Origin of the sequence: Clostridium sp. HMP27 (genome assembly GCF_000765165.1) — a bacterium.
In the GTDB taxonomy this organism is placed as follows: Bacteria; Bacillota; Clostridia; order Clostridiales; family Clostridiaceae; genus Clostridium_AK.
The window spans coordinates 1-57,671 of the sequence record NZ_JMFY01000016.1; the positions used below are offsets into that span (position 1 = coordinate 1).

The 57,671-nt window shown below is 31.7% G+C and carries 46 protein-coding genes (1 of these 46 running past the window's edge); 9 read left to right on the forward strand and 37 right to left on the reverse strand.

The genetic code is table 11. The features are described 5' to 3' along the window. Positions 1-158 precede the first annotated feature (158 nt). Positions 159-1,880 (reverse strand): hypothetical protein, encoded by a 1,722-nt coding sequence (locus DP68_RS07510; RefSeq protein ID WP_035308052.1) that lies wholly within the window; start codon positions 1,878-1,880, stop codon positions 159-161. A gap of 97 nt (positions 1,881-1,977) precedes the next feature. Further along, positions 1,978-3,633 (reverse strand): cell wall-binding repeat-containing protein, encoded by a 1,656-nt coding sequence (locus DP68_RS18885; protein WP_052085705.1) that lies wholly within the window; start codon positions 3,631-3,633, stop codon positions 1,978-1,980. Positions 3,634-3,890: 257 nt separating this feature from the next. Here DP68_RS18885 and DP68_RS18890 point away from each other — a divergent pair, with 257 nt between their 5' ends. Further along, entirely contained in the window at positions 3,891-7,046 is a 3,156-nt protein-coding gene (locus DP68_RS18890) for a cell wall-binding repeat-containing protein (protein ID WP_052085706.1), read from the forward strand. A 56-nt stretch (positions 7,047-7,102) separates the two neighbouring features. After that, positions 7,103-10,264, forward strand: a complete 3,162-nt coding sequence (locus tag DP68_RS18895) for a cell wall-binding repeat-containing protein (RefSeq protein ID WP_052085707.1) — start codon at positions 7,103-7,105, stop codon at positions 10,262-10,264. A 103-nt stretch (positions 10,265-10,367) separates the two neighbouring features. On the opposite strand, the gene DP68_RS07530 is transcribed toward DP68_RS18895, so the two are convergent. From DP68_RS07530 to DP68_RS07550, 5 genes are all read right to left on the reverse strand, one after another. Beyond that, positions 10,368-11,072, reverse strand: a complete 705-nt coding sequence (locus tag DP68_RS07530; protein ID WP_035308054.1) for an ABC transporter ATP-binding protein — start codon at positions 11,070-11,072, stop codon at positions 10,368-10,370. Then, positions 11,066-11,848 carry an ABC transporter ATP-binding protein gene (locus DP68_RS07535; protein ID WP_035308056.1) on the reverse strand — a complete coding sequence of 261 codons (783 nt, stop codon included), beginning with the start codon at positions 11,846-11,848 and terminating at the stop codon, positions 11,066-11,068. Before DP68_RS07535 ends, DP68_RS07530 begins: the two co-directional genes overlap by 7 nt. Then, positions 11,826-12,776, reverse strand: a complete 951-nt coding sequence (locus DP68_RS07540) for a branched-chain amino acid ABC transporter permease (protein ID WP_035308058.1) — start codon at positions 12,774-12,776, stop codon at positions 11,826-11,828. Before DP68_RS07540 ends, DP68_RS07535 begins: the two co-directional genes overlap by 23 nt. An 11-nt stretch (positions 12,777-12,787) precedes the next feature. Next, positions 12,788-13,672 carry a branched-chain amino acid ABC transporter permease gene (locus DP68_RS07545; protein ID WP_035308060.1) on the reverse strand — a complete coding sequence of 295 codons (885 nt, stop codon included), beginning with the start codon at positions 13,670-13,672 and terminating at the stop codon, positions 12,788-12,790. A gap of 106 nt (positions 13,673-13,778) precedes the next feature. After that, entirely contained in the window at positions 13,779-14,945 is a 1,167-nt protein-coding gene (locus tag DP68_RS07550) for an ABC transporter substrate-binding protein (RefSeq protein WP_035308062.1), read from the reverse strand. A 556-nt stretch (positions 14,946-15,501) separates the two neighbouring features. Between DP68_RS07550 and DP68_RS07555 the strand changes: the two genes are divergently transcribed. Beyond that, positions 15,502-16,155, forward strand: a complete 654-nt coding sequence (locus DP68_RS07555) for a DedA family protein (protein ID WP_035308063.1) — start codon at positions 15,502-15,504, stop codon at positions 16,153-16,155. 91 nt (positions 16,156-16,246) lie between these two features. Here the strand turns inward: DP68_RS07555 and DP68_RS07560 are convergent, their stop codons facing one another. The 12 genes from DP68_RS07560 to DP68_RS07615 all read right to left on the reverse strand — a co-directional run bounded on the left by DP68_RS07560 (position 16,247) and on the right by DP68_RS07615 (position 32,527). After that, positions 16,247-16,975, reverse strand: coding sequence for a UTRA domain-containing protein (locus DP68_RS07560; protein WP_035308067.1), 729 nt, complete (start codon positions 16,973-16,975; stop codon positions 16,247-16,249). 26 nt (positions 16,976-17,001) lie between these two features. Next, on the reverse strand, positions 17,002-17,823 hold the full coding sequence (locus DP68_RS07565) for a PfkB family carbohydrate kinase (protein WP_035308070.1): 822 nt from the start codon (positions 17,821-17,823) through the stop codon (positions 17,002-17,004). A gap of 24 nt (positions 17,824-17,847) precedes the next feature. Further along, positions 17,848-18,768: a carbohydrate ABC transporter permease gene (locus DP68_RS07570; RefSeq protein ID WP_291547901.1), complete on the reverse strand. Its 921-nt coding sequence runs from the start codon at positions 18,766-18,768 to the stop codon at positions 17,848-17,850. Positions 18,769-18,770: 2 nt separating this feature from the next. Then, entirely contained in the window at positions 18,771-19,658 is an 888-nt protein-coding gene (locus tag DP68_RS07575; protein WP_035308073.1) for a sugar ABC transporter permease, read from the reverse strand. A 91-nt stretch (positions 19,659-19,749) separates the two neighbouring features. Then, a complete protein-coding gene (locus DP68_RS07580; protein WP_035308075.1) occupies positions 19,750-21,054 on the reverse strand; it encodes an extracellular solute-binding protein in 1,305 nt (434 codons plus the stop codon). A gap of 53 nt (positions 21,055-21,107) precedes the next feature. Continuing rightward, a complete protein-coding gene (locus DP68_RS07585; RefSeq protein WP_035308078.1) occupies positions 21,108-22,082 on the reverse strand; it encodes an SIS domain-containing protein in 975 nt (324 codons plus the stop codon). A 179-nt stretch (positions 22,083-22,261) separates the two neighbouring features. Then, on the reverse strand, positions 22,262-23,071 hold the full coding sequence (locus DP68_RS07590) for a histidinol-phosphatase HisJ family protein (RefSeq protein ID WP_035308080.1): 810 nt from the start codon (positions 23,069-23,071) through the stop codon (positions 22,262-22,264). A gap of 100 nt (positions 23,072-23,171) precedes the next feature. After that, complete coding sequence (locus DP68_RS07595) at positions 23,172-23,384, reverse strand: hypothetical protein (RefSeq protein ID WP_035308082.1); 213 nt, start codon at positions 23,382-23,384, stop codon at positions 23,172-23,174. 341 nt (positions 23,385-23,725) lie between these two features. Beyond that, complete coding sequence (gene addB, locus DP68_RS07600) at positions 23,726-27,181, reverse strand: helicase-exonuclease AddAB subunit AddB (protein ID WP_035308084.1); 3,456 nt, start codon at positions 27,179-27,181, stop codon at positions 23,726-23,728. 210 nt (positions 27,182-27,391) lie between these two features. Beyond that, positions 27,392-27,856, reverse strand: a complete 465-nt coding sequence (locus DP68_RS07605; RefSeq protein WP_052085708.1) for a hypothetical protein — start codon at positions 27,854-27,856, stop codon at positions 27,392-27,394. A 269-nt stretch (positions 27,857-28,125) separates the two neighbouring features. After that, positions 28,126-30,066 carry an FAD-dependent oxidoreductase gene (locus tag DP68_RS07610; protein WP_035308087.1) on the reverse strand — a complete coding sequence of 647 codons (1,941 nt, stop codon included), beginning with the start codon at positions 30,064-30,066 and terminating at the stop codon, positions 28,126-28,128. A 97-nt stretch (positions 30,067-30,163) separates the two neighbouring features. Then, positions 30,164-32,527 (reverse strand): ATP-dependent DNA helicase, encoded by a 2,364-nt coding sequence (locus tag DP68_RS07615; RefSeq protein WP_035308089.1) that lies wholly within the window; start codon positions 32,525-32,527, stop codon positions 30,164-30,166. A 281-nt stretch (positions 32,528-32,808) separates the two neighbouring features. Here DP68_RS07615 and DP68_RS07620 point away from each other — a divergent pair, with 281 nt between their 5' ends. Beyond that, positions 32,809-33,273 carry a YbaK/EbsC family protein gene (locus tag DP68_RS07620; protein WP_035308091.1) on the forward strand — a complete coding sequence of 155 codons (465 nt, stop codon included), beginning with the start codon at positions 32,809-32,811 and terminating at the stop codon, positions 33,271-33,273. 69 nt (positions 33,274-33,342) lie between these two features. On the opposite strand, the gene DP68_RS07625 is transcribed toward DP68_RS07620, so the two are convergent. After that, the gene (locus tag DP68_RS07625; protein WP_035308093.1) at positions 33,343-33,741 is read right to left on the reverse strand and encodes a pyridoxamine 5'-phosphate oxidase family protein; all 399 of its coding nucleotides are present in this window, start codon (positions 33,739-33,741) and stop codon (positions 33,343-33,345) included. A gap of 170 nt (positions 33,742-33,911) precedes the next feature. On the opposite strand from DP68_RS07625, the gene DP68_RS07630 reads away from it, so the two are divergent. Beyond that, entirely contained in the window at positions 33,912-34,364 is a 453-nt protein-coding gene (locus DP68_RS07630; RefSeq protein WP_035308095.1) for a GNAT family N-acetyltransferase, read from the forward strand. Between the two features lie 115 nt (positions 34,365-34,479). On the opposite strand, the gene DP68_RS07635 is transcribed toward DP68_RS07630, so the two are convergent. The 4 genes from DP68_RS07635 to DP68_RS07650 all read right to left on the reverse strand — a co-directional run bounded on the left by DP68_RS07635 (position 34,480) and on the right by DP68_RS07650 (position 39,609). Next, positions 34,480-35,916 carry a hypothetical protein gene (locus DP68_RS07635; RefSeq protein ID WP_035308096.1) on the reverse strand — a complete coding sequence of 479 codons (1,437 nt, stop codon included), beginning with the start codon at positions 35,914-35,916 and terminating at the stop codon, positions 34,480-34,482. Between the two features lie 6 nt (positions 35,917-35,922). Continuing rightward, entirely contained in the window at positions 35,923-37,359 is a 1,437-nt protein-coding gene (locus DP68_RS07640) for an ATP-binding protein (RefSeq protein WP_052085709.1), read from the reverse strand. A 5-nt stretch (positions 37,360-37,364) separates the two neighbouring features. Beyond that, entirely contained in the window at positions 37,365-38,057 is a 693-nt protein-coding gene (locus tag DP68_RS07645) for a response regulator transcription factor (RefSeq protein ID WP_035308098.1), read from the reverse strand. Between the two features lie 115 nt (positions 38,058-38,172). Then, positions 38,173-39,609: a glycosyltransferase family 4 protein gene (locus DP68_RS07650; RefSeq protein ID WP_081957123.1), complete on the reverse strand. Its 1,437-nt coding sequence runs from the start codon at positions 39,607-39,609 to the stop codon at positions 38,173-38,175. 227 nt (positions 39,610-39,836) lie between these two features. Between DP68_RS07650 and DP68_RS07655 the strand changes: the two genes are divergently transcribed. Further along, a complete protein-coding gene (locus tag DP68_RS07655; RefSeq protein WP_035308100.1) occupies positions 39,837-41,417 on the forward strand; it encodes a ClC family H(+)/Cl(-) exchange transporter in 1,581 nt (526 codons plus the stop codon). A gap of 134 nt (positions 41,418-41,551) precedes the next feature. Here the strand turns inward: DP68_RS07655 and DP68_RS07660 are convergent, their stop codons facing one another. The 6 genes from DP68_RS07660 to DP68_RS07685 form a co-directional block, all read right to left on the reverse strand. After that, entirely contained in the window at positions 41,552-41,992 is a 441-nt protein-coding gene (locus tag DP68_RS07660) for a MarR family transcriptional regulator (protein WP_035308101.1), read from the reverse strand. 45 nt (positions 41,993-42,037) lie between these two features. Beyond that, a complete protein-coding gene (locus DP68_RS07665; protein WP_035308103.1) occupies positions 42,038-43,291 on the reverse strand; it encodes an efflux RND transporter periplasmic adaptor subunit in 1,254 nt (417 codons plus the stop codon). Beyond that, positions 43,281-46,358 (reverse strand): efflux RND transporter permease subunit, encoded by a 3,078-nt coding sequence (locus DP68_RS07670; protein WP_035308105.1) that lies wholly within the window; start codon positions 46,356-46,358, stop codon positions 43,281-43,283. The genes DP68_RS07665 and DP68_RS07670 overlap by 11 nt, the downstream gene beginning before the upstream one ends. 337 nt (positions 46,359-46,695) lie before the next feature. Continuing rightward, positions 46,696-47,640, reverse strand: coding sequence for an SPFH domain-containing protein (locus DP68_RS07675; RefSeq protein WP_035308109.1), 945 nt, complete (start codon positions 47,638-47,640; stop codon positions 46,696-46,698). 12 nt (positions 47,641-47,652) lie between these two features. Further along, positions 47,653-48,084 (reverse strand): NfeD family protein, encoded by a 432-nt coding sequence (locus tag DP68_RS07680; RefSeq protein ID WP_035308112.1) that lies wholly within the window; start codon positions 48,082-48,084, stop codon positions 47,653-47,655. A gap of 339 nt (positions 48,085-48,423) precedes the next feature. Next, the gene (locus tag DP68_RS07685) at positions 48,424-49,194 is read right to left on the reverse strand and encodes a TSUP family transporter (protein ID WP_035308113.1); all 771 of its coding nucleotides are present in this window, start codon (positions 49,192-49,194) and stop codon (positions 48,424-48,426) included. Positions 49,195-49,313: 119 nt separating this feature from the next. On the opposite strand from DP68_RS07685, the gene DP68_RS07690 reads away from it, so the two are divergent. The 3 genes from DP68_RS07690 to DP68_RS07700 all read left to right on the forward strand — a co-directional run bounded on the left by DP68_RS07690 (position 49,314) and on the right by DP68_RS07700 (position 53,394). Then, the gene (locus DP68_RS07690; protein WP_035308116.1) at positions 49,314-50,261 is read left to right on the forward strand and encodes a LysR family transcriptional regulator; all 948 of its coding nucleotides are present in this window, start codon (positions 49,314-49,316) and stop codon (positions 50,259-50,261) included. 198 nt (positions 50,262-50,459) lie between these two features. Further along, positions 50,460-52,391, forward strand: coding sequence for an NAD(+) synthase (locus tag DP68_RS07695; RefSeq protein ID WP_035308118.1), 1,932 nt, complete (start codon positions 50,460-50,462; stop codon positions 52,389-52,391). 46 nt (positions 52,392-52,437) lie between these two features. Beyond that, a complete protein-coding gene (locus DP68_RS07700) occupies positions 52,438-53,394 on the forward strand; it encodes a DUF523 and DUF1722 domain-containing protein (RefSeq protein ID WP_035308119.1) in 957 nt (318 codons plus the stop codon). Positions 53,395-53,640: 246 nt separating this feature from the next. On the opposite strand, the gene DP68_RS07705 is transcribed toward DP68_RS07700, so the two are convergent. The 7 genes from DP68_RS07705 to DP68_RS07735 all read right to left on the reverse strand — a co-directional run. Next, on the reverse strand, positions 53,641-54,087 hold the full coding sequence (locus DP68_RS07705; RefSeq protein ID WP_035308122.1) for a helix-turn-helix transcriptional regulator: 447 nt from the start codon (positions 54,085-54,087) through the stop codon (positions 53,641-53,643). Positions 54,088-54,307: 220 nt separating this feature from the next. Then, on the reverse strand, positions 54,308-54,829 hold the full coding sequence (locus DP68_RS07710) for a peptidylprolyl isomerase (RefSeq protein WP_035308124.1): 522 nt from the start codon (positions 54,827-54,829) through the stop codon (positions 54,308-54,310). Positions 54,830-54,942: 113 nt separating this feature from the next. After that, positions 54,943-55,167, reverse strand: coding sequence for a helix-turn-helix transcriptional regulator (locus DP68_RS07715; protein WP_035308132.1), 225 nt, complete (start codon positions 55,165-55,167; stop codon positions 54,943-54,945). Between the two features lie 120 nt (positions 55,168-55,287). Then, positions 55,288-55,923 (reverse strand): HDIG domain-containing metalloprotein, encoded by a 636-nt coding sequence (locus DP68_RS07720; RefSeq protein ID WP_291547918.1) that lies wholly within the window; start codon positions 55,921-55,923, stop codon positions 55,288-55,290. A 206-nt stretch (positions 55,924-56,129) separates the two neighbouring features. Next, positions 56,130-56,612 (reverse strand): cyclic pyranopterin monophosphate synthase MoaC, encoded by a 483-nt coding sequence (gene moaC, locus DP68_RS07725; RefSeq protein ID WP_035308136.1) that lies wholly within the window; start codon positions 56,610-56,612, stop codon positions 56,130-56,132. A 2-nt stretch (positions 56,613-56,614) separates the two neighbouring features. After that, the gene (moaA, locus tag DP68_RS07730) at positions 56,615-57,577 is read right to left on the reverse strand and encodes a GTP 3',8-cyclase MoaA (RefSeq protein WP_035308137.1); all 963 of its coding nucleotides are present in this window, start codon (positions 57,575-57,577) and stop codon (positions 56,615-56,617) included. A gap of 22 nt (positions 57,578-57,599) precedes the next feature. Further along, positions 57,600-57,671: the 3' portion of a MogA/MoaB family molybdenum cofactor biosynthesis protein gene (locus DP68_RS07735; RefSeq protein ID WP_035308157.1), read on the reverse strand. Its footprint extends 417 nt past the window's final position; 72 of the gene's 489 nt are visible here — the last part of the coding sequence; its start codon lies off the right edge, out of view; its stop codon occupies positions 57,600-57,602.

The following is a 57,671-nucleotide window of genomic DNA, read 5'->3' on the forward strand; positions in this document are numbered from 1 at the left end:
TATGTTTATCAACAGCCTGAAAAATCCAAACTTGTAAATACAAGTTTGGATTTTTTTATTCTATTCATTACTAATTATATTTAAACTTTTTATTTATGTTTTACAATGTTAAGTATTTAAATAATTATATAAATTATTTTCATAGATAATTCATATAATTATTTTTTAATACTATTATTTTTAAACTTTGTGGTAGAAACTATATTATTATCTTTAATATCAAGATATTCAATTTCTACGGTATCCTCTTCTTTAGTTAATACAATATCAATTCCAGCAGATTTGTTAACCATATAAATATTCTCTGATTCTGCAAGCTTTACATAAAAAATAGTATTTCCATTTTCAGTTATAGCGTTAATTCTTGAGACTTTTCCTATGATATTTTTTTTGTCAGCTTTTATGCTGTTTGCATTTTTATTAGTTGCATCATTTATTTTCCCGTAAGCTATAGCATTTTTAAAGGATTCAATGGCTAAAGTCTTATTGTCCTCTAATACTACATAACTGTTTTGTGCTGCAACTATAGCCACCTTTACTAGTGCTCCATCAGTCTTATTTATCACAGGAACTACCCAAGCCTCATAACCAAATAGATTATAGAATAGTGGTTGTACAGGAGCCCAATTTGCTTTATTAGCACCAAGATTCTTGTCCACAGCATTCATAGCGCCCTTTCCGTTCACATAGCCTGCTGTCTTGTAGTAAATCATGTTTCCGGTCCTCATATCCATAAGCGTGTATCCTGTCATGGTAGTTGAGTTATTTGATGTATTAGTATGATCAGTAAACCACTTCATTCTTCCGTTACTATCTACAACTCCTGATACTTCATAAGAATTAACTTTAAGTCCTTCTACACTTGTATCCCCACTCCACTGTGTCGGAACATGCACTCCCTCTTTTGCAAAGAATTTATTTATCAATCCTTTAGCAAGAGTACCAAAATAACTGTTATAGACTTCAGCAACATCAGAAGGATATATTTGTTCTACCCATGAAGGCACTTTGTCTTTGCTGTAATCCGTAATCTTTCCATCTTTAAAGTCTAAAAGGAAAATACCATCAACTATAGGCCCTCTACGACCATACTTGTAATGGCCATAGCTACCTATATAATATGGATTACCTGCGTCATCAAGCTCAACATTTGCCTGAAAAAGTATTGCTTCAGGTTTAGCCTTACGTAAAACTCTTTCAAGATCTCTTCCAAATACCAAAGATTTAGCATAACCTACTGGCATATTTATAATTTTTGCCTCTGCCTGCTTCTCAGCTGAAACATATATTACTCCTGGTATCTCTTTACTCCCAAAAGCTCTAAAAAAGCCATCAAATTCTATTGGCGCTACATATAGAGCTCCATCCTTTGTCATTGTAATACCAATTTCCCCAATTTCATATGCACTAGGGTTAGGAAGTGTACCAATCATCTTCTGCATCTCATAATATGCAGTTTCTGGTGAAATAACAATAACATGCTCTGCATTAATTTGAGAAACTTTTTCTGTACTTTCCTCTACAGGAACCATTTGGGCAAGATTCTTTGCCCCACCTGTTATATAGGGAACCTGATTATATGCAATACTCAAAATCATAAATACAATTAAACACATCCCAATAGGAACTGAATATTTTCTATTCTCTTTATTTTTCTTATCCTTATTTACTTCCCCTGAAATAACATAAAATATCAGCTGAACAATTGCTGGCAGCCAAAGCATAGATAAAAGGAATGAAAGAGTATGGTCAAACTTAAACACATATAAAACCAAGAATGAAACTATTCCTCCAATAATTCCCCTTCCTATCTGTTCAGGCAAGTCTTCTTTTTTAATGCTAGGTTTTAAAAATAACAAAATGACTAATAAATAATACATTTTATCCCCCTAAATTATAATACTTTAAATTATACTTATTAAACTATATAAATAAAAGAGCTATGCCCTAAAATTTTATATACGTTTACCCTGACAATTAATATTCTAATTCTTCCTGTGCTAATTTTAAGTTCCCTTTATCTATCCATCCTGTAACTCTTCCATCCTTATCAATTTCTACATAGGAATCTTTATATTTTAATGTTTTACCAAAGTCAACAAAGTTAGGATGAATTTCCGTTGTGGGGCCCATGGCTTTTATTACTTCATCAAATGTAGACCCTATTTTTATACCAGGAGCATTTATATCCCTTTCACCCATATATATATTCATATTATTATTATTTTTCCATCCAACAACCTTCTTATTCTTATCTAATGTAAGGGATGAATTATATGAGTACCACCAAATACTATGATCTGTATTGTCTGTTATACTTATAGGAGTACCTGCAGCAGCTACAATTTCACTTATACCTGAGCCTAATCTTATTGGTGTTGCATTAGGATTTATCTCTCCCATACTTATTCTTTCATCTCCATTACGATACCATCCAATAACTGTATGAGGCTGTGTTTTTTTAGTAAATTCAATTAATACAGTTTTGTCCCTGTAGATTTCCTTTATGTTATCATTGATATAATAATACCTATAAGTATCACGACTTGGTTCGTCTTTATCAAGAGGTTCACCCATAATTTCTAAAACCTCATCTACAGTCATTCCTAAAGTAACCTTTTTATTTGTTGGCCTTTTCTTCGTTATTATCCTTTGAGCCACATAGTCAGGTACCACAGCTGTTCCTCCAAGTACCACAAGATCCCCTATAGGTGAACCAAGCTGATAAAAGCCGTATATATAATCTTCTGTTGCTTTGTTAACTTGTGGTGAAACTAAGAACATAGGGGCAGATCGTTTTGCTACATAAGCCGCTCCTCCTAGGGCATCTGGGAAGTTTTGTCCTGATACAATAAAAATTTCTCCCCCATTAACAAGTAAACTAATAAAATGCTTCATAATATTTAAATTAGTTTCATATCTGTTATTTCCCCATATTCTTTCAGAGCTAGGAAATTCACCTGCAACTTTGTCACTTACAGCACCTGTTCCTCCAATAACATAACTTTTAGTTATACTATTTTTACTTAAGAAACCTTTTATATCGCTGGAAACTTCATATCTTCGTGTAAGTATTATTGGTATTCCTTTTATTGCAGCTACTGGTGCCATAGAAATTGCATCTGGAAAATTCTCACCGGACACAACTGCTATCTCCTTTTCACTATTAGTGCTTGGATACATATAATTAGCAATTTTTATGGAAGTTTCATATCTGTCTTTTCCAGCTATTCTTACCACTTCAACTGCCAAAGACTTCTTTAAATTGTTCTCAAGTGTTTTAGAAATTGCGCCTTCTCCACCTATTATGTATACCTTTTTAGCTTTTAAACTTTTCATTTTATTTAAAAGCTCTGTACTTACTTGTTTTCCATTGACCAAAATCATTGGAGCATCTAACTTTTTTGCAAGGGGTGCAGCACTTAATCCATCTGGGAAGTTTTCTCCATTTACAATTACTAAGTTATCTGCAATGCTCCATCCCTTATCTAATATCTTTAATGACGTATCATATCTGTTTGTCCCGGAAATCCTAGTTACATCTGGTTCTGCCGAAACCCTATGTATAGGAACTAATGCATTTGAAATAAGTACAGTTGCTAACAAACACAATATTTTCTTTGCCTTTTTCATAAAATCCTCCTATAACCTATACTTCTGATTAATTTACTAAAGACTTGTAACTTAGTAAAAATAAACTTAAATAGCTAGTGCCTTATAAATATATTTTTTGCTCTACTATAGTACTATAATTTTTATCGATACAAAAGCTTTATTTCTTAACTTGTATAATATTCCTCATATCCCTCCAATTACAAATTAAATTTCGTAAAATCCCATGCTATACTGAATTGAATATAATTAAAAACATTTAAAAAAGGAGGCGTATTATGAACAAAAAGTTAAGATTTTTTTGGACAACTTTTGTAGCACTTATTTTAATCTTTAATAACTTGTTTGGATTTTTCGCATTAAATATCGGAAATTTACCAGACAACGTACAAGCAGCAAATTTAAAGGTAAATATTCCCTTAAGTTTTACACCCACTTACTCTATTATTCACCCAAATAAGCCTATTTTATATTTTACAGATAAATCAGGCAAAAAAGCTCATTCAATCAATTACGAAACAGGTGAAACTAAAAGTATACAGTTTGACTTGCCAGTAGAAGGAATTACATTTGCTAATGATGAGGTTTATGTAACCCTTTTAAAAAGTGGACATCAGCAATATCTTCCTTCATCAGATTATGGAACTGGTGCTGTAGCTATAATTGATGCTAACAATTTTACACTAAAGGATAGATTTGATGTGAACATAGACCCTTTTGCTATTGCAGTAGATATGGAAGGTTATATATATCTGTTTGGTGGATCAAATTCATACACAATAGCGAAAAGTTATTCTAGGGAAACTAAGCTAGAAGTAGATACTATAGGCGGTGTTGAAGTAGAAAGTTATATTCAGCTTAATCCTAACAAGAATAAGATATATACTGTAAGTCCTATTTATATGCCAACAGATATTAATGCATATAAAATAAATAATGGAAAATTTGAAGCTGATTATGACTCTCCTTACCATGGAAATTATAAAATGTCTTCAAAGCTTAGAATATCACCAGATGGAAAATACATATTCAACTCCGCAGGAACTATTTTTAAAGCTTCAGATAATGAACCTGATGATATGAATTATGTTAGTTCACTAAATGCTACCTTTTCTGATGCAGCTTTTAACATCGAGGAAAATAAGATTTACACTGCAATAGAGGGCAATAAAATTGCTGAATATGATTATACAAACTTTGACATACTGAAATATTATTCTACTCTAGGTAAAGTTGATAGCTTGTTTTTTCAAAATGACTCTCTTATAGCAGTCTCTAAGGATATTAATAATAAGTATTTTATTGAAAATATCTCCTTAGCTTATTCATTACCTCTTGATGAATCAGATAACTTGTTCAATAAAAATAAATATGACATTACTACTGGAAAATATGATAGCAGTAGAAATAAGGTATATGCACTAAACAAAACTTTAAATAACTTATTTGTTATGGATGCAGAAACTAATAAATTAGAAAAAACAATTAAGTTATCATATAAACCTTCAGATTTAGCTGTATCAGAAGACTTTAGTAAGTTATATATAGTAAATGAAGATGAAAATTGTTTAGTAAGTGTCTATGATTTAAATAATTTTTCAAATATCAAAGATTTACCATATAAAACTAGCAAAAGTTCAGTATTAGAAGGTACACATAGGCACATATATGAGAAAAATAACAAACTTTATGTAGTAGATGGAGAATGGTCTCCAAAACTATTTATATTTGATTCAAATAACTTCAACGAAATAAAGTACAGCCCTATAATGGAAGAGGTAGGAGACATTACTTTTAGTTCTGATGGTAAATATATTTATACATGGAAGCATTATGGATGGTCCGCAGGTGTACTAGGCTCTGTGATAAAAAAATATTCACTAGATGGAAATAAATTAACTCAGCTTGAAATATCCGGCGGTCATCCAACCGATGAAAAGTTAACTCTCCACAGAGATCCGCTAGATACTCCAATTATAATATTAGAGGATAAGGGATTACTTATATGTAAGGATAAGGCTTTTACTCTAAATTATTTAGCTGAGCCAATAAAAAGTTTCGATGAACCTATTTATGCAGTAGATGAAAAAAGAAACCTAGCAGTGGGAAGTACAAAAATATATAACTTAGATACTATGGAAGTTGTTAGATCTATGCCAGGTCATAGTACTAACAGTATGTTTTTTGATAAGGATGGAAAACTACACCTATTTAATGGAAAAGACATGTATTCTATAGATCCTTTAGCACCTGTAGGTAAAATTCAATCAGTTAAATCTATGCCTGAAAATAAAGAAAAAGATACTCCTATAGACTTTCCTATAGTAATTCAGTATCCTGAAAAAATAAGTTTAGCTAATGAAAATAATATATCAATTTCAGATGGAAAAAAACACTATAGTGTTAAAGCATTTGCAAGTCAAAATATGCTTATAATTTCACATGAAGATCTTCCCTATAGTTCAAATATTAGTTTAATAGTTGGAGAAGATGCTATAAGTGATCTTCAGGGAATGAAATTTAATAACAAACTTACTCTAACCTTTTATACGGGAAAAGAATATACTCGTATAGCTGGGTTAAATAGATATGAGACAAGCGTTAAGGTTTCACAGCAGTGGACTAGCTCTAAATATGCAGTACTTGCTTCAGGACAGGATTTTGCAGATGCGTTAAGTGCTTCACCTCTTGCTAAAAAGTATAGTGCACCTATTTTACTAACTAATCCTAAGGAATTAGATTCTAAGACAGAAGCAGAAATACAGAGACTTGGAGTTAGTGAAATTTTTGTTATAGGTGGATCTGCCTCTGTGTCAAAGCAAATAGAAGATAAAATAGCTTCAAAAGGAATCAAAATTACAAGATTACAGGGAAAAGATAGATATAAAACATCCATGGCTATAGCAAATTTCATAGGCACAGATGGAGAAATATTCATTGCTGCAGGAAGTAACTTCCCTGATGCATTATCTATAGCTTCCTATGCTGCTGCAAAAGGAATTCCTATTGTACTTACAAAAAAAGATACACTTCCAGAAGGATTAGATGATTATGTATCAGATTACAATATAAATAAAACTTATGTAATTGGTGGGTCTGGAGTTATTAGTGATAATCTACTTCATAAGATGCCTAGCTCCGAGAGAATATACGGCAGCAACAGGTATGAAACAAACCTTAATGTGTTACGTAGATTTGAATTTTATTTTGGAACTACTTTTTTAGCTTCAGGACAAGGTTTTGCAGATGCCCTATCAGCTTCTGCACTGGCAGGATTATCACAGTCACCTATTGTACTTGCAGACAAAAGCTTACCATACACAAATGAAGCTTTCATGGGATTAAAAAGTATAAAAGAACATATGAAAATGAAGTATACAATAGGAGGAGAAGGCTCCGTTCCATCCTATGTTATAGACAAGCTATTTAAATAATATCAATGAAAGACAAAAAATGAATTCATTAAAAATATATAAAAGGGACGAATATTATGAGTAAAATACAAAAAAACTTTTTGACAACTTTTATAGCAGCTATTTTAATTTCTAATGCTTTATTTAGTTTTTTTCCATTAAGCAGCAGAAGCTCACTAAATAAGGTATACGCAGCAAATTCAAAAATAAATATACCTTTAGGCTTTACCCCTACTCATTCTATTATTCACCCAAATAAGCCTATTTTATATTTTACAGATAGATCCGCTAGAAAAGTTTATTCAATCAATTATGAAACTGGTGAAACTAAAAGTATTCAATTTGATCTGCCTATAGAAAGACTTACTTTTTCTAATAACGAAGTCTATGTAACTATTTTAAAAAGTGGACATCATTATTCTAATCTTTCAGCTGGAGATGGAGCTGGAGCTGTTGGTATAATTGACGCAGATAACTTTACGCTTAAGGACAGATTTGATGTAGACATAGATCCTTTTGATATTGCAGTAGATATGGAAGGTTTTATATACCTCTTTGGTGGTTCAAATCAATGGACTGTGGCCAAAAGTTATTCAAGAGAAACTCATTTAAAAATAGATACTGTAACTAGTGTTCATATGCGAAGTTACATTGAGTTTAACCCTAATCAAGATAAATTATATACTATAACCACTGACGTTTCTCCAAGAGACTTTACTGTATATGGAACAAAAAGTGGAGATTTTACAAGAAATATTTATGGTTCTCCTTATCATGGTGATTATGAAATGCTTCCAAAGTTTAGAATATCTCCAGATGGAAAGTATATATTTAATGCTGCAGGAACTATATTCAAGACATCGGACAGTATGTATGGTGATATGACTTATGTTACCTCATTAAATGCTAATTTTTTTGATATAGCATTTAATACTAAGCAAAATACGTTTTATGCTGCTGTAGAAGGCAATAAAATTGCCGAACATGATTATAGCAACTTTAATATATTAAAATATTATACTACCTTAGGTAAAGTAGATAGTTTATTTTCCCAAAATGATACTCTCATAGCAGTTTCAAAAAATAATAATAACGAATATTTTATTGAAAGTATCCTCTTGGAATCTTCGCTGCCTATTGATGATAATGATGAGCTGCATAATAAATATAAAGATATTTTTGCTACTGTAAAATATGATGTCAGTAGAAATAAAGCATATGCTTTAGATAAAACTCTAAATAATTTATTAGTTATGGATATAAAAACTAATAAATTAGAAAGAACTATTAATTTATTATATACTCCATCAGATTTAGCTATATCAGAAGACTTTAGTAATTTGTATATTGTAAATGAAGATGAAAATTATTTAGTAAGTGTATATGATTTAAATGACTTTTCAAATACTAAAAATCTATCTTGTAAAATTGAGAAAAATTCAAGTATATTAGTTGGTCATAGGCATATATATGAAAAAAATAATAGACTTTATATAGTGAATGGAGAATGGTCTCCAAAATTATTGGTATTTGATTCAAATACCTTTAATGAAATAAATTATACTCCTAGAATGGAAGAAGTGGGAAATATATCTTTTAGTTCTGATGGTAAGTATATTTATAAATGGACTCAATATGGTTGGTCAGCAGGTTCACTAACATCTGAAATAGCAAAGTATTTAACAGATGGAGATAAAATTACGGAAATTGAAAAATCCAATATAGGTTATACAAGTACAAATGAAAAATTAAGCATGTATAGAGATCCATTAGATACTCCAATTATGGTATTAGAAAAAAAAGGCCTAATTATATGTAAGGATAAGGTTTTTAATATAAATAACTTATCTAAGCCAATAAGAAGCTTTAATGAGCCTATTTATGCAGTGGATGAAGATAGAAGCATAGCCGTGGGAAAATCGAGAATATATAACTTAGATACTATGGAAACTGTTAGATATATGCCAAACTATAGTAATAATATATTTTTTGATAAAGATGGCAAACTGCACTTTTTTACTGGAAAGGATATGTATTCTATAGATCCCTTTGCATCTGTAAGTAGATTTGAAGCACTTAGATCTATGCCTGAAAATAATGAAAAAGATAACCCTATAGACTTTCCTATAGTAATTCAATACCAAGATAAAATTAATTTAGTTAATGAAAAAAATATATCAATTTCAGATGGCAAAAATTATTATAAAGTTAAAGCATCTGTAAGTGGCAATATGCTTATAATTGCCCATGAAGATCTTCCCTATAATTCAAATATTACTTTAATAGTTGAAGAAGATACTGTAGGTAGTGTAGATGAAGATAAATTTAACGGCAAATTTACTCTAAATTTTTATACAGGTGAAGAATACAACCGCATATCTGGACTAAATAGATATGAAACAAGCATTGAGGTTTCAAAGCAATGGTCTAGTTCTAAATATGCTGTACTTGCTTCAGGGCAAGACTTCCCAGATGCTTTAAGCGCTTCTCCTCTTGCTGCAAAGTATAATGCACCTATTTTACTAACTAATCCTAAAACTTTAGCTACCAAGACAGAAATGGAAATAAAGAGACTTGGAGTTAGCGAAATGTTTATCATAGGTGGATATGGCTCTGTATCAAAAGAAATAGAAGATAAGATAGCTTCAAATGGAATTAAAATTACAAGATTACATGGAAACGATAGATACCAAACATCCCTGTCTGTGGCAAATTTTATAGGCACAAATGGAGAAATATTTATTACTGCAGGAAGTAATTTCCCTGATGCTCTATCCATAGCTTCTTATGCTGCAGCGCAAGGAATTCCTATTGTTCTAACTGGAAAAGATAGTCTCCCAATAGGATTGGAGAAATACGTATCAGATTATGATATATCTAAGACATATGTAATTGGTGGACCTGGAGTTATTAATGATAATCTACTAATTGATTTGCGTAATCCTGAAAGAATATATGGTAATAACAGATATGAAACAAATCTAAAGGTTTTAAGCAGATTTAAGTTTTACTTTGGAACTACTTTTATAGCTTCAGGACAGGGTTTTGCAGATGCCTTGTCAGCCTCTGCGCTAGCAGGATTAGTACAATCCCCTATCCTCCTTGCAGACAAAAGTTTATTAAACAAAAATGAAATTCTTTTAGAATTGAGAAGTATACGACAATATATGAAGATGAAGTATACAATAGGAGGAGAAGCTTCTGTTCCATCCTCTGTTTTAGATAAGATATTTAAATAATATTGATAAAAAATAAACCCTAGCTAATTTTATTTAGCTAGGGTTTATCAAATATATCGTAGATAAAAGCCCCCTTTTATCTAAACTCATAGACTACAGATTATTATGCCCCAAGATATGCACTTTTTACGCTTTCATCATTTAAAAGTTCTGAAGCGTCCCCTTCCATTTCCACATATCCATTTTGTATTACATAAGCTCTATGAGCTACTTTAAGTGCCATAGAAGCATTTTGTTCTACAAGTAAAACTGTAGTACCATTTTTGTTTATATCCTCTATTATTGAAAATATTTGTTTAACTACTAACGGCGCAAGCCCCATGGAAGGTTCATCTAGAAGAAGCAATTTAGGTCTTGACATAAGAGCACGCCCTATAGCAAGCATCTGCTGCTCTCCTCCTGATAAAGTTCCTGCCATTTGATTTTTACGTTCTAATAATCTTGGAAATGTCTCGAATATTTTCCCATAATCCTTTTTTATTTCTGCTTTATCTTTTCTTGAAAACGCCCCCATTTCCAAGTTTTCCATAATCGACATGTTAGCAAAAATTCTTCTACCCTCTGGTACATGAGCCATCCCAAGGCTTACCATATTGCTTGCATTAACTTTACTTAAGTCTTTTCCATCAAATGTAACTTTCCCAACTTTAGGCTTTAGCACTCCAGAAATTGTCTTAAGAGTTGTAGTTTTCCCAGCTCCATTTGCACCTATTAAAGTAACAATTTCGCCCTCATTTACTTTTAAACTTATACCTTTTAAAGCATGAACAGCTCCATAATATACATTAACATCAATCATTTCTAACATGCTTCATCTTCACCTCCAAGATATGCCTTAATAACTGCAGGGTTATGTCTTATTTCTTCTGGCGTTCCATTTGCAATAAGCTTCCCATAATCAAGAACATAAAGTCTATTACATACAGACATTACAAGCGACATATCATGCTCTATTAAAATTATAGTGATATCAAATTTATCCTTAATCCATCTTATAAGTTCCATAAGCTCATGTGTTTCATTTGGATTCATTCCCGCTGCTGGTTCATCAAGAAGTAAAATCTTTGGATTAGACGCAAGAGCTCTTGCTATTTCTAGTCTTCTTTGTTCCCCGTAGGATAAATTTTTAGAAAGTTCTTCTCTTTTTTCATCAAGGTTGAATATTTTTAAAAGCTCCGTAACCTTTTTATCTGCATTTTCTTCTTCTTTATAATAAGAGAGAGTTCTAAATAAGGAAGAAATAGCTTTATACTTAATGTTCTTATGAAATCCTACTCTAACATTTTCCTCCACTGTCATTTCACTAAAAAGTCTTATATTTTGAAATGTCCTACCTATTCCTGCTGCAGCTATTTCATGAGGTTTCATTTTATTGGGATGAACTTTTTTGTCAAAATTATATATTATTTCACCTTCTGTTGGATTATATATGCCTGTAAGCAAATTGAAAAATGTGGTTTTTCCTGCCCCATTTGGTCCAATAAGACCAATTATTTCTCCATGCTTTATTTTCATATTTACATTACTTACTGCCTTTACTCCACCAAAAGACATTGAAATATTATTTACTGTTAACACTGGCATTTTGAATACCTCCCCTCTTAAATAACCTAAATCTATAATTACCCATAATTCCTTGTGGTCTATAAACCATTATTAAGAAAAGTATAACTGAATATATAACCATTCTAAGTTCAGGGAATCCTTGAAGTAGAAGAGATATTACAGACAGTGCTATGGCTCCAACTACTGAACCCATAATGCTTCCCATACCTCCAAATACTACTATTACTAGAATATCAATAGATTTCATGAAACCAAAGGCATCTGGCTTTATAAAATAGAAATACCCTGAATATAATGCTCCTGCAATTCCTGCAAAGAAAGCACCTGTACCAAAAGCAAGTACCTTATAAAAAGTAGTGTTAACCCCCATGGATTCCGTTGCAATCTCATCTTCACGAATTGCAATACAAGCTCTTCCGCTCTTTGAATTGATAAAGTTCTTTATTAAAACGATAGTGAGTGCGACCATTGCAAACATCCATGCCCAATTTGTATATTGTGGTATATCATTTAGTCCACTAGCACCACCCAAGTATTCATTATTAAGAATTATTATTCTAACTATCTCCCCAAATCCTAATGTTGCTATAGCAAGGTAATCTCCTTTTAATCTCAATGTAGGAATTCCTATAGCAATTCCTGCAATTGCAGCAATTACTGCTCCTGCAATTATTCCTGCTCCAAATGGCAGGCTAAATTTAGCTGTAACTACAGCAGAAGCATATGCTCCAATGGACATAAAAGCTGCGTGTCCTAGTGAAAATTGTCCTGTAAAGCCTGTGATAAGATTTAAGCTTACAGCAAGTATTATATTAATACCTATTACTATTAAATTAAGTAAAATATAAGAATCAATGATGCCAGCACTTATTAATATTTGTCCTAATACATATAGGAGAAGTACGAAAACCGCTGTTACTATATTATTTTTATTAAATACCTTCATACTATTCCCTCCTATACCTTTTCTTTTACATTCTTACCTAAAAGTCCATTAGGTCTTACTAAAAGTATTATAATTAATACTGCAAATGCTACGGCATCCTTATATAAAGATCCACCATTAGCACTAACTATAGTTTCTGTCATTCCAAGGAAGTATCCACCAAGAACCGCTCCTGGTATAATCCCTATTCCTCCGATTACCGCAGCTACGAAAGCCTTAAGTCCAGGAAGAACTCCCATTAAAGGATTTATTGAGTTATAATATACTCCAACAAGTACACCCGCAACTCCTGCTAGTGCAGAACCAAGAGCAAAAGTAAAGGATATTGTTTTATCAATGCTTATCCCCATATATTGTGCTGCTTCTTTATCCATTGAAACAGCTCTCATAGCTTTACCCATTTTTGTTTTATGAATTATAAACTGAAGAGCTATCATAAGTACAATAGTAATTACTAGTATATATATATCTGTAGTATTAAGTACTACTCCACCATTGAATAGTTTTATATTTTTACTTGCAAGCTCTTCTGGAAAAGTTCTCGTTTCCGCCTTAACAAAATACATTGTTCCATATTCTAAGAATAATGAAACTGCTATTGCAGTTATCAGTGCAGCAATTCTAGTTGAATTTCTAATAGGTTTGTATGCTACTTTTTCCACTATAATCCCTATAACTGCACAAGAAACCATTGATATAATGATTGCTGGTATAAAACCAACATGTAGAAATGTGGTAACAGCAAAACCTATATAAGCTCCTAACATATATATATCACCATGAGCAAAATTTATAAGATTTATGATACCATAAACCATTGTATATCCTAACGCAATCAATGCATATATACTCCCAAGTGAAAGTCCATTAACTAACTGCTGTAAAGTTTGTTCCATCTTTTTCACATCCTTTTAAAATATATTAGAGAGCACAAAGTGTTCATTTAATTTCATATTGTGTCCTTTGTCCTCTCTAATCCTAGCTACTCTTATAGTTTATTTATTATTGTGGATCTAGCTTCTTTAAGAAAGTCTGCTCTCCATTCTTCATTTCAAGAATTGTTATTGATTTTACTGGATTATGATTCTCATCTATAGAAAACTTACCTGTTATTCCTTTGAAATCTTTAGTAGCTGCCATAGCCTCTTTAACTTTAACAGGGTTAGCTTCCCCAGCTCTCTTTACAGCATCTGCAAAGAAATATCCTAAATCATATCCAAGAGCACTAAATCCATTTGGCTCTTTATTATATTTAGCTTTGAATGCTTTTTGGAAATTTACAACCTCAGCTGAAGTATCCTTTGAAGAATAATGATTTGTAAAATAAACTCCATTTAATGCAGCCTTCCCAGCAAGTTCTGCAAGTTTTGGTGACTCATAACCATCTCCTCCAACTATCGGAGCAGTAATTCCAAGATCCCTAGCTTGTTTTACTATCAAACCTACTTCTTCATAATAACCTGGAAGATATATTACATCAGGATTTGAACCCTTAATTTTTGTAAGTACTGCTTTAAAGTCTGTTTCTTTTGCTTGATATGCCTGTTCAGTTACAATTTTTCCACCATGTTTTTCAAAGGTTTCTTTAAAGCTTTTTGAAAGACCTTTACTATAGTCACTAGTAGTATCCACAAGAATAGCTGCATTCTTTTTACCTAAATCCTTAGCTATAAAGTCAGCTCCTATAACCCCCTGGAAAGAGTCACTAAAACAAGTTTTAAATATAAATTCTCTTACCTTACCATTGCTATCTACGGTAACATCATCTGCTGTAGCAGAAGCTGATACTAATGGAACTTTGTTTTGTACAGCAATTGGTGCTGCTGCCTTTGTATTACCAGAAGTTGCAGGTCCAAGTATTGCTACAACCTTATCTCTAGTTGCAAGCTTAGTTGCAACGTTAGCAGCTTCAGCAGTTTCAGACTTATTATCTACCTTTACAGCTTCAATTTGTTTTCCTAAGACTCCACCTGCTTTATTAATTTCCTCAATTGCAAGTTCAATACCTTCACTTAAACTTTGGCCATATGTAGCCACATTTCCAGATAGTTCATAGTTAAGACCTACCTTTACGGTCTTAGCATCTGCAGATGTTTGTTTGCTTCCACATCCTACTAATGCTCCTGTGACAAACATTGTTGCGAATAATAATGATAATTTCTTTTTCATAAAATTGCCCCCTTTATTTTTTAAAATAGCCCCCTATTTAAGGTTATAGGTTATAAAAAAACGCCTCTACATGTGTGCTTAACACATGTAGAGGCGATATTTAACGCTGTACCACTCTACTTCACTACTCTCATCATAAGAATAGTCTTTTTCAGGTTCTATTAAACCTCAGCTTTTTAACGCAGCCCCGCGGTATAATCTACTTAATTTCGACTATACAACTCAGAAGTGAGTATTGCTATCCAGTTAACCCGGTTCTCAGCTTATCCGGTTCTCTGTAATTAACATGATGATAGTTTTGTCTTCGTCATAATTTTTAAAATTTATATTCTATTGTGAACTAACTTAACATTCTTGATTTGTTATTAAAGATATTATCACGTTCTTAAACATGTGTCAACGTACCGAAAACATTTACATAAAAATTATTTTTATAAAATATAAAATCCACTTTTTTAATGTAAAATTTAGTATTTAATCAAATCATTGAAAATTTTATTTCTGTTATGTGATATAATATCTATTGTCATTTTGATAAACGTCAGGAGGTTATATTATGCAACTTATACAAATGACTATAGACTTTATATTACATATTGACACGCATTTAAGTGCTATCGTGCAAACTTATGGAATGTGGTCCTATGCTGTACTATTTCTTATAGTATTTTGCGAGACAGGCCTTGTAGTACTTCCTTTTTTACCAGGAGATTCACTTATATTTGCCGCTGGCGCCTTAGTTTCTGTAAGCTCTATGAATATTTTCACTTTACTTTTAGTACTTATGGCTGCAGCAATAATTGGCGATACAGTAAATTATGAGATAGGAAAACTTTTAGGAAGAGGTCTTTATGAAAATCAAAATATCAAATTTATAAAAAAGGAATATTTAGATAAGACCAATAGTTTTTATGATAAGCATGGTGGCAAAACTATAATACTTGCAAGATTTGTACCAATAATACGTACTTTTGCTCCTTTTGTTGCAGGTATGGGAAAAATGCATTACAGCAAATTTATATCTTATAATATTGTTGGAGGAATTACTTGGGTAGCCCTATTTACTTTAATGGGATATTTCTTCGGAAATCTACCAGCAGTACAACATAACTTTACATTAGTTATATTTGCAATAATCCTTGTATCAGTTTTACCTGGAGCTTTTGCCTATCTAAAAAGCAAGATGAGCAGCCGTGATACAGTTCTTTAGAATATAATTAAATACCAAGTATAAAAAATAGAAGTTTGCAGTTGCAAACTTCTATTTTTATCTCCCTACTCCCTTCCACTTGTACTTCTACTCAGTTTTGCTCTACGGTAATAGAATAGGTTGCTCTACTTGATAAAACTAAAAAGTGTGAAAAATGAATAGGCTTATCTTCTTCATTATAGATAATTTTTTCAACTAAAAATAGCGCCTCACCAGGTGAACAATTAAGCAGCTCGCTTTGCTCAACATTTGCTACAGTAACGCTAAATTCCTTATAAGCTTTTTTCATTACAACTCCATATTCTTCCCTCATAACTTTAAAAGTCGATACATGGTCGGAAATTTTATAAATTATATCTGGAAAAAGGTCAGTAGGGAAATAAGCTATATCAATACTAAATGGTGATCCTTCATACACAATCATACGTTTTAATTCTAAAACCTTGGATCCCTTAGGTAAATTCAAAGATTTTAAAACCTTATTTGATGGTTCTATTATTGCTTTTGATAAAACTATTCTTTCAGGATTAATACCTTCTGAAGTTGCTAAGTCAGTGAAGCCATCTAAACTCAAAATCTTTGAATGTATCTTTGAAGATTCTACAAAAGTTCCCTTTCCCTGCCTAGATACCAATAATCCCTCATTTACTAATTCCTTTATTGCTCTTCTAACAGTTATTCGACTTACTCCATATCGCTCACCTAGTTCCGCTTCAGTTGGCATCTTTTGGCCTGGTTTGTAGGTTCTTTTTACAATATCGTCTTTAATCAGAAACTTTAGTTGCTCATACAAAGATATTGAGCTATCAGCTACTAACATATATTATTTCTCCTTTTTTTTAATATTTAGTCATCAAATGGATGAGGATATCCAAACCCTCCATGGAATGTGCATGTTTTTGCTGCACAAGTGGCTGCAAATTCTAGAGCCTCTTCCATATTTTTATTTTGAGTATAATTTGTTAAAAATCCTGCAATAAAACTATCTCCTGCACCCATGGTATCAATAACTTCCGTTTGCTTTATGCCCTGCTCAAATAGTTCACCATTTTTAGAAAATAATGCCCCTTTTCCTCCTAGGGTTACTCCAACTATATCAGTTCCTAACAAGTGACATGTCTTTATAAGACCCTTTACTTCTTCCAATGTCAAATCTGAACCTGAGAAAAATGCAAATTTCACATTAGGACATACTCCTTTTAAATATTCTATATCTCTATTATCGGAAAAATCGAATGAAATATTACAGTAATCTTTAATTTTCACAAGTTCCGCTTCAATATTTGAATAACAACTGGTATGGCATACATCAAAATTAGAAATATAATTTAAGTCCTCTGGTGTTAAACGTAATCTAACAATATGTTGTACAGTATTCTTAGGACCACCAACAAATACTCTATCTCCCTCAGAGGTTAAATTCACTCTTGGTTGTCCACTTATTCCTATCACATGGCGCGACTTTTCATAATTTATTCCTTCTTGATTAAGTGCCCAGGTCAAATGTTCAGCTTTTTTGTCAGTTCCAAATATTCCAATATAAGAACATTCATCAAATCCATATCGTTTACAATTAACTACAACGTTTACAGCATTCCCACCTGGATAATATAGATTTTGATCTAAATAACAATCAACTACATTATCTCCTACAGCTATCATTTTCATATTACATACCCTCCAATTAAAATATTAACCTTTTACAGACCCGGCCGCCATACCTCTTATGAAATATTTTTGCATACATATAAATAGTATAATTATAGGTAGTGCAGAAATAACCATACCTGCAAGTAACACTCCCCAATCCGTTTGAAGTGCATCTCTAAAATTCATAAGTCCTGAAGGAATGGTTTTTAAGTTGTCTGAATCTATAAATATAATTGAAAATAAAAATTCATTCCAAGAATAATATGATGTAAGTATTACACTTGTAAGTAAAATTGGTTTTGAAATAGGCATAAATATCCTCCAATAAATTTCAAAAGCACTGCATCCATCTATTCTTGCTGATTCTTCTAATTCCTTTGGAATTGCAAGAAAAAATGATCTAATAAGTAATACGGTTAAAGGTAATCTAAATGCTATATAAGGAAGAATCATCGCAAAACGAGTATTATGAATTCCTAGTTTTTGCAAAAGAACATAAAGTGGAACTACACATACCTGCGGATTTAACATCATTCCACCCATACAAATTATAAGCGCTATACTCATACCTCTAAATCTATACCTACTAAGTCCATATGCACATAATGAGGCAATTATAACTACTCCAGTAACTGTCGAGACTGTAACTATTAAGCTGTTTAAAAAGTATTTTGATATTCCCTTCTCCCATGCGATTGCATAATTAGAGAATTTCCAAACTGAAGGTAATCCCCACACATTCCCATAGATTTCTTTATAGCTTTTTAAAGAAGACATTACCATCCAGAATAAAGGATATGCAATGCATACAACTCCAATCAAAAGAACTGCTAAAACTAAAATTTCACCTATGCCAAATTTATTACGGCGATAAGAGGAAGTTTTATATCTAGGCATCTTAGGCATTTTATTTTCAGTGCTTAATTGCATATCACTATAAGAAGAAACTTTATGTTTATCCATCTCTATTCCTCCTTTCCCGTTCTAAATAATAACATTTGAACCACAGCAAGCGATGCTGTTATAACAAATATTAGTACAGCTAAAGTAGCAGCGTATCCCATTTTATCTTTAAAAAAGCCTGACTGATACATATGAACTGCAATAGTCATAGAGCTTGTTCCAGGTCCTCCACCCTTTGTCAAAATATACGGCTCATTAAATACCGTAAATGCACCTGTAATTGTGATTAAGCTAGTTACAAAAAACATTTCTTTAACTTGTGGTAAAGTTATGCTTATAAAACGTCTAATTTTTCCTGCCCCATCTATCTCTGCCGCTTCGTATAACTCCTCTGGTATCTTTTGAATCGCAACAATGAATAGCATCATAATGTATCCCAAACTTTGCCACTGAGATACTGCAATTACTGCATATGGTGCGGTAGAAGGTAAACCTAGCCAAGGTTTTGCTAAGCTGTCGAGTCCTATAATTCTAAGAAAGCTATTTAATAGCCCTGTCTGAGGGTTGTATATAAAACTAAAAAGCAAACAAATTACTGTCATTGAGATTATAACCGGCAAAAAGTATATAGTTCGAATAGCAGGAGAAATTTTTCTAAAAACCTTATCTTCCAATACTGCTGCCACTACCAGGCCTAAACATACTTGCCATATTACAGATATTACGGCATAACGTACATTATTTATTAATGCTGTAACCACAACTTTATCAGATAGTAGTGTTTTATAATTTTGCAATCCAACAATTTTTCTTATAGGAGATAATGTTGAAAATTCTTCAAAACTATAAAGAATATTTTGAGCTAACGGAATATATATAAACACTGCTAACATAATAATGCATGGAGCTATAAATAAATATGGAGCTAATACAACTTTTGATTTTTTCATTACCACCACTCCTAGCAAAATAGATTACTATAAACTTATATAACACAAGAGGGGAAGCCCCCTCTTTTCAAATTTGTAATATTATTTTAGATTATTTTGCAGATTTACGTTCTTCAGCAGCTGCTTTTTGTACATCCTTCATTACATCCTGCGGAGTCTTTTGTCCTGCTGCTATAGATTGACCTCCACGCATATAAGCATCAGCTACACTGATTTTCACTGCATTGTCAAGCCATGGAGTAGTTTCAGAAGAATTCATAATTAAATCAACAGCTTCTAAAATTTCCTTTGATGCATTATCAGCTGAGACAGCGCCTTTTATTGCTGTAACCTGTCCATCTAATTTTGTAAACTTTGTAGCATTTTCCTTAGAGATTATAAACTTTAAAAGTTTTTCAGCTGCTTCTGGATTTTTACTTACATTGCTTAACATAAAGCCTTCTGGTGCTCCAGTAAGTGCTTCTGGACTTCCCTTTCCATCTGCAAATGTTGGGAAGTTAAAGAACCCAAATTTGATATCTCCGTTATCTTGAACTTTTTTAATTTCTGCAAGCTGCATGTACATAACAGGAACCTCACCACTTGCAAACATGTTACGTGCAGTTTCATGGTCGATTGCAGTTGCCGTTGTTCCCATATATTTTGTTAATGTTTTAAAGTGCTCTAAGACCTTTACATATGCTGGATCAGTAAATTCTCCAGTTTTTGCATTATAATCCTTCTTAAGAACTGCTGGCTCAAGCATACGCTGATTCATTGTTCCTAAGTAATGCGCTATAGTCCAAGGATCTGTCAATCCTTCAATAATTGGGGCTTTATATCCAAGAGTTTTTAGCTTTTCTAATAATGCTATAAGTTCATCAAATGTTTTAGGAACACTAAGTCCATTCTTTTCAAATACATCTTTATTATAGAAGAATGCTTTCCCATCAATTGTAAGAGGCATTCCATAAAGCTTACCGTCAAATGTAAATGCACCCTTTTGTGAATCCATAACTTGGCTAGCCCATTCTTTATCCTTTTCAACTATATCATTAAGTGGTTTTACTTTTCCTGAGGCTACAAGATTTTCAGCAAAGGAATCTGACCAGGATACAAATACATCTGGAACATTATCTGATGATACAAGTACACGAATTTTTTCTTTGTACGAGTCATTTAAAACTGCATCTGTCTCAACTTTAATATCTGGATTTTGTTTTTCAAATTCAGCAACCAATTCTTTAAAATATGAATTTCTAGGTTCGTTAGGCCATCTATGGAAAAACTTAATTACAGTTTTTCCATCAGATGACTTTGTTGGTTGGCCGGCAGTTTCCTTAGCTCCACCACCACAGCCTACTAAAGACATCACCATTACAGAACTTAACGCTACCGCAAGAATACGCTTTAACATTTTTACCCCCCCAATTAATATCTTAATATATATTTAATTAATATATCCTATTATCAATATTCCATTTTCCACATATATCTTCTAACAGATAACGGATGTCCTCTATGTTCTGCAATACGGTCTGCATATTGACGAAGAACAACTCCAACCACAAGTGGTGCAAAGTATCCACGAAGATCTTCATCAATTCCTTCCATATCAAATGTTTCAGCATCGATAAGAGTTATCTTATCACTATATTTCTTGCAAAATGCATGTGCACGTTCATCAAGCGGACGAGTTTCATCCAATCCTTTAATTATAATAAATGGCACATCATAGTCTGTAACTTCAAATGGTCCATGAAAATATTCTCCTGAATGAATTGCACTAGAATTTATCCACTGCATTTCCATAAGTAAGCAAATGGCAAAGGAATAAGCTACCCCATAACAACCACCACTTGCCATTGTATATATAAGCTCTTCACGTTTATATTTTCGTCCAAACTCATCTGCAGCTTCATAGGTGCTTGTCTTATTTAATTCAAATACTCTGTGTAAATTATTAATGGATTTTACTGCACGAGTATATTTTTCATTTGGATTAACAACGTTAAGCATACTAAATATAAGATTATATAACATTCCATTATTTAATTCTGATGCATTTGCTTCTGTTCCCCAATCATAATGTATTGTATATTCAGCGGCCTTCCAAAGTGGTGAATCTACAAGATGTGAGAATGCTATTGTTATCGCACCTTTCTCGCGTGCAAATTCAGCAGCTCTTACTGTTTCTGGTGTATTACCTGAATGTGAACAAAGAACCACAACTGAACCTTGCCCTAAACTTTTTGGTGAACGATGCACAAACTCATTTGATGAATAAACCGCAGATGGAATCTCTGTTTCCCTGTCCATTATATACTGTACAGGTTCAAATATTGCCTTTGACCCACCACAAGCTACAAAGTAAAAATTTTTAACACTAATACCTTTAATTGCCTCAATTGCAGTTTCTAATTGTTTTACATGTTCTGGTTTCATAATCAATTCCCCCTTAAAATCTTTCCAACATCCCCATGTTGTTATATATTATATTATGTTGTTATATGTTGTTATATTCACTATATGATTATATTAACTTAAATTACATTAATTGTCAATATAATTTACTGATAATTCTATCATTTTTCTATAATCACTTTTCACTCTAAAATATGGCTTTACTCATAAATCTTTTTCCAATATGGCTTTCTATTATTAAATGTAGTTATATACTTAAATCCTACTTCTTCACAAAGTTTCAAAGCATCTATAATATTTTTACCTACATCGTTTTTATTGTGTGAATCTGAACCAACAGTTATTATTTCCCCACCTAAACTTTTATATAATTTTATTACATCAAGACCTGGCATTGTTTCTTTAGGAGCTTGTCTTAGCCCTGATGTATTAATTTCAATCCCCTTTCCATTTTTAATAATTTTTTTTAGTATATCCACTAGAAAATCATAGTATTTTATTAGCGTTATTCTTTGTTTATAGTAATCTGTACTATATCTTTTTATTAAATCAAGATGACCTAAACAATCAAACTTTCCACATACCACCATTTGATCTAACTGCTGAAGATACTCTACACATAAGTTATCTAGTGTAATAGTTGTCAAATCTAATTTCCCAAGATCTATATTATTAATCATCTTATGAAGAGAACCTATAATATAATCATAGTTGAAAGAACCTATCAGTTCTTCTGATTCTTTTAAATTACGATATGGTTGTCCTAATTCTAATCCTGCCCTTATTTCAATTTTCCCCTTAAAATTTTCCCTAACCTCTAATATTTCATTTTTATATTTTCCCAAGTCGTAATATTTAGATGCCCAGTCTTTCCTGTGCATTTCGCAATGTTCCGTTATAGCTATTTCCTTTAACCCTTTGTTTATGGCACTTTCACAAACCTGCATAATTGAATCTTTACCATCAGGTGAAATACTTGTATGAATATGATAATCAATTAGATAATACATACTTTTTAATCATCCTTTCTCACTCTATAATAAATGCTTTTTTTACAGTTTAATTTTTTTAATAAAAAATGCACCCCTTTTGAGGTGCAAAAGCCGCTTATTAAACCCAGTCATCAAAACCACTTCTTCTGCCTGTATAGAAGAATTCTGTATGCCTACACTTTGGACAAACATATACAGCAAAAACTAGGTGTTCTTCAATATCAAATAAAGCACCTAGAATTCCCCTTTTATCATCTTGAGAGTCAAATCTATAATCCTTTAAGTACTCCATTTCTTCTTTACATCTTAAGCACTCATAATTCCTTGCCATTTTAACTCACCATCCTCTAATACTCTATACCAAATTATACCACAAAACTTAGCGATTAGCGACTAATAGAAATAAGACGACATTTTTAATGTGAACTTCCTTCTTAGTTAGTAGCTCTGAATGACCTTTTTAATGCTCAAAAGTATAGAATTTTCATCGTAGAAGGCATTGAACGAGCCTTAGAACGGCTTTATTTATAAATTAAAAATACCGTTAAGAGCCGCCTACTGTCTGAGCGACAGCGAGTTTAGGTGGCTTAGGGATTTTAAATTTATAAATATTAGCCGTTATTGGCGAAATGAATCGCCTTCTTAGATGAAAATTTTATACGCCCCTGAGCATTAAAATGTCGTAATATCTTTTTTAATCATTTCCCACACTTCATCAGTACTTTTCTCTTGTATGTTTTTATATGAATTTCCATCTAGTGATGAATCAAATTGACAAATTGGAGAATACTCACAAAAGCCACAAGGGGTTGACTCCTTCTTCTTATAAGGTTTTATTGAAATATTTCCTTCAAGCATCTCTTCACATAGATTTACTATTGTCTTTTTCACATAGGCTCTTAATATATCAAATTCTTCTTTCGTAGCAAGAGACCCCATTACATTTTTATAAAATTCACCCTTACTACTTAAAGCCACAGGTAAGATATCTGAGTATTTATCAATTTGTCTATCCATAGCCTTGATTATATCTACATCTTCAAGTAAGAGTCCATTCATCTTTAGTCTTGAAAGTATTTTCTTTTCTATCTCTTCATAAGTTTCCTTACCTGTTCCCTTTACTATAGGATCATCTATTTTAAAGTAAAGTACTCCTGCTGGCAGCGTATTGTTCTTTATTTCTTCTTCCAAATCAGTTAAAAGTGCATCTAAATATACTAAAAGTTGAAGCTGCAGACCATAATATACATCTATCAAGCTAAACTTTTTGTTTCCTGATTTATAATCTATTATTCTTATATATGTGCCTTCTTCTTCCTTCAATGTATCTAATCTATCAACTCTACCTATTAAATTTACTTTTTCTCCTGAATGAAGTTCTACAGAAATAGGCGGAAAATCTCCATTAAAATTAAATGAAAGCTCTGATCCTTGCGGCTTGAAATCTCCTCTTTTTATTTGCTCTCCAATTACTTCTAGAGTCCTTATAAGAATTTTTTTTATTCCTCGTGTCATGTGCTCATATCTAGGAGAACTATTAAAAATTGCCCCTGGAGTACTTTGTATTTTTTCATCTACCAAATTTCCAATTGCTGTTTCATATAAACTTTTATCTGCATTTTCCCAGGACAAATTTTTTTCCCCTAAGTATTTAGTGAAATTATCTAATATTTCATGCATAAAACTTCCTAGGTCTGGTGAGGTAAGCTTATATACCTTTCTATCCTTGGCATTAAGCCCATACTTTACAAAATATGCAAAAGGACAGGATGCATATTTTTCTAAGCGTGACACACTTATACTCATATTATGTCCATAAAGTTTTCTAACCTTTTGGGTATCTAGTATTTCTGCATCATTACTATAACTAAATCCTTGCAGTATAGTATTTAACTTTCTATTCCACTTATCCCTGTCTCTATACCACCTGTATACGTCAAGCCAGACCTTACTTAAATTTATTTCTTCACTACTTCCTCTAAGCTCTGATATAAGTTCGTTAAATGTAGCCTTGGGAGTGCTAATCATTTCTATATCCTCCTCTTCAGTATGCTTAGCTATTATATTGCTCTTTTCACAAAGTTGTGGAAATATCCTTTTCATTCTTGATATCACAATAGATGGTCTTAAACTCTTTCCTTCTAGACTTGCTATAGGATAGCTTAATCTTAAATATTTGCTCATAATAGTTAAGGTAATGTAAGTTAAAAATTGTTCTTCAAAAGCTAAACTCTTTGTATCCTTTGCAAGTTCCAAGCCATTTTCCCTTAAGCTCTCCCTTTCCAAATCTGTAAGTATTCCTTCATCTGCTATGGCTCCTGGGAAAACTCCATCATTCACTCCAACAATATAAAGCGCTTTTATATCATGGCTTCTAATCCTTTGAACACTACTTACAAGAATTTGGTCAATAGCTGGAGGAATTAATCCAAGCTCATATTCTTCAAAGCCACTTTTAAGAATTCTACCAAATACTTCACTATCTATCTTATCTTCATTTATGACTTCAGCAATTTGGTCCATTATATCCACAATAGCATCCCATATCTGCCTATACTCATTTACCTTATCTAGTAAGTTTTCTTCCTTAAACACTTGTATTAAAGCTTGAGTTTTTTCTTCAATATTGAGCTTTATTAAAAAGTCATATAAGGCATGACACATTTCTTTACCTGTTTTTTTACCCTTTATATTTTCATGAAATTCCATCAAAGGCTTAGCTATTTTAAATCTTAGTTCATTTATCTTGTTTAAGCTTTCCTGCTCTGCCTCGCTTATTTCATCCCCAGAAAAACTATATTTTATTCGATAACTCCAAGGTTCTTCTGTAGTCCACTTCTTTCCACGTATTCCATTTGCTAAAACATAGTTCTCTATAAGATCTATATCTTTTCTTGAAATATCAGTAAGTCCAGTTTTCAAGTATCTAAAAACAGCTTCGTAGCTCCATCTTTTAACTATAACTTCAATTGAGGATAATATTAAAACTATAAGTGGATTACTAACTATTTCTCTTTTTTTATCTATAAAATAAAGAATGGAATGCTCATCAAAAATTGCTCTTATTAAATTTTCATATCCATCTAAATCACCTGTAACTACAGCTATGTCCTTAAACCTATATCCCCTATCCCTTACTAATTTAAGTATATCCCTTGCAGTATCTTCTATTTCAGAATACTTGTTTAATGCTTTGAACATGCATATATCCTCTGTATCTCCTTTAAAAATTCTATAAGGATATGCAAATATATTTTGCTCCATATGGCTTAATTCTTTGCTTTCCTTAAATCTATAGCAAGGAGAACAATTTAATGCTATTGGTTTATCAAAAGATATATTATTTCTTTCAGCTATCTTTAAAATCTTATCTTCAGTGCTCTTTGTAGGATAAAAAAGATCTAAGTTATCTATTGCTCTTGTTTCATTTAAGCTATTTGTAGCTAAAGTAATATTTACTCTCTTAGCTTGGTTCATTATTTTTTCAAGTATATTATATTGCTGAGGTGTGTAGTCAAAAAACTCATCTATCCAAACCTCTGCATTATAAAACAGCTTTGATTTATCTAATCTTTCTAGAAGTAATGATAAGTCATCTTCTGAATCTATATATTTTTTATGTAGATTTTCTTCAAACTGAGAATATATAAGCGATATATCTTCCATCTTCCACTGCAAATTTTGATCCTGAATTGTATCATTAGCTCCATATAAAATTTCCGGACTTATATTATATCTCTTAAATTCAGTTATAAGTTCTGACATTGTACTAACAAAGCCCTCTCTTGTTGCAGCTTTATTAAAAATTTTAAGTCTATATGCATGTTCTTGCATTATTTTATATATAAGCATACTTTTCCCTGATTCATTTATATGTTGATGAATTATTCCACCCACTTCGTTAAATACCACTTGAGCAAGTCTTTTAAAACTCAACACTCTTGCCCTTTCCATGGCATTTTCTCCTATATAGTGAATTAGGTTTTTTTCTGTTTGAAATGAAAACTGTTCTGGAACTAAAAGTATTAGAGGATGCTCTTCATCTTTTTTTAATTTCTTTTTTATATCTTCAAAACAATAATAGCTTTTGCCACTGCCTGATCTTCCGTATATAAACCTTAAACTCATTTTTATCACCCTTTGTTAATTTCATTATTAACTTGAATTTATAGTAATAATTTATTATATCATAGTTTTCAAAACTCAATTATTCCTTTACATATTTTAACCATAATCTATTTATCCATAATTTTATGTTATGATCTATACACAGTACACTAAAAATAAAAAGCCGATCTAAAAGATCGACTTCTTAGCTTAACTTTAATTATTGTTCTCTTACTGCATTCCTTTGTTTTGTCTAGACTGTTCATTTAGTTTTTTAGCTTCTTCTATTGCAGAATCATAAGTGCTATTTGTAAAGTTTCCCATAGAATTGTTATTCATACCAAATTGAGCATATCCTTGTTGCCCACTATTTTGTCTTGACTGCTGATTTAATTGTTTTGCTTCTTCTATTGCAGAATTAAAAGTATTGTTTGAAGAGCTTCCCATTGCGCTGCTATTCATATTAGACTGAGCATATCCTTGTGACTCACTGTTCTGTCTTGACTGCTGGTTTAGTTGCTTTGCTTCTTCTATTGCAGACTGAGAAGTACTATTTGAAAAGTTACTAGTTGTGCTACTTGTCATTCCACTATTTATACTATTGGTCATACTAGTTGCAGCATATCCTGGTTTACCTTTATTTTGTCTTGATTGTTCATTTAATCTTTTAGTTTCTTCAATAAAGTTATTATCCATTTTTATTTCCCCTTTCAAAATTCATATTTTGTACATTATTTTTCAGTACAAGATATATTCTCTCCTTTAATCCTTAATATATGATGAAACATTATGGGCCATATTGATTTCAATAACTTTAAAGTATAATTTAGGATGCAATTCCAAAACCTTAAAACTTCGCTTATTACTTTTTTAACATAATAAATTGTATTTTAAATAGCACAAAGAAAAGCCCCAAAGGGGACTTTCTACAAAAATAATAACCAATATACGTTAAATTTTAAATGTTATTTAAGAATATATGCCTTCTCAAATCCCTCTCTTACCGCATGAGCTATGTTTCTTGGAGATGCCGCATCACCTATTAGATATACCCTATTAAAATTATTTTTGATTTTTTCATACAATTCATTATCCGATTTAACTCCTAGGGATATTACAACTTTATCTATATCTAATTCAACTTCCTTATCTTCTTTTAAACTTTGAACCTTAATAGATTTTTCACCTATACTATTTAATTTATAATTTGTAAGTATTTCTACATTTGCAACAAATAAATGCTGCATTAAATCAATCTTATTAATAAGTCCACACCCAGTACCTATTTCTGAAAGCATTTCTATAAGATAAACTGCATTCCCTTGATTTGCTATAAACTCAGCTATTTCACTTCCGGTCATTCCTCCGCCAATTACAGCTACAGCTTCTCCTTCAAAGGTAGCCTTTCCACTTAATGCATCTTCCGAAGTATATACATTTTCTCTATCGATTCCTTCTATATTAGGCATGAAAGGCATTGCACCAGTTGCTACAATTACAACATAAGGATTTTCAGCCTTTACATTCTCTAATTTTCCTTCTGTATTTAATCTTATCTCTACTCCTAAGTTTTCAAGCTCATTTCTTTGATAATCTATAAGCCAATGAAGTTTTTCCTTTCCCTCTGGCTTATGGCCATATTTTATTTGCCCCCCAAGTTCACTGTCCTTTTCAAATAAAACCACCTTAAAGTTTCTTTCTGCCAAAATTCTTGCAGCTTCAAGTCCTCCAGGTCCTCCACCAATTACAACAACTTTTCTCCCATCTCCTGATTTTTCTAGGTTTTTAAATTCCAATTCACGTCCAGCCCTTGTATTTATAGCACATTCCATGTGATGACCAGCAAAAGCACTATCCACACAATGAAGGCAAGATATGCACTTTCTTATATCCTTCTCTCTTCCTTCCTGTGCCTTATTACACCAATCAGGATCTGTAATATGACTTCTTCCTATGGCTACAAAATCAGCTTTACCTTCTTTTAATACACTTTCTGCAAATTCTGGCTCTCTTATTACCCCCACTGCTATAACAGGTATATTTACAGCCTTCTTTATTTCCTCTGCTAAATAAACTCTCCACCCTTGCTCATAGGTTATTGGTTCCATAACTGTTGGCAAGCTTTCATAATTACCACAGCTGGCATTTATAGCATCTACACCTATACTTTCCATGTACTTTGCTATTTTAAGTCCCTCTTCTTCAGTTATTCCTCCTTCCATAAACTCATCTATGCTAAGTCTTATGGTTACAGGATAGTTTTCTCCACAGGTCTTTTTTATTCCCTTAACAATTTCCTCTGCAAATCTCATTCTATTTTCAAAGCTTCCACCGTATTCATCAGTTCTTCTATTTGTAAATGGACTTAAAAATTGACATATTAAATATCCATGGGCGCCATGAAGCTCCACTCCATCAATTCCTGCCATTTTACATCTTAAAGCGCCTGTTGCAAATCTATTTATTAAATCCTTTATTTCTTCTGTAGTTAAAGCTCTTGGGGTTTCTCCTGTAATCTGGCTTGGTACAGCACTTGGGGCAACTACCTGCTTTCCACCAGTAAGCATAGAATTTCCAACCCTACCTGCATGATGAAGCTGCATAAATACCTTTGTATCATATTTATGTAAAGTATCTGCTAATCTTTGAAGCATTGGTATAAACTTGTTATCATCTACCCTTGGATGGCAGGAACCGGCCTTACCTAGTAAGTATTCCACAGAAGTAACCTCAGTTATTATAAGTCCCACTCCGCCTTTTGCTCTTTCTTCAAAATATGCAATTTGATGGTCTGTTACTTCTCCATCTGCTGAAGCAAGCATAGTACCCATTGCAGGCATTATAACTCTATTCTTTAATTTGAGTTTACCTATGTTTCCTTCTTTAAATAAATATTCATACTTCATGTTCAATTCCTCCCTAGTTAAATCAACACTATAAGTTTAAAATCTCTATTTAATAAATACATCTTAATATTTACCCTATTAAATTAAAAAATGTCTTTTATTTTAATTCCTTATCTATACTTTCCCAGAAGCTTTTAATTGTTTGTGATAAGCTGTAACCCATTACTCTAGTATACGGAAACCATTCCTGTGGAAATAACCTTTGATAGTTTGAAGTTACAAATCTTTCATCAATTAAAAGTATAAGCCCCTTGTCTTCTTCTGAACGAATAACTCTTCCTGCTGCTTGAAGTACTTTATTCATTCCTGGATAGGTATAAGAATAATCGTATCCCTTACCGTTTTCCTCATTAAAATAATCCATTATTATATCTCGTTCAAAGCATATTTGAGGAAGCCCTACTCCAACTATAACTGCCCCAAGTAGCCTATCTCCTTTAAGGTCTACCCCTTCTGAAAATATACCTCCAAGCACTGCAAATCCAACTAGTGTTTCCTCTGCATCTTCTTTAAACTGAAGTAAAAACTCTTCTCTATCCTCTTCGTTCATATCTGTGCTTTGAGCTGTGGTGTTTATTTCACTGTACTTTTCTTCAAATACCTCTTTTACATTTTGCATATAGGTATAGGATGGGAAAAACACCATATAGTTTCCTATCTTTCCTGATATAAAAATATTTATATAATCTGTTATTTTTTCGTAGCTCTTTTCTCTAACTTTATATTTAGTAGATATATTTGAGCTAACCATTATTGTCCTATTTTCCTTGTTAAAAGGAGATTCAAGCCTCATTTGATAATCTCCTTCACTTCCTCCTAATACTTCCTTAAAATAATCCATAGGAGTAAGTGTTGCAGAAAATAAAACACCTGCTCGCCCCATGCTTAAAGAATCCTTAAGTAAGGTCGATGGGTCCAAGCAAAATAGCTTTAGTTTTACATCCCCATCCTTTGACTTTTCCACATAAGTCACAAAACCTTTTCTGTAATATTCACTTATCCTTAAGAAAGCCATAACCTCAAAGTATAAATCTAAAACCTCGTCATATCCTTCCCTATTTTCATTTTCTTTAAGCCATTCTTCACCCTCTTTTACGAAGCTCCTTAAGTAAGGATACATTTCATCTGGCTCCTCCTCTTGAAGATAATATCCGTTTTCATCACACTTTTCTCCAAGTTGTAATATTTCTCTATTTATATTGGCTAAAGCTTTATATATTTTACTGGTACCCTTTTTAATTAACTCCTTACCATTATTAAACTTGCTTTTATATAACTCAGCAGAATACATCTCTCTCCCTCTATCCACTAAATTATGAGCTTCATCTATTAAAAATACGTAATCTGTTTTCCCTGTATCAAAAAATCTTTTAAGATAAACTCTAGGGTCAAATACATAATTATAATCACACACAACGCAATCCGCCCACAGTGTTAAATCTAATGCAAATTCAAAGGGACATACTTTATATTCTTCAGCATATTTGACTAGAGACTCTCTTGTAATTATATTTTCGTTTTTCAATACGTCCATTAGTGCTTGATTTATCCTGTTATAATGTCCCTTTGCATATTCACACTGCTCTGGATTACAGCTAGAATCCTTGCAAAAACAAAGCTTTTCCTTTGCAGTTATAAATACAACTTTAAGTTTAAGACCCTGTTCTACCATCTTATTAAATGCTTCTAGTGCTACAGTGGAGGTTATAGTTTTAGCTGTTAAATAAAAAATCTTAGAGGTTAACCCCTCCCTCATAGCCTTAACCGTTGGGAAAATAGTAGACATTGTTTTACCTATACCTGTAGGTGCATTTATAAATATGTTCTTTCCATCTCTTATAGTTCCATAAACAGAAACTGCCATTTCCCTTTGCCCTTTTCTATAATTTTTAAAAGGAAAATTTACAGTTCCTATACTTTCATCTCTTTCATCAAGCCACTTTTTATTAAAGTCTGCCCACATAAAGTATTTATCTATAATTTCATAAAAAAACTCTTCAAGTTCTTCAACGGTATAAGTTTCAACTATTTCTTTTGTTTCCTCTGTATCAACACTTACATATGTTAATTGCACGTTTATATATTGTAATTTCTGCTGCTTTGCATATATGTAGGCATAACATTTTGCCTGGGCAAAGTGCAAAGGATTATATTCTTCATCTATATTCTCCAGGGGCATGGTAGTGCTTTTTATTTCATCAATTGTAATTTCTCCATTTACATTTATTATTCCATCTGCTCTACCTTCTAGCGTCATTGTTATATCTTTATAATCAAAGGTGTATTTTAAAAATACTTCTGAGGAATATTCTTTGCCCTTAGACCTTTGTATTCTTTGGTGAATTTTAGTACCTTCTAATGCTCTTCCGCTTCCTGTGAATCCTGCATTCAAGTCACCAGACCGCAGTATGAATTCAACTAAATTTCTAACCGAAATCCTTATTTCTTTATTATTACTCATAAAATCAATCCTTCAAGTAGATATTTTCACTTGCTTTTTATAAATAATTATATCATATTCATATTGAAAACTTAGGTATTAATTAAACCATTAAGCTAATTGAAAATATTGGGATTATAACTATAATTGATATATACTATTAGTATATACTTGTGAAATGTTGTACTAGAGACAATGATAGGCGGGTGAGCAACTAGAACCTATAAACTTTCTCATATACTTATAGAAAAAATTAAAAGATAAATTTCAATATAGAAGAAAATTTAAAGGAGTATTAAAATATGAAAGCATACGAAGAAAAACTTAAAAGTTATATAATTGAAAACGATATACAAGCAGAGCAGTTAATATTTAATGAATCTTGTCATTCCGTGGAGGAAGCAGCAAAGGCTGCTGGCACTTCCCCAGATGATTTTGTTAAAAACATATGTATGATAGACAACAATAATAACTTAATTGTAGCAATTGTAAAAGGTGAAAATAGAGCAAGTACTTCAAGGGTTGGTAAAGTTTTAAATATAGATGTACCAAGAACTGCAAATGAAAATGAAATTCTTGAAAAAACAGGATTTCCCTGTGGAGGTGTTCCTTCTTTTGGATATAAGGCCATCTTTATAATAGATCCTAAAGTAATGGAAAAAGAGTTTATATATACTGGTGGCGGATCCCCGTATTCATTAGTTAAAATATCAACTAAAGAACTTCAAAATATAAATAACAGCCGTATATTAAGAGTACGAAAATAAAGTGTATATATCAGGTATTACTTTAATTTACAAAAATAACCGTCATCCACTTTGGTGACGGTTACTACTTTAAAAAGTAATCTTTTCGAAATTTCCCTTCATGTCCATTATTTCAGCAATCCCATTTTTTAAATAGAAGTTACCTAGTGTTAAACCACTTTTGTTGTTATAAATATTTTTAAGCATTGGCATTGTTTCAAAAGCCTTTGCCATTGTTTCTTCACTATTATCAAATTCAACAACACCGCTTATTCTAATCCATTGTCCTTCATCATTTGCAGTACATATTTCTACATTGGGATTTTCAGTTATTTGTTTATAGGATTTCTTATGTTTACCTATACCAAAATACAATCTTCCATTATACTCCATAAAGAAACCTAACGGCCTAATTTTAGGCTCGTCCCCTTCTATTGTTGCAAAATAAAATGTAGGATTATCCTTCAAAAACTTTATGATTTTTTCCATAAGATTTACCCTTCTTTCACTTTTTCTAAATTTGATTATATATATATTGTAAAATTTTAAAATTTATATATCAAGTAAAATTTCTCCGATTTTCCTGTAAACTTCATATAGTATATGATAACATTTCTTTATAAGTCTTAGTTATATTCCGTAGGTAAGGAGGTTCTTATATGTTCAAAAAACTTGACCTAACCAATATGAAAATAGCAGAATCTGTATTACAATTACAAATAGCATCCTATAAAATTGAAGCAGAACTAATAGGTTTTTATGAAATTCCTCCTTTAAAAGATACTATTGATAGTTTGACTGGATGTGATGAGATTTTTTATGGTTATTTTATAACTGATATCTTAGCAGGATTAATTTCTTATAAGATTAATGAAAATATTTTAGACATACATAGAGTTGCTGTACATCCATGCTTTTTTAAAAGAGGAATTGCTGGGAAAATGATAAGCTTTATAGAAAAAATTGAAGATACCATAAATAAAGCCGTTGTATGTACCGGTAAAGAAAATCTGCCTGCTGTCAACCTATATTTAAAAAATGGTTATCACAAGGTAAAAGATATTGAAATTAGTAAAGGGATTTATTTAACAGAGTTTGCCAAGACATTTTGATAAAATTATTTTCATAAAGAGGTATACATTAAATTAAAAAGATGATTTCTGCATTAAACAGGAATCATCTTGAAAATCTTTAAAAAGTTAGTACTATATCTGACTAGGAAATTTCTTATTTTGTATTCATTATAATTTCATTCCACTTTTCAACATAATCTCCTGTAGCCCATTCAGCCATAACAATCGAATCATCTTCCTCAATCTCTATCTTCCCTATAGGCTCTTCAGATAATTGTTCATTTATAATTGAGTATATATAAATATAGTTCTTACTAACTACTAAAGCAATTTCCTTATTAGGTGAAGTAAAAACATCAATAGCTTCAGGTACTCTTGCCTTCACTTCACTCCAAGGCACACATAACTCATCATAGTTAATAAGTGTCGATGGTGGAACTCCATATATAATAAAATCTTCAAAGTTTTTATTATCAATAGAAGAAATATAATTTAACCTTCCCTTAAGCATCCAATGTCCATTTCCTCTTGTCAATGTAAAATTATCTTTTCGCATTTGCTTTTCTAATTTATCAGCTTCATTCTTCGAAGCACGAAAAACATTAACCGAGCGAGTTATCGTATTATTAATCTCTTCTGACATTAAATCTGAAATATTAACTCCCTTTGCCATGGAAATATTATCAATGGGTAGTACCTGCAGCTGTCCATTTTCTTCAATTTCTGTACATATATAATCGTTGCCTATAAAAGTAATATTTCTTTTTAGATATTCTTGAAGAGTATTTTCATCATTTGATAAAGTACCTTCTTTAATAAATTCTATAACTGGATGTGCATATAGCTTTTGCACAAGCTGTCCATTACTCGTTTCTTTGTTAACGCCTACTTCCCAAAAACCACTTCTTCTAGGAACCAAAATCTGAGAAAGTTCTATTGTATTTTGCAACTTTCTATTAAGAGATGAAATCCATAATGTCTTATACCTGGATTTGCTATTATTTAAATTACTAGAACTCAATCCCAAAACTACTCCAGATCTCAATAATTTATCTTCTTTAGACTGATTCTCCAACTTCTTGTTAGTATTGTTTAAATTAAGTTTATCTATATATCCATCAGTATCATCTGATATCTTATTCATTAATAGTAAACTCTGATCTTTATATAAAGCCAGCTGATTATTACTTATTTTAATAAAATCATAAAAAAGCTGCCTGCTATCTGATGCAGAAATTATATCTACATTTTCTCCTTTTATTCCAATACTTTTATGATCTATATTATGTCTATATTCAAAAAAGTTATTAGATGATACGCTTTTAATCTTATATTGAGGATTTAAACAAATCTCCTTATCAACTACAGTAATGTTTTCATCGATAATTACTATCTTATCTATGTAATTTTTAAATTTTTCTTTATCTATTTCATTATTTAACGACTTATATTTTTCAATCTTCCAAACGCCTTTAACATGTAATTCTGAGTATTTAGGAGGTATAATTTTATTTTCTACATCAATATCAATTTGGCTGCATCCATACAGAAAGATTGATATTAATACTATAGCAACTTTTATAAACTTCATTCTTTTCTATCTCCTAATTTTATTATTAATTGCAACTGGTATTTTAACTAAAACCGTAGTTCCTACTCCGAGCTCGCTTTCTATGATTAGCTCTCCATCATGCATACTTATTATCTCATCGCAAATAGATAATCCTAATCCATTTTGAGCTTTACTATTTTTCCCTTTATAAAACTTATCCTTAACTCTAGGGAGATCTTCCTTGTTAATGCCACATCCACTATCTTTCACTAAAAAAATTATATATTTTTCTTGATCTAGTACTTCTAAAGAAACATTTCCTCCAATACAAGTAAACTTAAATGAATTATCAAGCAAGTTAATTAGTACCTGCTTAATTCTGCTTAAATCAACTTCTACTAACGGTAACCCTTCTTTAAGCTTAACACAAAAGTTAATATTTTCTCTTTCTGCTCTAGGTTTCATATATTTTTCTATATATTCTATAGTATCTTCAATTGCTACTAATTCCTTATGAAGCGAAATTCTTCCCGAAATAAACTTGGAGAAATCTAAAAGTTCCTCCACCATTGCAGTTAACCTCTCACTTTCATTTTCAATTATTTTTAAACCATCAGTAAGAATCTCCTTGTCTGAACCTCCATCACTATTTAGTGTTATTGCCCATCCCTTAATAGCTGTAAGAGGAGTCCTTAATTCATGAGATACAGAAGATATGAACTCATTTTTTATTGTCTCTCGTTTTTGAATCTCATCTGCCATATAATTAAAGGTTTTCCCGAGCCTTCCCAGCTCATCATTTCTCATCTCTTTTACACGTATATTTAAATTACCATTAGCCATTTCCTCAGCGGCCTTCTTAAGTTCTTTAACTGGATGAATTATACTATAGGATAAAAATATACTTACAATGCTACCAATTATTATTACAGTTAAACCTATAAACAAAAATATAAAGTTGATCATATTTATAGTTTTATCTATTTCCTCCAGTGAGGTTTTAAATCTTAATACACCTACAATATTGTTATTAGACATTAAAGGGTATGAAATAGACATAATCCTTGTTCCATCATAACTAGATTTCCCTATCCACTTCCCCTTTCCCCCCTTTAATGCTGCTTCAAAGTCAAACCCATCTATGTTTCTATCTGGTATAACACCAGTTGAATCCATTAAAATTTTTCCATTTAAATCAATAATCTCAACTTGAGCTGTAGTTTGCTTCCAAAATATATCTATATTATCTATTATGTTATCTTGAAGGGAAGTGTTTGAAAAATATCTCTTATAAAAATCAGCTGATAGTTTTATTTGATTAGTTAAAATACCTTCTGCATTGTTATAAAAATAGTATCGTGTAAAACCAATTAATAAAGCTTCAAATGCAACTACACTTATAAATATTACAAGCATGAAATTAACAATCATTCTCCTTTTTATACTCTTAAATTGTTCTCTTTTATCTTCTTTCCCCTGCATGCACCTTATTCCTTTCTCCAGCGATACCCTGTTCCCCATACAGTTTCAATATACATTGGACTAGATGAAGAATCCTCAATTTTTGTCCTTAGCCTTCTAATATTGACATCGACAATTTTTGTATCACCAATAAACTCATATCCCCAAACCAAATCTAAAAGTTCATCTCTGGTAAATGCTTTACCTGGGCTTTTAATAAATATTTTCATAAGTATATATTCTTTGGGTGTTAAGTATAATTCAACGTCATCCTTATATACTATTTGGGAATAGGTATCTATCTTAAAAGGACCATTGTTAAGTATTTGCTTATTGTCATCCTTTTTTATTTCTTTCATACGTCTTAATATTGCTTTAGTTCTTAATAAAAGTTCTATAGGATTAAAGGGCTTTACTATATAATCATCAGCTCCAAATTCTAATCCCATTATTTTATCCGTATCCTGTCCCCTTGCTGTAAGTATAATTATACCTATGTGGGGAAATTCTTTTCTTATTAACTCACAAGCATCGAAACCATTCATACCGGGAAGCATTACATCCAATAAAACTATGTCTGGCTTTTCTAAATTAATTATTCTCATTCCTTCTTCTGCTGAAGTAGCTTCGAGTACCGTAAAGTTATCTCTTTGAAAATTTACTCTTATAAATCCTCTAATATTATCTTCATCCTCAATTATAATTGCTTTATTCTTCATAACTTCACCTCTACCTTAAAATATTAACCTTATCTCCTTCATTGTTCAAGTATCTAATTAAACTTAAAAAGCCAGCGTGAGCTGACTTTTATGCGTTTTATATAAAAAACAATCATTAAGTATTAATTATTTTTTCTGTTTCTTCCTTAACTATATCCTTAGCTGCTATCTTCTTTTTTCGTGGTGTTTTTGTAACTTTTTTCGTCTTTTGGGTTTTAAGAGCTTTAGAAATTTCACATTCTTTAGCTTTGTCTGCTTTTACCTCCTCTAATTCTTGAAGCTTCTTTTTAAGCTCTGCTACTTTTTCTTTTTCCTTCTTAAGTTTTTCTTGTAATTTTTTTCTTTCTTCCTCTTCTGGCCAACTTGCCCAGACACTTCCTTCAACTTCACTTATTACAGTTTTATAAAGGTGTTCTGTGATTTTAGCACTATTGTACCATGAATATCTCTTATCTACTTCTTTCTTACCACTTTTCTTAAACTTTTCTATTAAATTCTCATCATTTAAAATCTCTAACAAATTATCTCTTAAACTTTCTCTGACTCCGCAAATAAACTTTAATCCGTTTTGTTTATGCTCAACTATTTCACTAAGTCCGCCTATGTCAGAAGCTAGAACTGCACAATTAGCTGCCATTGCCTCTAATGCTGTTGTACCAAAATGTTCATATATAGACGGAACTACCGCTATATCTGATACTCTATAAAGTTTGATCTTTTCCTCTTCTTCTAAATATCCAGTGAAAATAACCCTGTGTGCTAAATTCATGCAATTTATTCTATCCTGGAGCTCTTCTGTCATTGGTCCTTTTCCTACTATTAAAAATTTAACTTTAGAATATGAAGAAATAACTTCTGGAATAGCCTCTATTAAAAGATGAATTCCCTTTTGATAAGAATGCTTTCCTAAGAATAATATAATCTTTTCCTCAGACGATGCATATTTGCTTCTAAACGCTTCCTCATCAAATGGCATATTAAACTTTTCCGTGCTTATTCCATTTGGTATTGTCCATATATTTTCCTCAGGAGTTTTGAACAAGTCTACTACTTCATTTTTCATATTTTCATTACATACTATAGTTTTCCATGACTCGTAAGTTAAAAGCCATTCTGCATTTGATATATATCGTTGCAGTTCTGTTTTTATCCCATTATTTCTTCCTTGTTCTGTAGCATGCATGGTACATACAAGGGGGATGTTAAATGACCATTTCAAAGATTTTGCAGCATATGTTGCAAGCCAATCATGAGCATGTATTATATCAAATCTTCCAACTTCTCTAATAAGTCTTGTAGCTTCTTCAATCATCGCAAAATTAAGATGCATTACCCATTTTGCAAAATCTGTGGTATCAATATTATAAGGGGCAACCCTATGAACCCATACACCATTGTCTTTTTCATGTAATGATGATGTACCTTCTTCACAAGTTATAACATGCACCTCATGTTTTAATTTGCTAAGTTCTTGACTCAAATTATATACATGTTTAGATAATCCCCCTATGTTATTAGGTGGGTACTCCCAGCTTAACATTAATATTCTCATTTTTGCCACTCCCATCCTATACAGTAAATATTTAGAAAATAACTATAATAAAATTATAAAATTTTACCAACATTATTTCAATGTTTATATTTAATTTTTACTGATTTTCCTTTAAGTTTTTATCTTTTTACTTTATAAACTTATCCACAAATTTGATTCTTTCTCTATATAAGCCTATACTTAAAAGGAGTTATTTAAAATTTTATAGAATAGGAGGCTAAAAATATATGCAAAAGTGTACTAAAAATGATACCTACTCAACTTTATCCCACTTTCACAACTTTAGACTTAAACTTATGATTGAAGGAATTTTTGTAGGCATTTTGTCGGGATTTTTAATTGTTCTCTATAGAATCACATTAGAAAAAGCTGAAGAGCTGCGTCAAAAATTTATTTTAGATTTCAATGGAAATATTAAACTTATAGGTATATGGTTTATATTTCTAATAATTGCTGCTTACATAGTTGGATTACTTATAAAAAGTGAACCAATGATAAGTGGAAGTGGTATACCTCAAGTAGAAGGTATATTAACGAGAAAAATTAGCATGAATTGGTTACCTGTAGTTGTTAAAAAATTTATAGGCGGAGTTATATCAATAGGAGCTGGTTTATCCTTAGGTCGCGAGGGTCCTTCAATACAACTCGGAGCCGCTGTAGGACAAGGCGTTAGCAGAGTTTTTAAAAGAATTAAAATTGAAGAAAAATACTTAATCACCAGTGGTGCTAGTGCTGGGCTAGCTGCTGCATTTAATGCTCCTCTAGCTGGAGTAATGTTTGCACTTGAAGAAGTTCATAAACATTTTTCTCCCCTAATATTATTATCTGCCATGTCTGCATCTTTAACTGCAGATTTTATTTCAAAATACTTTTTTGGTTTAAAGCCTGTTTTTAACTTTGAAAATATTATACCAATGCCCCTTGAAAGCTATGGATATATTATACTTCTTGGAGTTATCGTGGGGGTTTTTGGGGTTATATATAATTACACTTTATTGAAGGCTCAAAATATTTATGCAAAACAAAAGTGGCTTTCTGTAAAATTTAGGCCTATGATTCCTTTCTTAATCGCAGGAGTACTTGCTTTAATTCTTCCTGAGGTTCTAGGTGGTGGTCACCCAATTATAGAGTCATTAATTCACGGTAGTTTTTCAATCAAAGTGCTATTAATTATTTTATTAGGAAAGTTTATATTTTCAATGATAAGCTATGGTTCAGGAGCTCCCGGTGGAATATTCTTTCCACTATTAGTCTTAGGGGCTTTAACCGGTGCCATTTACGGAAATGTATTAGTAAATTTCTTTGGATTTAATCCTGAGTTTGTTAATAATTTTATAATACTTGCCATGGCAGGATATTTTACTGCTATTGTACGAGCTCCTATAACAGGAAGCATACTGATTACAGAAATGACTGGTTCATTTTCTCATCTGCTCTCTTTAAGTGTTATATCTATAGTTGCCTATTTAGTAGCTGATTTATTAAAATCAGAACCTATATATGAATCACTATTGGATAGATTACTTAAAAATAATGGAAGGGAACAGACTTCAGGGGATAGTAAAGATAAGCTAATCTTAGAAGTACCTGTTTGCTTAGATTGTGAGATGGATGGAAAAGAAATCAAAGATTTAGATTTACCATCGGATTGCTTGCTTGTGGGTATTAGACGTGGTGAAAAAGAAATTATTCCAAATGGATCCACTACAATACATTCTGGGGACTACTTGCTTGTACTAGTAAATGAAAATAAAGCAGCATTAACTAACGAAGAATTATTAAAAATAAGTGGACAGCCTGGTATATAAATTATGATTAAAATAACTGAACTAGAAGTTTGGGCTGACAATTTACAAGAAACTGGGTAACATTGATGAATGAATAAACAGCAGTAATATAACTAGTGTGTATTACTTGTTATATTACTGCCGTTTATTATAACTTATTCTAACCGTTTTAGTATACTCTCTGTAATTTGCACTGAATTTAATAATGTTGTTAAATCCTGTTTGGATAAAGTTATAAGCTTATGTCTTAGATCCTTCTTAAATGCCTCTAATAAGTTTTTACAATATTCATTACCCTTTTCAGTAAGATTAATATTTATAGTTCTTCTATCCTTATTATTATAAATTCTACAAACAAGTTCACTCTTTGCTAATTTATCCACAATAATTGTCATTTGAGGTTTGGAAATAACGAGCTTCTTGCATATTTCAGAAATAGACAAACTTCCATATTCATGAAGTGTTCCTAATACCATTAGTTGATTTATAGGTATTGTCTCGTTAGAGTTCATCTCAACTCGAATTATTTTTTTAGCCATAATTGGACCAATAGCAAGTAATTTTTCAGCTAAAATATCTACTGTTTCTATACCCATATATCATCCCTCTAATACTTAGATTTAAAATAATAGTCAAAAAACTTATTTAACTACGTTAATCTTGTCTCCACTACTTAATAAATTTTGGCCTTCCACAATTACTTCCATACCTGCTTTTATATTTCCACTTATCTCTGTAACCTTTTCATTTGAAATACCAGTATTAACAGATACTTTTTTAACTTTTCCACTATCCGCTACATAAAGGTAGTTTACATTGTTCTCCATTTTAATCGCCTCATTTGAGACTGTTAATATCTTATCTTTCTTTTCAGATGGTAATGACACCCTTGCAAACATCCCTGCTCTAAGTTCGGCAGTTGAATTGTCAATCTTTACTTTTACAGTATAAGAGTTATCTTTAGAATTAGAATTAGGGCTAATTTTGTTTATTACTCCAGTTACTTTTTTATTATCTAATGCACTTACACTTACTTGTACTGACTGCCCAATCTTAATTTTTCCAACCACCTTATCAGGTACACTTACCTCTGCAATAAAGCTACTGCTATCTATTATAGTAACTGAACCAGATTGACCTCCAGCAAGTTGACCTACCTTAACATCTTTAGCGGATACCACTCCAGCAATAGATGAAGTGATGGAAGCATTATTTAATTGAATTTGTACAGCATTTACTCCTGCTTGAGCTTGTGCAACCTGTGCTGATGCTGCTTGTATAGATTGAGGACCGGACTTTTCTGTTAAAAGATTTAAGTTGTCTTGAGCAGACTTTAAATCCAAAGATGAGTTATCATACCTTAGCTTTACATTATCTAGCTCTTGTTTAGATATAACTCCCGCATCATATAATTTTTGCATCTTATCATAGTTACCTTTAGCATCATTATAAGCTAGCTGAGATTTATTGACTGCCTGCTCTGAAGCTGTTATTTGTTGTTGAAGCCCAGAATCACTTGTTCTAGCTAAGTTAGCATTTGAAGCTGTTAAGGCTGCCTGCTGAGCTTGAAGTTGTGCTTGAAGCTCAGCTGTATCTAACGTAAATAATACTTGCCCTGCTGTAACCTTATCACCTATATCTACATTTACACTAGCAACCTTTCCTCCAGTTTTAGGAAAAATTGTTACCTCCTGTACAGGATTTAATTTACTTGCATATTCTACTTCATTGGATATTGAACCAATAGCTATTTTTTTTACCTTTACATTTTTAACATCTTGCTGCATTACTTCTACTTTTTTGTTTTTGCCAAAAATGGATACACATCCAGTAATAGCAAGTATTAATACTACACCTATTATCAAGTTTTTTTTATTCAAAATATTAAACTTCATATTGCATAACCCCCTTGTCCTTTCTTTTTTTCTTAAATAAAGATTTAGTTAAGTCATCCATTAAAGTATAAACTACTGGTATTACTATTGGGGAAAGTATAGTTGATGCTACCATACCACCAATTATTACTATAGCCATACTTTGTTTTAATTCACTTCCTTCACCCATAGATAATGCAACAGGAAGCATTGAAACTATCATTGTTGCACTTGTCATTATGATAGGTCTTAATCTAGTAATACCAGACTCAATAAGAGCATCTTTTAAACTCATACCCTTTTTTGTTAATGTGTTTGTATAGTCTATTAATAAGGTACCATTTTTAGATGATAACCCTTCAAGCATTATAAGTCCGATCATTGACATTAAATTTAAAGTTTGTCCTGTTACCGCTAATAAACCAAAGGCACCTATTATAGCACAAGGCAAAGATACCATTCTTATAGCTGGAGTTAAGAAGGACTCATAAAGTACTACTAATATCATATAAACAAGAACTAATGACGCTCCTAGAGCTAATCCAAGAGAACTAAATGATTCTGCCATATTCTTTTGAGTTCCACCATAATTTATGCTATAACCTGTAGGTAAAGATAGATGGGCTAATTTAGCTTTTATATCCTTAGTTACATCTCCAAGAACTCTACCTTGCAGGTTTGCTGTTATAGTTACAATATCTTGTTTATCTTCTCTAGATAAGGATGGCTGACTGTCTACTTTTACAACTGAGGCAATTTGACTTAATGGTATCTGTTGTCCAGATTGATTTGAAACTTTTATAGCTTTAATGTCTTCAGCATTTCTTATTTGACCATCCATAAATTTAAGTGTTATATCATTTTCTTCATTATTTGCTCTATAAACCCCTGTTTTAGTACCTGCTAAAGCAGTTCTGATAGAAATTCCTATATCTGATGTAGCAATACCATATTGTGCGGCTGCTAGACTATCTATATTTACCCTTAGTTCAGTGCTTTTTATACTGGAGGAATTACTTATATCAATAACTCCAGGTACTGTTCTTACCATCTTTTCAACTTCTTTTGCTAAAGCTTCTAGAGTCTCTTGGTCATTTCCTTTTATACTAATAGAAACAGGCTTACTGCTTCCACCACCAGACTGAGATTCTGTTACAGTAAAATCTACTCCAGTCATTTTTTTACCAAAGTCACGCACTTGTAATGCAAGCTCTGACTGAGTTTTTTTACGTTCATTTTTAGTAACTAGATTAACCATAATTTCAGCTGAAGCCTTGTCATTACTTCCTGAGCTGCTTGATCCAACTATTGAAAAATAACTTTTTACTTCTTTCATATCCTTTAAGTATTTTTCAACTTCAGTAATTTTTTCATCCGTTTGCTTTAAGGTTGAACCTGGAGTAAGATTCAGATTAATTGTAAAACTGCCTTGGTCAGCTGTAGGTATAAACTCAGACTTTAATATTCCCATCGGAATAAGAGCCACGCTGAGTACAATACATATAATAACAGATGATAAAACTTTTCCCCTATTTTCTAGGGACCACATAAGAGTGCTCTTATATTTTTCTAAAAATTTGTTGTAAAATCCATCCTTTTTAATTTCATTTTCTTTATTTTCTCTCTTTAGTATGCGAGATGAAAGCATTGGTGTAACTGTAAATGATACTAAAAGTGAAAATATTGTAGCTACAACTATTGTCAGTCCAAATTCTCTAAATAGCTGTCCTATCATACCAGACATAAGGGAAATAGGAGCAAATACAACTATGTCACAAAGACTTATAGCTACAGCAGCCATTCCAACTTCATCACGTCCATCAATAGCCGCTACCATAGGGTTCTTACCTAATCCTAGATGTCTTTGAATACTTTCTATTACAACTATAGAGTCATCTACTAGAGTACCTACAACCAACGACATTCCCATAAGAGACATCATATTAAGTGTAAAGTGAAGCTTGTACATCATAAAGAAGGTAGCTATAAGGGATGTAGGTATAGCCACTAAAACAACTAAAGAAGAACGAAAACTACGGAAGAATAAGTAAAGCACAATTGCAGTAGTTATAATTCCTTCTATAAGATTATGTTGCACTTGTTTTAATGAAGAAGTAATAAATGTAGTAGTATCAAATGCAATATCAACCTTAATTCCATCTGGAATATTGTTTTTAATTGATTCTAATTCTTTTTTCACACTATTTGCTACTTCTACTACATTTGCATCACTTTGCTTTCCAACAACAACTGCAGTAGTTTTATTACCATTAAATCTTATTAGTGAAGTTGCATCTGGAGCTTCCAAGTTTATTTGTGAAATTTCACCTAGGCGTACCATTCCCCCATTTGATGTAGGCACTAGCATATTCTTAACATCCTCTATGCTTTGAAATTGACCAATAACTCTAACAGATTGGTCTAACTTGTCCTGTTTAATTTCACCAGCAGGCACATTTAGGTTAACTGATTTTAATTTTCCCATTATGGTATTAATACTTATACCATAATACTCCATAGCAGTTTTATCAAGTTTTATCATTAACTGCTTTTTATCACTACCCATTAAGCTCACGTTTCCAACGCCAGGTAATTTCTCTAACTTCTGTTTTAAGATATCTGATTCATTATAAAGTTCATCATAGCTTACATTTCCATTTAGAGAAATTGCTAAAACTGGTATAGCATTAGTATCCATCTTAAATATAGTAGGTTTGCTAGCATCTTCAGGAAGTTGTGCTGAAGCATTTTCAACTGCCTTTTGCATATCTAGATATGCAGTTTCCAAATTAGCGGTGGATTTAAAGGTTACTGTAACAGTACCATATCCTTCTTTTGCCGAGGAATTAATAGTATCAAGACCGCTTATTCCTGATACTGCATCCTCAATAGGCCTTATAATATCATTTTTAATATCGTCAGCACTAGCACCGCTGTAGATTGTGCTGACTGTTATAATAGGATTATTCATAGAAGGTAGTAAATTTGCACCCATTTTTTTATAGCCAAAAGCGCCAAGTGCAATTAGCAAGATTACTACCATCCACATTGCGGCTGGTCTTTTTACTGATACTTCAGTTATCTTCATTTTTATCCTCCTAGTATAGTAATTATCCATAGTTAAATATTAATATATGTTAGTATTTAACATATATTAATATTTAACATGTATTAAATGGTAACATATGCTAAATTATAATATTATCCCATGTGGAATTCAATGGCTTTTTTTACATTAATCAATAACTATTGATATTTTTTCATTTATATAGAATGTACTTCTAAAAGGAAAACCTATTTTGTAGTTAAGTTTCATGTTTTAATAACATTTGATGAATATCTAACTGATTTTATTATATATAAAAACAAATAATAAAAAGGAGTACGGCCTTTTATAGCACATACTCCTTTAAACTTATCAAGTTTTATTTCTTATCCTTTAACATTTCAGCAATTGCAGCTATACTTCCAAGTGAAGAAACTGCTTCGTTAGGTAATATAAGCTTGTTAGCTGGATTTTTAGCCATTTCTTGTAAGGCTTCAACCTGTTTTAAAGCAATAACTGTTTCATTTGTACCTGACTCTATAATTGCTTTAGTAACTTTTTCTATAGCCTTTGATTCAGCTTCTGCAATAGCTTCTATTGCTCTAGCTTTACCTTCAGCCTCAAGTAACTGAGATTCACGAAGACCTTCTGCACGTCTAATATTTGCTTCTTTTTCTGCTTCTGCTTGTAAAATTTTAGCCTGCTTTTCCCCTTCAGCTCTTGCAATTTCAGATTGCTTCTGACCTTCTGCTTGAAGAATTGTAGCTCTCTTATCTCTTTCTGCTCTCATCTGCTTTTCCATTGCCTGCTGAATTTCTGATGGTGGGATTATATTTTTAATTTCAACTGACAATATTTTAATTCCATAAGCATCAGTAATCTCATCTATTACCTTTAAAAGCTCATTATTTATTTTATCTCTTCCTGATAAAACTTCATCTAAACTCATATTACCAACTATATTTCTCATATTTGTAATAGTTGAGTAAACTATACCAGATTTATAATTTTCTATATTATATACTGCATCCTTAGAATCCATAACTTTGTAAAATATAACATTGTCTATGGATATCTTAACATTATCGCTGGTAATAACGCTTTGTGGCTCAATGTCTAATATCTGTTGCTTTGTAGAAACCTTTTTTCTTACAAAGTCTACAAATGGAATCGTAAAATGCCAACCTGGCTCAAGCACCTTGTAAAATTGTCCAAATCTTTCAAGAATGTAAACATATCCTGTGTTAACTACCTTTATGGACGAAATGACCATTGATAGTAAAATCACAAGCAAAATAATAAAAAATATTTTTCCAAATAACATAATTGTCCTCCTCTATATCTTCTTTATTATTAGTTTATTGCCCTCTGTTGCAGTTACTCTAATTTTGCCACCTTTAATTATAGGTTCTCCTTCATTTTTAACTGTCCAGTAAACGCCGTCAACTTTAATCATAGCTCTTTCTATCACGTCATTGTTAACCACAAATTCCCTTCCTATATATCCTGCTTCCATTGTTGGAATTTTATCCACAGACTTCTTTAGAATTTCTTTTGCAAGAGGATACCCTATAGCCAAGAATACTACGCTAACAGCTATAAAAGCTATAACTTGCACTGTAAATGAATAGCCCAGTATTAGTGCTAATAGTGCTGAAAGGCTTCCCACCGTAAACCATACAAATAACAAACTGCTTGTAGTTAAGTCCACAGTAAGCGCCACTGCCCCTATAATTACCCACATTATTGCAGCTGCTGTTGTCCCCATAGTATTTGCCCTCCTTTACTAATTACTTGCGAGGGAATTTGTAAAAAAATTTTGTTTTTTTACAAATTCGCACGTAAAACTTCATTTATATAATTTTATTAATATCATTATACATCAATTGAATAAAAATTGCGACCTCATTTTTAGCCTCAACGGTTCAAATCTAATATTTTATCATTCCTGTTAATATATTTTCAACAGCTATTCTATTTTATTCTTCATTTATAGAACTTCTACATTCTAAATAAGTAAAGACTAGAAGAAGGTAGTCCAACCTAAATTTAGACTACCTTCTTTTAATACACAGATAATTAAGAATATATTTTTGTACAGTCATCCTTAAACAAATACATCAGATAGCATTTTAACTAACAATAGAACTAACACCGCTACCATCGTTGGGCGAATAAACTTGGCTCCTTTTTTTATAGCAAAACCTGCACCAAGATAGTTTCCTAAAATTCCGCAGAAAGCAGCTGGAATTGCTATTTTATAGTTAATTGTGCCTGCAATTACAAATGTTACTAAAGATGCATAGTTTGATGCAAGATTTAAAAGTTTTGAATTACCTGAGGCAGTTTTTAAATCGTATTTCATAAGAACTGAAAAAGCAATAATAGCAAAGGTGCCTGTCCCAGGGCCAATTAAACCATCATAAAAACCAATAAGCAATCCTATTAGTACTGCTATAATAAAACCTTTTGCTTTACCAATCTCTTTAGAAGCATTTTCATGTCCATAGTTCCTATTAAATATAATAATAACAGCTGCAATTGGTATGATAAAAACAAGCATCTTCTTTAAAATTTCTCCATCAAGGATTAATACAATTTGTGATGCTATGGCAGAACCTATAAACGAACTTACAGCAGCAACCACTGCAATATAAATATCTATTGAACGGTTCTTTAAAAATCTAATAGTAGCAATGGTAGTCCCACAAGCAGAAGAAAACTTATTACATCCATAAGCTATATGAACGGGCATACCAGTAATTAGATAAGCAGGAAGTGCAATTAACCCACCGCCGCCAGCAATAGAGTCAATAAATCCAGCTATAAAAACTAAAGAATACAGCATAAGTAGTGCTGGAATTGAAAGTGAAACCATAAATATCAGCTCCTTAAATTATATCATTTACTTGATAATACCACATCTGAATGATATAATCCAATTTATATATTTATATAATTATTATACAAATTTAATTATACACAGGAGATAACAAAATGTTTCAAGGAATGGATTATGTTTACGAGGTTTATAAGGAAGGCAGCTTTTCAAAAGCCGCAAAGAATCTTTATATCAGTCAGCCAGCATTAAGTGCTTATATTAAGAAAATAGAAACATCATTAGGTGTTCCTTTGTTTGATAGAAGTACAACACCAGTACACTTAACTGAGCCAGGCAAGATGTATATACAAGCTGTACTTCAAGTTAAAGCCATCCAAAATAATCTTGAAGAGTACTTTCAGGATATAACAACGCTAAAAACAGGAAAAATTTCTATTGGCGGTGCAACTTTCTTTTGCTCCTTTGTGCTTCCTGACATAATAGCAGAATTCAAAAAGCAGCATCCTGGCATAACTGTGGATTTGGTTGAAGTAAATTCCTTTGGTTTACAGGAAGAACTGATGAAAGAAACAATTGATTTAGGAATAGAATGCTGTTATTTAGATACAAAGCAATTTGAAAATCACGTAATTGGAAAGGAAAATATTATTTTAGCAGTACCAAAAGACTATAAAATCAACGATGAATTAAATAACTACCGCTTATCCTTTCAAGATATATCTAAGAATAAACATCTGTCACCAGATTTTCCATCTGTACAGTTAAATAAATTTGCAAATGAGCCCTTTGTGATGCTTAAAAAAGGCAATGATATGTATACACGTGGTATGAAACTTTGTCAGCAAGCTGGATTTGTACCAAAAGCAGTAATGCATCTAGATCAATTAATGACATCTTATCATATTGCTTGCAAAGGTATTGGAATTGCATTTATACGAGATTCTTTAGTACGCTATATGAACTTTAATCAAGATGTTTACTTCTATAAACTAGATGGGGAGCTTTCTAGTAGAGAACTGGTTTTGATACGAAAAAAGAATCGATATTTATCTAAAAGCGTTGACGTATTTATAAATTCGATTACATCTTTTTTCCCAATGTAATAGCTTGATAAAACGATATTATTTTTCATGCCGTTTATGTTAAATTTACCAACTATGAGTTATACTATTATATATAATAAAAGTGGGCCTTCAGCTAACTTTTTTACATTAATTATTATTTATTTATCATTTATTCATTATTAATTATAATTACTAGTAACTAGTCACTGGTTACTAGTTAAGTTTGGAGGTTTAACAATGACTAATACAACTTATTCTCCTTCCAAGGATTTTATAAACGTTGCAGCTGCATGTCCTATTACGAATGTGGCTGATATAAGTTTTAATTTAAAAAATATAAAGGAATGTATAGATAAAGCTTTAGATACGAAATCAAAGCTTATAGTATTTCCTGAACTTTGTATAACTTCTTATACCTGTGGAGATTTATTTTTAAACAGCAAATTATACATCTCTTCCATGGAGGCTTTAAAGGAATTATGTAATTTTTCAAAGCTTAAGGATATACTAATTGCAGTAGGCGCTCCCCTTATAATTAAGAACTGCATGTATAACTGTGCTTTTATAATATTTAACGGGGAAGTTTTAGGAGTTATTCCAAAGAGCTTTATACCAAACTACTCTGAGTTTTATGAAAAAAGATGGTTTACTGAAGGACTTAATATAACAGATGAAATGGTAAATCTCCCATTTCAAAAGGATGTCCCCTTTGGAACAGATTTATTATTTTATTCAGGAATATTTAAATTTGGATTTGAAATCTGCGAAGATATTTGGGTTACCATTCCCCCAAGCAGCTATCTTGCATTAAATGGGGCAAATATAATTGGAAACCTTTCCGCTTCAAATGAAATAGTAAGTAAAGCTTCCTACAGAAGAAACCTTGTTAATTCCCAAAGTGCCAGATGCATGGCAGCTTATGTATACTCATCTTCTGGAGTATTTGAGTCCTCGACTGATTTATTATTTAGTGGGCATCTTTTAATCTCTGAAAATGGAGCTTTGCTTAAGGAAAATGATAGATTCCAAAGAGGAAATGAAATCATAGTATCTACTGTTGATGTAGAAAAACTTATGAATGATAGAATAAGAAATATGAGCTTTAGAGATGGTTCTAAAACTTCCATATCAAAAGTTCGCGAAATAGAATTCCAGTATTTGTCTAATAAAATTATAAACTTTAAAAGATACATAAATAAACATCCTTTTGTTCCTTCTAATTTAAGTGAGAGAATAGAAAGATGTAAGGAAATATTTAATATTCAAGCTTCTGCTTTAGCTAAAAGAATTTCTCATACTGGACTAAAAAAATCTGTTGTAGGAATTTCAGGAGGACTAGACTCAACTCTTGCACTTTTAGTTATACTTAAAACTTACGAGATGCTTAATATTGATAGAAAAAATATAGTTACAATAACTATGCCCGGCTTTGGGACTACTGATAGAACTTATAATAATGCAGTAGATTTATGCAAAAAATTAGGCACAGATTTTAGAGAAATAAATATAGTAAAATCCTCACTTCAACATTTTGATGATATTGGTCATGCTTCAGATATTCATGATGTTACTTATGAAAATGTTCAAGCAAGGGAACGAACTCAAATTCTTATGGATATAGCAAATAAAGAAAGCGGTCTTGTCATAGGCACAGGAGATTTATCAGAGCTTGCACTAGGCTGGGCAACTTATAACGGAGATCATATGTCTATGTATTCTGTAAACTGCTCTATACCAAAGACTTTGGTTAGATATTTAGTTAGATATGTGGCCGAAAATGAAGTTTCAGCAGATATTTCAGCAATCCTTTTAGATATACTAGATACCCCTGTAAGCCCTGAACTTTTGCCAAAGGATTCTAAAGGTGAAATAACACAAAAAACAGAAGATATAGTAGGACCTTATGAACTACATGACTTCTTCTTGTATCACTTTATGAAGGGTGCTGCACCGGAAAAAATTTTATTCTTAAGTGAAAAAGCCTTTGAAGAAGATTACTCTAAGGATGAAGTAAAAAAATGGCTTCAAATATTTATTAAGAGATTTTTCTCTCAACAATTTAAACGTTCAGCACTACCTGATGGTCCAAAGGTTGGAACTATAAGTCTATCCCCTAGAGGAGATTTAAGGATGCCATCAGATGCAAGCAACGCCTCATTTTTAATATAAAAAAATCTATATAAATTTTCACCTTATAAATAAGGAGATTAATATTATGGAGAATAGTTTAAAACCTACAGTTGTAGTTAGTAAATGTCTTGGCTTTGCCAATTGTAGATATGACGGTCAAGGAACCCATGATGATTTTGTAAAAAAATTAGAGCCCTTTGTAAATTTTATAACTGTATGTCCTGAAGTTGAAATTAAACTTGGAATTCCTCGTGAAACTATTAGAGTGGTTTTAGAAAATAGTGAATATATACTTTATCAACCTGCTACTGGTAAAGAGCTTACAGAGGAAATGAACCTTTTTTCTAATGAATTTTTATCCTCTTTGACTGAAGTAGATGGATTTATTTTAAAAGGCCGCTCTCCTTCCTGTGGAATTAAAGATGTGAAAGTATATCTTGGGAAAGAAAAAGCTACTGGTTCTAAAAAAGGCATTGGCTTCTTTGCAAAATCCGTTACTGAAAAATACCCTTTTAAAGCTATTGAAGATGAAGGAAGGCTTAAAAACTTTAGATTACGTGAACATTTTTTAACAAAATTATTCACATTATTCAATTTTCAAAAGGTAAAGGCCTTGGGTTCCATGGCTGAGCTTGTAAAATTTCAAAGTGATAACAAGTATTTGCTTATGGCTTATCATCAAACTCACCAAAAGACCCTAGGTAAAATTGTTGCTAATCACGAAAGAAAAAACTTTGATGAAGTAATTAAAGAATATGAGTATTATCTTGGAATGGTTTTTTCAAATCCTCCACGTTATACCTCTATAATTAATGCACTTCAGCATATTTTCGGATACTTTTCAAAGGACTTATCTGCCAAAGAAAAGGATTTTTTATTAAATACCTTTGAAGAATATCGTAGTAAAAAGGTACCTTTAAGCGTTCCACTGCACCTTTTAAAATCCTATGCTATACAATTTAAAGAAGATTATCTTTTATCTCAAACCATATTTAACTCTTATCCTGAAGATCTTATAGATATAAGCGATTCAGGTAAATAAATTGTGGCATTTTAAGATAATGTTGAACCCCTTTAGAATGGGATTTGCATTTAGGAAAGCATTCATCTCGCTAAAAACGGCTAATATCTAAAGCTTATTCAATGCTTTCTATAATGCAAATCCCATACTATATGTTCAACATTAAAAATATCACTTTAACCTCCAAAATTAGGAATTTAGCTTTGGCCAAAATTCCTTTTACTTTAATACTAATTCCTAAGAAGGATTTTGCTTCTCTAAATTTTTTTACTCTGTTTTCTTTTTTAACATTTTATATTTTTGATAAAGGATATCTTTCAAAACTAAAACAGTGTCAACATCGTTTAAATTAAACTCATTTTTACAATCATCATACAACTTAGCTATCTTCTCATAATAGGCATTTATTCCTTGTATACCCTGATAGGAACCCAAAATAGGGTACTTTTTACTCCACGCACTTGTCCAGTCAATTTCATCAGCTATCATTTCTATGCTTGTAACATCACTATCAGTATGACTTCCACTAATAAGATAGTCATAGCTTACATTATATAATTGACATATAAATTTTGCTTTAATTAACTCAGGAACTGTTTGGTCAGTTTCCCACTTGCTTACTGTCTGTCTGGATACACCCAATTTATCAGCAACCTCTTCCTGTGATAAACCTGCCTTCTTTCGTAAATCTAATAACTTTTCGCCTAATGACATAACACTCACCAACCCTTTTTATTTAAAATTACCTTGTAGAAACAGTATATCTGAAATACCAATTGCTTTCTACCAACTAAAGATGGAGATTTGTCAACTAAACTTAACATCCCAACACATATAAAAATAATTTATTAATACAAAAAGACTGTTAACAAAATATACTTATTAACAGTCTAAAATCATCATTTATTGCTTTTTCATTACTTATTATTAAATATTAAAGTGTTTCAGGTTCCCCGTATTGTTCACCAAAAGTATCTACAGTTACTTCTTTCATAACCTGTGGTTCTAATGGTTTATCCATGTAATCTGCAGGAACTTTAACTATCATTTTTGCTAAGTCCATTCCTTCTATTAGCTTTCCAAATGCTGCATAATCTCCATCTAAGTGTGGAGCTGCTGCTACCATTATAAAGAACTGACTTCCAGCTGAATCAGGGTGTCCTGCTCTTGCCATTGAAAGTACACCTTCTGTATGCTTCAAATCATTTTTTACGCCGTTTCTCTTAAATTCTCCCTTTATACCATATCCTGGACCACCCATTCCAGTTCCCTCTGGACATCCTCCCTGTATCATAAATCCAGGTATGATTCTGTGAAATGTAAGTCCATTATAAAATCCTTTATTTATAAGACTTATAAAATTCTTCACTGTATTTGGTGCAACCTCTGGATATAATTCAGCTTTCATTACATCTCCATTTTCCATAGTAAAAGTAACAATTGGATTCTTTGTCATTATGTATTCCTCCTTTATTTTCAAAGCCTTATTTATATAAAGCCTTCATTAGCCATTTAAGGCGATGTTTAATTAAACATCGCCTATTTTATACACATATGTTTTTAAAAGTCTTAACAAGCCTGTAATAACAAATCATCTACTTTACAGCAAAGTATACTTGCTAAAACCACTATCTTCTGAAGACTGGGGTTTTTCTTATCTCCTCTCTCAAGTTCCTCAAGATAAGATTTAGATATAGATGTTTCAAATCTCGGGTTTCTCGTAAGTATTTCCACGTCTGCTGCGGTATATCCGAGCCTTAGCCTATACTCTCTAACCTTTTTTCCATCTAACATATAAAGCCCCCTTATATAAATAGTAACTATATAAGATCCTCTAAAGCAATTATATCATTTATTTATAAAAAATCCTATGCTTTATAGTTAATTGTATTTATTGCCAAGGGACTTTATTACTTATTTGCATGCTTTAGCAAGTTTTTCCTCAACCTTATGCCTAAACTCTTCTACGTGGTTTTTTTCTTTTTCTATCTTTTCTTCTGTCATTTCCCCTCTTCCAAGCCTATCACAAAGAGAAAGCAGAGCTATTTCATCTAAATCAATTTCCTCAGACATCTTATCTATATCTGCAAAGGGTAAATTTTTAGCTACAAATAATGGCTGCATATGCCATCTTACAAATGCCACTACTTTTTCTATAAAATCTTCATCATTTGTAAAACATCTTAAAAATTCCTCTGCAAGCATTTTACCTTCCTTATCATGATCATAGGAAGTTAGTCTACCCTTTCTAAGTTTAGTAGTTGGTGGCTTACCTATATCATGAAGAAGTGCCCCCCACATAAATACTTTAGGGTGTTCACTTAAACTTTTTTCCTTTGCCGCAGCATCAACTACCATCATTGTATGATTCCACACAGAGCCTTCAGGATGATGAGTTGGGCTTTGCTCTGTTTTTATCATAGCCTTAAGTAGTTTAAAAGGGTATTCATTAAACACTTCTCTTTTTGCAAGTTCATTTAAATATATAGAAGGTTTTTCATCCTCCATAAGATGCTTAGTAATTTCTAAAAAAATTTCATGAGTAGTCATATATACACTCATCCTTCATTATTTTTTTGTTTCTACAACCTGGTTTTGTTCATTATTGTTTCTTTTCTTAACTCTTTTACCTGGCATATTATCTGGTGCTGGTCTTGTCATACCTTTCTTTGCCATATAAATCACTCCTTTTAAATATAATTAAGTACATTATTAATTTGCTTATATTTAAAAGAATTTATACTAGAATCTTCAATTTACTCTCTAACAAAGCTTCCTGATTTTCCGCCAGTTTTTTTTAAAAGTTTTACATCTGTTATTGTCATTTCTCTATCTATTGCTTTACACATATCATATATAGTAAGCGCTGCCACAGATGCTGCTGTAAGTGCTTCCATTTCCACACCGGTTTGTCCCATAGTTTTAGTGGTTACATATATATCAACCTTACTATTTTTCTCATCTAAATTAAAATTCAAATCACAAGAAGATAGATTTATACTATGACACATAGGTATAATATTCCATGTATTTTTGCATGCCATTATTCCACCCACTTGAGATACAGAAAGTACATCGCCCTTTTTTATACTGCCTTCTTTTATTCTCATTAACGTTTCACTTTTCATATAAATGCATGCATAAGCTACTGCTTCTCTTTCAGTAAACTCCTTAGAACTTACATCTACCATTCTTGCTCTTCCCTGCTCATTTATATGTGTAAGTTTATCCTTATGCATAGTTATCCTCCTATTTGAAACATCATTCTATGTGTATTTGTTTTATGTACTTCTTCAATATGATGCTCCTTTGGTTTTTCCATTATTGAATATCCTATTCTACTTAAAAGCTCTTTTTCATTATCTAAATATGGCATTATATCTATTTCCTCATCTGAATGAAGACAAGGCTTTATTTTCCCCTCTGATGTTAACCTTATCTTATTACAACTATCGCAAAACTTACAGCTTAGTGGACTTATAAATCCTACCTTTCCAATTGCATTTTTTAATGTATATAGCTCTGCAGTAGAAACTTCATTCCTTTTTTCTTGTATAAGCTCAGGAAACCTTTGTAAAACTTCTCTTGACGTCATAGAAAACTTATCATAATATTTAATACCCTCTCCTAATGGCATAAGCTCTATAAACCGTACATGAATTGGATACTCTTTTGTTAAGTTGATGAAATCTCTTATTTCATCATCATTAATTCCTTTTAAAAGCACTGTATTTATTTTAACGGCTTTAAAGCCAAGACCTAAAGATTTTTCTAAAGCTTTAAATACCTTATTTAATTCTCCACCACGAGTTATTTTTTTATATTTATCACTTTTTAATGTATCTAGACTTATGTTTATTTGGTTTAACCCTGCAACTTTCAGGTCATAAATCATCTCTTCTAAAAATATTCCATTTGTAGTTAGTGCTATATCTTTTATTCCATTTATTTTATGCGTTTCATATATAAGTTTATCTATATTTTTCACAACAAGTGGTTCTCCACCCGTATATCTTATCTTTTCTATTCCAAGCTTTGAAACAGCATTTATCATCTTAATTACATTATTAATTTTAAGCTGTGGGGGGGGTTCTTTATTTGATTTTAGACATATTTCAGGCATACAATATATGCATCTTAAATTGCACTTATCTGTTAATGAAACTCTTAAATAATTTATTCTTCTCCCATGCTTATCTATCATACCTATCCCCCTTGCCTAGTTATCATCTAGCACATTCACTTGCTTCACCTTTTAAAATTTCTATCCCATGTTTTAATGCTGGGAGTACTACCTG

Bases quoted from the DNA above. Each gene is read 5' to 3' on its own strand.
- DP68_RS18885 (WP_052085705.1), bottom strand. From the start codon at position 3,633: ATGAAAAAGGCAAAGAAAATATTGTGTTTGTTAGCAACTGTACTTATT.
- DP68_RS07680 (WP_035308112.1), bottom strand. From the start codon at position 48,084: ATGGGGACAACAGCAGCTGCAATAATGTGGGTAATTATAGGGGCAGTG.
- DP68_RS07700 (WP_035308119.1), top strand. From the start codon at position 52,438: ATGGAGAATAGTTTAAAACCTACAGTTGTAGTTAGTAAATGTCTTGGC.
- DP68_RS07595 (WP_035308082.1), bottom strand. From the start codon at position 23,384: ATGGCAAGGAATTATGAGTGCTTAAGATGTAAAGAAGAAATGGAGTAC.
- DP68_RS07540 (WP_035308058.1), bottom strand. From the start codon at position 12,776: ATGAAGGTATTTAATAAAAATAATATAGTAACAGCGGTTTTCGTACTT.
- DP68_RS18895 (WP_052085707.1), top strand. From the start codon at position 7,103: ATGAGTAAAATACAAAAAAACTTTTTGACAACTTTTATAGCAGCTATT.
- moaA (WP_035308137.1), bottom strand. From the start codon at position 57,577: ATGATAGATAAGCATGGGAGAAGAATAAATTATTTAAGAGTTTCATTA.
- DP68_RS07555 (WP_035308063.1), top strand. From the start codon at position 15,502: ATGCAACTTATACAAATGACTATAGACTTTATATTACATATTGACACG.
- DP68_RS07605 (WP_052085708.1), bottom strand. From the start codon at position 27,856: ATGGATAATAACTTTATTGAAGAAACTAAAAGATTAAATGAACAATCA.
- DP68_RS07610 (WP_035308087.1), bottom strand. From the start codon at position 30,066: ATGAAGTATGAATATTTATTTAAAGAAGGAAACATAGGTAAACTCAAA.
- DP68_RS07705 (WP_035308122.1), bottom strand. From the start codon at position 54,087: ATGTCATTAGGCGAAAAGTTATTAGATTTACGAAAGAAGGCAGGTTTA.
- DP68_RS07625 (WP_035308093.1), bottom strand. From the start codon at position 33,741: ATGGAAAAAATCATAAAGTTTTTGAAGGATAATCCTACATTTTATTTT.
- DP68_RS07715 (WP_035308132.1), bottom strand. From the start codon at position 55,167: ATGTTAGATGGAAAAAAGGTTAGAGAGTATAGGCTAAGGCTCGGATAT.
- DP68_RS07620 (WP_035308091.1), top strand. From the start codon at position 32,809: ATGAAAGCATACGAAGAAAAACTTAAAAGTTATATAATTGAAAACGAT.
- DP68_RS07690 (WP_035308116.1), top strand. From the start codon at position 49,314: ATGTTTCAAGGAATGGATTATGTTTACGAGGTTTATAAGGAAGGCAGC.
- DP68_RS07585 (WP_035308078.1), bottom strand. From the start codon at position 22,082: ATGAAACCAGAACATGTAAAACAATTAGAAACTGCAATTGAGGCAATT.
- DP68_RS07615 (WP_035308089.1), bottom strand. From the start codon at position 32,527: ATGAGTAATAATAAAGAAATAAGGATTTCGGTTAGAAATTTAGTTGAA.
- DP68_RS07655 (WP_035308100.1), top strand. From the start codon at position 39,837: ATGCAAAAGTGTACTAAAAATGATACCTACTCAACTTTATCCCACTTT.
- DP68_RS07560 (WP_035308067.1), bottom strand. From the start codon at position 16,975: ATGTTAGTAGCTGATAGCTCAATATCTTTGTATGAGCAACTAAAGTTT.
- DP68_RS07630 (WP_035308095.1), top strand. From the start codon at position 33,912: ATGTTCAAAAAACTTGACCTAACCAATATGAAAATAGCAGAATCTGTA.
- addB (WP_035308084.1), bottom strand. From the start codon at position 27,181: ATGAGTTTAAGGTTTATATACGGAAGATCAGGCAGTGGCAAAAGCTAT.
- DP68_RS07645 (WP_035308098.1), bottom strand. From the start codon at position 38,057: ATGAAGAATAAAGCAATTATAATTGAGGATGAAGATAATATTAGAGGA.
- DP68_RS07695 (WP_035308118.1), top strand. From the start codon at position 50,460: ATGACTAATACAACTTATTCTCCTTCCAAGGATTTTATAAACGTTGCA.
- DP68_RS07665 (WP_035308103.1), bottom strand. From the start codon at position 43,291: ATGAAGTTTAATATTTTGAATAAAAAAAACTTGATAATAGGTGTAGTA.
- DP68_RS07510 (WP_035308052.1), bottom strand. From the start codon at position 1,880: ATGTATTATTTATTAGTCATTTTGTTATTTTTAAAACCTAGCATTAAA.
- DP68_RS07710 (WP_035308124.1), bottom strand. From the start codon at position 54,829: ATGACAAAGAATCCAATTGTTACTTTTACTATGGAAAATGGAGATGTA.
- DP68_RS07535 (WP_035308056.1), bottom strand. From the start codon at position 11,848: ATGCCAGTGTTAACAGTAAATAATATTTCAATGTCTTTTGGTGGAGTA.
- DP68_RS07580 (WP_035308075.1), bottom strand. From the start codon at position 21,054: ATGTTAAAGCGTATTCTTGCGGTAGCGTTAAGTTCTGTAATGGTGATG.
- DP68_RS07565 (WP_035308070.1), bottom strand. From the start codon at position 17,823: ATGAAAATGATAGCTGTAGGAGATAATGTAGTTGATTGTTATTTAGAT.
- DP68_RS07660 (WP_035308101.1), bottom strand. From the start codon at position 41,992: ATGGGTATAGAAACAGTAGATATTTTAGCTGAAAAATTACTTGCTATT.
- DP68_RS07685 (WP_035308113.1), bottom strand. From the start codon at position 49,194: ATGGTTTCACTTTCAATTCCAGCACTACTTATGCTGTATTCTTTAGTT.
- DP68_RS07720 (WP_291547918.1), bottom strand. From the start codon at position 55,923: ATGACTACTCATGAAATTTTTTTAGAAATTACTAAGCATCTTATGGAG.
- DP68_RS07640 (WP_052085709.1), bottom strand. From the start codon at position 37,359: ATGCAGGGGAAAGAAGATAAAAGAGAACAATTTAAGAGTATAAAAAGG.
- DP68_RS07675 (WP_035308109.1), bottom strand. From the start codon at position 47,640: ATGTTATTTGGAAAAATATTTTTTATTATTTTGCTTGTGATTTTACTA.
- DP68_RS07670 (WP_035308105.1), bottom strand. From the start codon at position 46,358: ATGAAGATAACTGAAGTATCAGTAAAAAGACCAGCCGCAATGTGGATG.
- DP68_RS07635 (WP_035308096.1), bottom strand. From the start codon at position 35,916: ATGAAGTTTATAAAAGTTGCTATAGTATTAATATCAATCTTTCTGTAT.
- DP68_RS18890 (WP_052085706.1), top strand. From the start codon at position 3,891: ATGAACAAAAAGTTAAGATTTTTTTGGACAACTTTTGTAGCACTTATT.
- DP68_RS07545 (WP_035308060.1), bottom strand. From the start codon at position 13,672: ATGGAACAAACTTTACAGCAGTTAGTTAATGGACTTTCACTTGGGAGT.
- DP68_RS07590 (WP_035308080.1), bottom strand. From the start codon at position 23,071: ATGTATTATCTAATTGATTATCATATTCATACAAGTATTTCACCTGAT.
- DP68_RS07575 (WP_035308073.1), bottom strand. From the start codon at position 19,658: ATGAAAAAATCAAAAGTTGTATTAGCTCCATATTTATTTATAGCTCCA.
- DP68_RS07550 (WP_035308062.1), bottom strand. From the start codon at position 14,945: ATGAAAAAGAAATTATCATTATTATTCGCAACAATGTTTGTCACAGGA.
- moaC (WP_035308136.1), bottom strand. From the start codon at position 56,612: ATGCATAAGGATAAACTTACACATATAAATGAGCAGGGAAGAGCAAGA.
- DP68_RS07650 (WP_081957123.1), bottom strand. From the start codon at position 39,609: ATGAGAATATTAATGTTAAGCTGGGAGTACCCACCTAATAACATAGGG.
- DP68_RS07530 (WP_035308054.1), bottom strand. From the start codon at position 11,072: ATGTTAGAAATGATTGATGTTAATGTATATTATGGAGCTGTTCATGCT.
- DP68_RS07570 (WP_291547901.1), bottom strand. From the start codon at position 18,768: ATGGATAAACATAAAGTTTCTTCTTATAGTGATATGCAATTAAGCACT.